This is a genomic window from Mycobacterium sp. NGS33 (assembly GCF_059812885.1).
Genome location: NZ_JCALDN010000008.1, coordinates 115,344 through 168,916 on the forward strand (window position 1 = coordinate 115,344; position 53,573 = coordinate 168,916).

Annotated in this window: 43 protein-coding genes, 3 tRNA genes and 1 pseudogene (1 of these 47 only partly in view); 20 read left to right on the forward strand and 27 right to left on the reverse strand. The window is 67.5% G+C overall.

Features of this window, described 5'->3' with window-relative positions; translation table 11 throughout:
- Together ctaJ and AC5Y5B_RS15535 are read right to left on the reverse strand one after the other, a co-directional pair.
- A protein-coding gene (gene ctaJ, locus AC5Y5B_RS15530) for an aa3-type cytochrome oxidase subunit CtaJ (protein ID WP_112630832.1) crosses the window boundary here: on the reverse strand, window positions 1–55 show its 5' end (the start). Its footprint begins 182 nt before the window's first position; only the first 55 of its 237 coding nucleotides appear in the window; it begins with the start codon at window positions 53–55; its stop codon lies off the left edge, out of view.
- A 67-nt stretch (window positions 56–122) separates the two neighbouring features.
- Window positions 123–770 (reverse strand): HNH endonuclease, encoded by a 648-nt coding sequence (locus tag AC5Y5B_RS15535; protein ID WP_112630834.1) that lies wholly within the window; start codon window positions 768–770, stop codon window positions 123–125.
- Between the two features lie 144 nt (window positions 771–914).
- Here AC5Y5B_RS15535 and AC5Y5B_RS15540 point away from each other — a divergent pair, with 144 nt between their 5' ends.
- The 3 genes from AC5Y5B_RS15540 to AC5Y5B_RS15550 all read left to right on the forward strand — a co-directional run bounded on the left by AC5Y5B_RS15540 (window position 915) and on the right by AC5Y5B_RS15550 (window position 4,001).
- Entirely contained in the window at window positions 915–1,304 is a 390-nt protein-coding gene (locus AC5Y5B_RS15540) for a globin (protein WP_112630836.1), read from the forward strand.
- A 39-nt stretch (window positions 1,305–1,343) separates the two neighbouring features.
- On the forward strand, window positions 1,344–2,909 hold the full coding sequence (locus AC5Y5B_RS15545) for a glycoside hydrolase family 13 protein (protein ID WP_500005800.1): 1,566 nt from the start codon (window positions 1,344–1,346) through the stop codon (window positions 2,907–2,909).
- Between the two features lie 75 nt (window positions 2,910–2,984).
- Window positions 2,985–4,001 carry a pyridine nucleotide-disulfide oxidoreductase gene (locus tag AC5Y5B_RS15550; RefSeq protein WP_500005877.1) on the forward strand — a complete coding sequence of 339 codons (1,017 nt, stop codon included), beginning with the start codon at window positions 2,985–2,987 and terminating at the stop codon, window positions 3,999–4,001.
- Window positions 4,002–4,078: 77 nt separating this feature from the next.
- Here the strand turns inward: AC5Y5B_RS15550 and AC5Y5B_RS15555 are convergent, their stop codons facing one another.
- From AC5Y5B_RS15555 to lipQ, 10 genes are all read right to left on the reverse strand, one after another.
- Window positions 4,079–4,750, reverse strand: coding sequence for a DUF8185 domain-containing protein (locus AC5Y5B_RS15555; RefSeq protein WP_112630839.1), 672 nt, complete (start codon window positions 4,748–4,750; stop codon window positions 4,079–4,081).
- On the reverse strand, window positions 4,738–5,151 hold the full coding sequence (locus AC5Y5B_RS15560) for an acyl-CoA thioesterase (RefSeq protein ID WP_112630841.1): 414 nt from the start codon (window positions 5,149–5,151) through the stop codon (window positions 4,738–4,740). Before AC5Y5B_RS15560 ends, AC5Y5B_RS15555 begins: the two co-directional genes overlap by 13 nt.
- Complete coding sequence (locus tag AC5Y5B_RS15565) at window positions 5,148–9,998, reverse strand: NAD-glutamate dehydrogenase (protein WP_500005804.1); 4,851 nt, start codon at window positions 9,996–9,998, stop codon at window positions 5,148–5,150. Before AC5Y5B_RS15565 ends, AC5Y5B_RS15560 begins: the two co-directional genes overlap by 4 nt.
- A gap of 78 nt (window positions 9,999–10,076) precedes the next feature.
- Window positions 10,077–11,753, reverse strand: coding sequence for an energy-dependent translational throttle protein EttA (ettA, locus tag AC5Y5B_RS15570; RefSeq protein ID WP_112630845.1), 1,677 nt, complete (start codon window positions 11,751–11,753; stop codon window positions 10,077–10,079).
- Between the two features lie 79 nt (window positions 11,754–11,832).
- Window positions 11,833–12,312: a single-stranded DNA-binding protein gene (locus tag AC5Y5B_RS15575; RefSeq protein ID WP_112630846.1), complete on the reverse strand. Its 480-nt coding sequence runs from the start codon at window positions 12,310–12,312 to the stop codon at window positions 11,833–11,835.
- Window positions 12,313–12,432: 120 nt separating this feature from the next.
- Window positions 12,433–14,493, reverse strand: a complete 2,061-nt coding sequence (locus AC5Y5B_RS15580; protein ID WP_500005806.1) for a bifunctional copper resistance protein CopD/cytochrome c oxidase assembly protein — start codon at window positions 14,491–14,493, stop codon at window positions 12,433–12,435.
- A 29-nt stretch (window positions 14,494–14,522) separates the two neighbouring features.
- A complete protein-coding gene (locus AC5Y5B_RS15585; protein WP_500005809.1) occupies window positions 14,523–16,877 on the reverse strand; it encodes a glycerol-3-phosphate 1-O-acyltransferase in 2,355 nt (784 codons plus the stop codon).
- Window positions 16,874–18,688 carry an HAD-IB family hydrolase gene (locus AC5Y5B_RS15590; protein WP_500005811.1) on the reverse strand — a complete coding sequence of 605 codons (1,815 nt, stop codon included), beginning with the start codon at window positions 18,686–18,688 and terminating at the stop codon, window positions 16,874–16,876. Before AC5Y5B_RS15590 ends, AC5Y5B_RS15585 begins: the two co-directional genes overlap by 4 nt.
- Window positions 18,685–20,154: a WS/DGAT/MGAT family O-acyltransferase gene (locus AC5Y5B_RS15595; protein WP_500005813.1), complete on the reverse strand. Its 1,470-nt coding sequence runs from the start codon at window positions 20,152–20,154 to the stop codon at window positions 18,685–18,687. The genes AC5Y5B_RS15590 and AC5Y5B_RS15595 overlap by 4 nt, the downstream gene beginning before the upstream one ends.
- Before the next feature lie 146 nt (window positions 20,155–20,300).
- A complete protein-coding gene (lipQ, locus tag AC5Y5B_RS15600) occupies window positions 20,301–21,548 on the reverse strand; it encodes an esterase LipQ (protein ID WP_112630854.1) in 1,248 nt (415 codons plus the stop codon).
- Between the two features lie 185 nt (window positions 21,549–21,733).
- Here lipQ and AC5Y5B_RS15605 point away from each other — a divergent pair.
- The 5 genes from AC5Y5B_RS15605 (at window position 21,734) to AC5Y5B_RS15625 (ending at window position 25,385) form a co-directional block, all read left to right on the forward strand.
- A tRNA-Arg gene (locus AC5Y5B_RS15605) sits at window positions 21,734–21,807 on the forward strand.
- Window positions 21,808–21,916: 109 nt separating this feature from the next.
- Window positions 21,917–22,600, forward strand: a complete 684-nt coding sequence (locus AC5Y5B_RS15610) for a cutinase family protein (protein ID WP_205869027.1) — start codon at window positions 21,917–21,919, stop codon at window positions 22,598–22,600.
- A 756-nt stretch (window positions 22,601–23,356) separates the two neighbouring features.
- Window positions 23,357–23,767: a hypothetical protein gene (locus AC5Y5B_RS15615; RefSeq protein WP_500005817.1), complete on the forward strand. Its 411-nt coding sequence runs from the start codon at window positions 23,357–23,359 to the stop codon at window positions 23,765–23,767.
- Between the two features lie 451 nt (window positions 23,768–24,218).
- Complete coding sequence (locus tag AC5Y5B_RS15620; protein ID WP_500005820.1) at window positions 24,219–24,989, forward strand: enoyl-CoA hydratase; 771 nt, start codon at window positions 24,219–24,221, stop codon at window positions 24,987–24,989.
- Between the two features lie 105 nt (window positions 24,990–25,094).
- The gene (locus tag AC5Y5B_RS15625; protein ID WP_133259220.1) at window positions 25,095–25,385 is read left to right on the forward strand and encodes an Mtp family mycobacterial-type pilin; all 291 of its coding nucleotides are present in this window, start codon (window positions 25,095–25,097) and stop codon (window positions 25,383–25,385) included.
- A gap of 8 nt (window positions 25,386–25,393) precedes the next feature.
- Here AC5Y5B_RS15625 and AC5Y5B_RS15630 read toward each other — a convergent pair whose 3' ends face one another.
- From AC5Y5B_RS15630 to AC5Y5B_RS15665, 8 genes are all read right to left on the reverse strand, one after another.
- Window positions 25,394–26,563, reverse strand: coding sequence for a dihydrolipoamide acetyltransferase family protein (locus AC5Y5B_RS15630; protein WP_112631743.1), 1,170 nt, complete (start codon window positions 26,561–26,563; stop codon window positions 25,394–25,396).
- Window positions 26,560–27,615, reverse strand: coding sequence for a 3-methyl-2-oxobutanoate dehydrogenase subunit beta (bkdB, locus tag AC5Y5B_RS15635; RefSeq protein WP_112631744.1), 1,056 nt, complete (start codon window positions 27,613–27,615; stop codon window positions 26,560–26,562). Before bkdB ends, AC5Y5B_RS15630 begins: the two co-directional genes overlap by 4 nt.
- Before the next feature lie 9 nt (window positions 27,616–27,624).
- A complete protein-coding gene (pdhA, locus tag AC5Y5B_RS15640) occupies window positions 27,625–28,707 on the reverse strand; it encodes a pyruvate dehydrogenase (acetyl-transferring) E1 component subunit alpha (protein WP_240631676.1) in 1,083 nt (360 codons plus the stop codon).
- Window positions 28,708–28,955: 248 nt separating this feature from the next.
- Window positions 28,956–29,777, reverse strand: coding sequence for an HpcH/HpaI aldolase/citrate lyase family protein (locus AC5Y5B_RS15645; protein WP_500005828.1), 822 nt, complete (start codon window positions 29,775–29,777; stop codon window positions 28,956–28,958).
- Window positions 29,774–30,292 carry a MaoC family dehydratase gene (locus AC5Y5B_RS15650; protein ID WP_112631865.1) on the reverse strand — a complete coding sequence of 173 codons (519 nt, stop codon included), beginning with the start codon at window positions 30,290–30,292 and terminating at the stop codon, window positions 29,774–29,776. Before AC5Y5B_RS15650 ends, AC5Y5B_RS15645 begins: the two co-directional genes overlap by 4 nt.
- Window positions 30,274–31,440 (reverse strand): acyl-CoA dehydrogenase family protein, encoded by a 1,167-nt coding sequence (locus AC5Y5B_RS15655; RefSeq protein WP_500005830.1) that lies wholly within the window; start codon window positions 31,438–31,440, stop codon window positions 30,274–30,276. The genes AC5Y5B_RS15650 and AC5Y5B_RS15655 overlap by 19 nt, the downstream gene beginning before the upstream one ends.
- Window positions 31,437–33,452, reverse strand: coding sequence for an acetyl/propionyl/methylcrotonyl-CoA carboxylase subunit alpha (locus AC5Y5B_RS15660; RefSeq protein WP_500005832.1), 2,016 nt, complete (start codon window positions 33,450–33,452; stop codon window positions 31,437–31,439). The genes AC5Y5B_RS15655 and AC5Y5B_RS15660 overlap by 4 nt, the downstream gene beginning before the upstream one ends.
- 5 nt (window positions 33,453–33,457) lie before the next feature.
- Window positions 33,458–35,056 (reverse strand): carboxyl transferase domain-containing protein, encoded by a 1,599-nt coding sequence (locus AC5Y5B_RS15665; protein WP_500005837.1) that lies wholly within the window; start codon window positions 35,054–35,056, stop codon window positions 33,458–33,460.
- Between the two features lie 184 nt (window positions 35,057–35,240).
- On the opposite strand from AC5Y5B_RS15665, the gene AC5Y5B_RS15670 reads away from it, so the two are divergent.
- Complete coding sequence (locus AC5Y5B_RS15670; protein ID WP_112631749.1) at window positions 35,241–35,897, forward strand: SACE_7040 family transcriptional regulator; 657 nt, start codon at window positions 35,241–35,243, stop codon at window positions 35,895–35,897.
- Between the two features lie 64 nt (window positions 35,898–35,961).
- Window positions 35,962–36,738 (forward strand): MmpS family transport accessory protein, encoded by a 777-nt coding sequence (locus tag AC5Y5B_RS15675; protein WP_112631750.1) that lies wholly within the window; start codon window positions 35,962–35,964, stop codon window positions 36,736–36,738.
- Window positions 36,739–36,750: 12 nt separating this feature from the next.
- On the opposite strand, the gene AC5Y5B_RS15680 is transcribed toward AC5Y5B_RS15675, so the two are convergent.
- Entirely contained in the window at window positions 36,751–38,103 is a 1,353-nt protein-coding gene (locus AC5Y5B_RS15680) for an MFS transporter (protein ID WP_500005843.1), read from the reverse strand.
- A 68-nt stretch (window positions 38,104–38,171) separates the two neighbouring features.
- Between AC5Y5B_RS15680 and cmrA the strand changes: the two genes are divergently transcribed.
- On the forward strand, window positions 38,172–38,978 hold the full coding sequence (cmrA, locus tag AC5Y5B_RS15685) for a mycolate reductase (protein ID WP_112631752.1): 807 nt from the start codon (window positions 38,172–38,174) through the stop codon (window positions 38,976–38,978).
- Between the two features lie 53 nt (window positions 38,979–39,031).
- On the opposite strand, the gene AC5Y5B_RS15690 is transcribed toward cmrA, so the two are convergent.
- The gene (locus AC5Y5B_RS15690) at window positions 39,032–40,606 is read right to left on the reverse strand and encodes a helicase HerA-like domain-containing protein (RefSeq protein WP_500005850.1); all 1,575 of its coding nucleotides are present in this window, start codon (window positions 40,604–40,606) and stop codon (window positions 39,032–39,034) included.
- 220 nt (window positions 40,607–40,826) lie between these two features.
- On the opposite strand from AC5Y5B_RS15690, the gene orn reads away from it, so the two are divergent.
- The 3 genes from orn (at window position 40,827) to AC5Y5B_RS15705 (ending at window position 42,111) form a co-directional block, all read left to right on the forward strand.
- On the forward strand, window positions 40,827–41,474 hold the full coding sequence (gene orn / locus AC5Y5B_RS15695) for an oligoribonuclease (RefSeq protein ID WP_500005853.1): 648 nt from the start codon (window positions 40,827–40,829) through the stop codon (window positions 41,472–41,474).
- Window positions 41,475–41,529: 55 nt separating this feature from the next.
- Window positions 41,530–41,605, forward strand: a tRNA-His gene (locus AC5Y5B_RS15700).
- A 122-nt stretch (window positions 41,606–41,727) separates the two neighbouring features.
- Complete coding sequence (locus AC5Y5B_RS15705; protein WP_500005857.1) at window positions 41,728–42,111, forward strand: Rv1352/Rv1906c domain-containing protein; 384 nt, start codon at window positions 41,728–41,730, stop codon at window positions 42,109–42,111.
- A gap of 8 nt (window positions 42,112–42,119) precedes the next feature.
- Here the strand turns inward: AC5Y5B_RS15705 and AC5Y5B_RS15710 are convergent, their stop codons facing one another.
- The 3 genes from AC5Y5B_RS15710 to AC5Y5B_RS15720 form a co-directional block, all read right to left on the reverse strand.
- A complete protein-coding gene (locus tag AC5Y5B_RS15710) occupies window positions 42,120–43,316 on the reverse strand; it encodes a L,D-transpeptidase (protein ID WP_112631756.1) in 1,197 nt (398 codons plus the stop codon).
- 176 nt (window positions 43,317–43,492) lie between these two features.
- Window positions 43,493–44,395 carry a DMT family transporter gene (locus AC5Y5B_RS15715; RefSeq protein ID WP_500005861.1) on the reverse strand — a complete coding sequence of 301 codons (903 nt, stop codon included), beginning with the start codon at window positions 44,393–44,395 and terminating at the stop codon, window positions 43,493–43,495.
- 77 nt (window positions 44,396–44,472) lie between these two features.
- Window positions 44,473–46,830 carry an MMPL family transporter gene (locus AC5Y5B_RS15720; RefSeq protein WP_500005864.1) on the reverse strand — a complete coding sequence of 786 codons (2,358 nt, stop codon included), beginning with the start codon at window positions 46,828–46,830 and terminating at the stop codon, window positions 44,473–44,475.
- Window positions 46,831–47,175: 345 nt separating this feature from the next.
- Here AC5Y5B_RS15720 and AC5Y5B_RS15725 point away from each other — a divergent pair, with 345 nt between their 5' ends.
- From AC5Y5B_RS15725 to AC5Y5B_RS15740, 4 genes and pseudogenes are all read left to right on the forward strand, one after another.
- Complete coding sequence (locus AC5Y5B_RS15725; protein WP_112631758.1) at window positions 47,176–48,414, forward strand: GNAT family N-acetyltransferase; 1,239 nt, start codon at window positions 47,176–47,178, stop codon at window positions 48,412–48,414.
- Between the two features lie 266 nt (window positions 48,415–48,680).
- Window positions 48,681–48,756 (forward strand) — tRNA-Lys (locus AC5Y5B_RS15730).
- Window positions 48,757–48,895: 139 nt separating this feature from the next.
- On the forward strand, window positions 48,896–49,162 hold the full coding sequence (locus AC5Y5B_RS15735; RefSeq protein WP_112631759.1) for a hypothetical protein: 267 nt from the start codon (window positions 48,896–48,898) through the stop codon (window positions 49,160–49,162).
- Between the two features lie 148 nt (window positions 49,163–49,310).
- Window positions 49,311–51,051: pseudogene (locus AC5Y5B_RS15740) on the forward strand (DUF3556 domain-containing protein).
- Here the strand turns inward: AC5Y5B_RS15740 and AC5Y5B_RS15745 are convergent.
- A complete protein-coding gene (locus AC5Y5B_RS15745) occupies window positions 51,038–51,265 on the reverse strand; it encodes a DUF3618 domain-containing protein (protein ID WP_007774063.1) in 228 nt (75 codons plus the stop codon). The pseudogene AC5Y5B_RS15740 and the gene AC5Y5B_RS15745 overlap by 14 nt on opposite strands.
- Window positions 51,266–51,369: 104 nt before the next feature.
- On the opposite strand from AC5Y5B_RS15745, the gene bcp reads away from it, so the two are divergent.
- Together bcp and AC5Y5B_RS15755 are read left to right on the forward strand one after the other, a co-directional pair.
- Window positions 51,370–51,798: a thioredoxin-dependent thiol peroxidase gene (bcp, locus tag AC5Y5B_RS15750; RefSeq protein ID WP_500005866.1), complete on the forward strand. Its 429-nt coding sequence runs from the start codon at window positions 51,370–51,372 to the stop codon at window positions 51,796–51,798.
- Window positions 51,799–51,813: 15 nt separating this feature from the next.
- Window positions 51,814–53,277 carry a recombinase family protein gene (locus AC5Y5B_RS15755; protein ID WP_500005868.1) on the forward strand — a complete coding sequence of 488 codons (1,464 nt, stop codon included), beginning with the start codon at window positions 51,814–51,816 and terminating at the stop codon, window positions 53,275–53,277.
- A gap of 21 nt (window positions 53,278–53,298) precedes the next feature.
- On the opposite strand, the gene AC5Y5B_RS15760 is transcribed toward AC5Y5B_RS15755, so the two are convergent.
- The gene (locus AC5Y5B_RS15760; RefSeq protein ID WP_500005870.1) at window positions 53,299–53,523 is read right to left on the reverse strand and encodes a hypothetical protein; all 225 of its coding nucleotides are present in this window, start codon (window positions 53,521–53,523) and stop codon (window positions 53,299–53,301) included.
- Between the last annotated feature and the right edge of the window lie 50 nt (window positions 53,524–53,573).

Consider the following 53,573-nt stretch of genomic DNA (forward strand, 5'->3'; position numbering starts at 1 on the left):
ACAGCACGACCACTAGCAACAGCGGTATTCCGACGATGAACAGGTGGAGATGCATCTGACTCACGAGGCAAACCGTATCCCACGAAGCGATCTACCGGCGCGACCGGACACCGGATTGGCGGTCAGGCCGCGCCTTCGCCGAGATAGCGGGCCCAGGCCGGATCCAGTTCCTTGACCGTCGACAGCAGCCGCCAGTGCTGGCCCGTCGGCGGCAGCGGCGGCCGGCGCAGCGCCCAGCCGAGCTCGCTGAGCAGCTTGTCGCCCTTGCGGTGGTTGCACGTCGAGCAGCACGCGACGCAGTTCTCCCAAGAGTGGTCGCCGCCGCGGCTGCGCGGCAGCACATGGTCGACGGTGTCCGCCTTCGCCCCGCAATACGCGCAGCAGAACCTGTCGCGGTGCATCAGCGCGGCGCGGGTCATCGGGACGCGCGCCCGGTAGGGCACGCGGACGTAGGACCGCAGCTGGATCACCGAGGGCACCACGATGGAGCTGGTCGCCGAGTGGATGACCGGGCCGGCCGGGTCGTGGTGCACCACGTCGGCCTTGCCGCAGATCACCATGACGATCGCGCGGCGCATCGGCAGCGCGGTCAGCGGCTCGTAGGTGGAATTCAGCAGCAGGACCCGCCGGCGGCACCAGATCGACGCGCTCTCCGAGCGGGCGGGTGGATGGATTTCAACGCTGTGCAGCGACGACGCGGTTGTGGGTCCGGTTAACCCCGCCGCGGCTACCGGACTGCGGTGGCTGCGGCGTCTCTTGCCCTGCGCCATAGATCCTCCGCGAACAGTCCACCATGATTCGCCGCCAATCGCACCCCTATGGCAGGTGAAACGCCGTGTCCAACCGGTGAACAGCAGGCATGGGGTCGGGCCGCCTGGGCTGCGGACCGCCGCGATGCACCACAATGGACGGCGATGGATCAGGTGAGTTTCTACGACGCGGTCGGCGGTGCCGAGACGTTCCACGCGATCGTGTCGCGGTTTTACGCCCAGGTTCCCGAGGACGAGATCCTGCGCGAGCTGTATCCGCTGGACGACCTCGAGGGCGCCGAAGAACGGTTACGGATGTTCCTCGAGCAGTACTGGGGCGGCCCGCGCACCTACTCCGACCGGCGCGGGCATCCCCGGCTGCGGATGCGTCACGTGCCGTTCCGGATCACTCCCCTGGCGCGTGACGCGTGGCTGCGCTGCATGCACACCGCGGTCGCGTCCATCGATTCGCAGACGCTCGACGACGAACACCGCCGCGAGCTGCTCGACTATCTGGAAATGGCCGCCCACTCGCTCGTCAACGCGCCCTTGTGACGGCGAACCTTGTCGGCCCACGAAACGAAGCGGGGTGGAATGGAATCCAGGCCGTGGTGGTCAAGCGCGGTGTTCTACCAGGTGTACCCGAGGTCCTTCGCCGACAGTGACGGCGACGGCGTCGGCGATCTGGACGGGGTGACGGCCCACCTGGACCACCTGGAGCGACTGGGGGTGGACGCGATCTGGCTCAATCCGGTCACCGTGTCCCCGATGGCCGACCACGGCTATGACGTCGCCGACCCGCGCGACATCGACCCGCTGTTCGGCGGGATGGCCGCCATCGAACGGTTGATCGCCGCGGCGCACGAGCGGGGCATGAAGATCACCATGGACGTGGTGCCCAACCACACCAGTTCGGCCCATCCGTGGTTTGCCGCGGCGCTGGCCGCCGGGCCCGGCACCGAGGCGCGCGAGCGCTACTTCTTTCGCGACGGGCGCGGCGAGACCGGCGAGCTGCCGCCGAACAACTGGGCCTCGGTGTTCGGCGGATCGGCGTGGACGCGCGTGGTCGAACCCGACGGCAATCCCGGCCAGTGGTACCTGCATCTGTTCGACACCGAGCAGCCCGACCTGAACTGGGAGCACCCGGACGTCTTCGACGACTTCGAGAAGACGCTGCGGTTCTGGCTGGAACGCGGGGTGGATGGCTTCCGCATCGACGTGGCGCACGGCATGGCCAAGCCGGCCGGACTGCCCGACTCCCCCGAGGTCGAGTCCAAGGTGCTCAGCCACACCGACGACGACCCGCGCTTCAACCACCCGAGCGTGCATGACATCCACCGCGACATCCGCAGGGTGGTCAACGACTATCCCGGGGCGGTGACCGTCGGCGAGGTCTGGGTCACAGACAACGTCCGCTGGGCCGAGTATCTGCGTCCCGACGAACTGCACCTCGGGTTCAATTTCCGGCTGACGAAGATCGACTTCGACGCCGCCGAGATCCGCGACGCGATCCAGAACTCGCTGGCCGCCACCGCCCTGCAGGACGCGGTCCCCACCTGGACGCTGTCCAACCACGACGTCGGCCGAGAGGTCACCCGCTACGGCGACGGCGAGGTCGGGCTGCGGCGCGCCCGCGCGATGGCGCTGGTGATGCTCGCGCTGCCGGGTGCGGTGTTCATCTACAACGGCGAGGAGCTGGGGCTGCCCGATGTCGAGCTGCCCGACGAGGTGTTGCAGGACCCGACGTGGGAGCGCTCCGGACACACCGAGCGGGGCCGGGACAGGTGCCGGGTGCCGATCCCCTGGTCGGGTCAGGAGCCGCCGTTCGGGTTTTCGTTCTCGTCTAAGACGTGGTTGCCGATGCCGAAGGAATGGGCGGCGCTGACCGTCGAGAGGCAGAGCGGCGATCCCGACTCCACCCTGTCGTTTTTCCGCCGGGCGATCGAATTGCGGAAGCGCCGGGTGGAATTCGACGGCGGCGGGGTCGAATGGCTGGATGCGCCCGGCGACGCGGTGATCTTCCGGCGACCCGGTGGGCTGATCTGCGTGCTCAACAGCGGCGAATCGCCGGTGCCGCTGCCGGCGGGCGAGCTGATCCTGGCGAGCGCACCGCTACTGGTGGGCAAACTCCCCGCGGATTCCGCGGCCTGGCTGGCGTAGCCGCCGCGCGAGCCACGGTGAGCATTTCGCGGCCGACTGCTCTATATGTGGTGGATGGCCTCCTACGAGTGGACAGTGATCGGCGCCGGGCCGGCGGGCATCGCCGCGGTGGGAAGGCTGCTGGATCACGGGGTCGAGGCTGAACGGATCGCGTGGGTCGATCCGGCCTTCGCGGGCGGGGACATCGGCCAGAAGTGGCGGTCGGTCTCGAGCAACACCCACGTCGCGCTCTTTCTCGAATACTTCAACGGTTCCAAGGCGTTTCGGTTCTCCGAAGCGCCACCCATGCCGCTCAAGGAGGTCGATCCCCAAGAGACCTGCGCGCTCGGTCTGGTCGCCGAACCGTTGGTGTGGGTCACCGAGCATCTGCGCGAACAGGTCGACGACTTCGCGACGACCGCTACCGCGTTGTCGTTGCAGGACCGCCAGTGGCGGGTCCAGACACAACACCGGGAGATCTTCTCCAGGAATGTGATCCTGGCCGTGGGCGCGGATCCCAAAAAGCTTTGCCACGCCGACCTCGAGGAGATCGAGGTCGAGGTCGCCCTGGACCCCGCGAAGCTCGCCCAGGAGTCACTCGAGAGCGCGACGGTCGCCGTGTTCGGTTCGTCGCACACGGCGATGATCGTGCTGCCGAACCTGCTGCGCCATCCCGTCAAGCGGATCATCAATTTCTATCGAAGCCCACTGAAATACGCTGTCTATCTGGATGATTGGATCCTGTTCGACGACACCGGCTTGAAGGGCCGGGCGGCCGCCTGGGCGCGGGAGAACATCGACGGGGTGCTTCCGGACCGCCTGGAGAGGTGCTGGGTGTCGGGCCCGGAGTTCGCCGACAAGCTGGCGCAGTGCGACCGCGTCGTCTACACCGTCGGCTTCGAGCGCAGGAAGTTGCCCGAGACCCCGCAGTGGGGGCAGCTCGACTACAACCGCACCAACGGCATCCTGGCCCCCGGCCTGTTCGGGGTGGGTATCGCGTTCCCCCAGTACGCCGAAGACCCGTACGGCTACGGGCAGTTTCGGGTGGGCCTGAAGAAATTCATGGACCATCTCGACGCCGTCCTGCCGCTGTGGCTGCTCTACGGGCCCTGATCTTCGCCAGCGGTCCCGGCCCGCGATCGCTTTAAACTCAGCCTGATCCGTTCGGGAAACGTCCACCGCCGGCCGCGTCAGCCCAGCAGCCGCGCCGGATCGCCCCGGCGTCGATACACCGAACCGAACCGGGCGTCGAGCCGCAACCACGTCGGCAGTATCCGGACCCGGATCAATTCGTCGGCGGCGACGGCATCGGGCGACTGCGGCAGAAACCCCATCGCGGTCAGCGCGAACACGCAGCGCATCGGCAGCCCGACCTGAACATCGGCCGAGCTCACCTGGATGACCTCCTGGTCGAGCAGTGATACCGGCGGACCGTGAGAACTGCTGTGCTCCTTGGCAAGCTGCGCGCCGCGTTGCGCGAGGTCGAGGATCACCCGGGCCGGGATGTCCTCGAGGTGAGTGAAGCCAGATTCCGGCGGCAACGCACCCCGCCACGCCGAATCCATCGCGAAGCCGGGATCGACGTACCCCGAGGCGTCCATCGCGGACAGGCCGCGGGCCAGCGCGTCGGCGCCCACCGACAGGTCGCCGGGCCGCACCTCGCCGACCACCACCCTGCTCGCCAGCACGTCGAAACCCGTTGCTACCCAGGCCGTCAACAGCCCTGGGGAGCGAGTCCGGAATCGGATGATCGCGGCGTCGTCGAGCCGCAACGCGCGATCGACGAACGCGGCCAGATCCGCGCGGTGTGCGGCCCTGGCGTCGGCGCCCAGCCACAGTCCGCGGTCGGCTACCTGATCCACCGTTGCAGATACTCCCGATGTTGTGGCGAGAGGCGCACCAGCCGCTCCTCCTCGATGTGCACGGCGGCCAGTTGCGACTCGGCGATGACGGCGGGTTTGGACTCCGGGTCCGCCGAGACCGAGCGCACCTCATAGCCCAGCGTGAAGTCGACCGCCCGCAGCCGCTTGGTCCACATCGTCACCTGCAGCGGTGAATCCACCAGCCGCAACTGGCCTTTGTAGGTCACCTTGACCTCGGCGATGAGCAAACCGATGGTCAAGATGTCGACCTCGAACGCCTCGCGCAGGAACTGGACGCGCGCCTCCTCAAGGATCGTGACCATCGTGGCGTGGTTGATGTGCTGATACATGTCGATGTCCGACCAGCGCACTAGCACGGGCGCGACGAAGCCGACGCTCAACTTGACGATCCTCTTCCACTGGTGCGGGTCATGCGACGGATTTGTCGCGCGGCGACCGACAGCGTCGCCAGATCCTTTTCTCCGCTTTCCTGGATCTCGATGAGTGTGCGGCGGGCCCGCTCCACCCTGGACGCGCTCAGGTGTTCCCACTCGGCGATCTTCTCTTCACCGCTTTCGTCCGGCTCCCCCACGGCCAGGACATCGAAGCACAGCGACCGTAGCGAGGCATAGATGTCGTCACGAATCGCCAACCGGGCCAACGAGTGCCAGCGGTCCCGCCGGGGCAGTTCGGATACCGCGGTCAACAGCCCGTCGGTGCCGAGCCGGTCCATGAGCGCGAAATAGGTGTCCGCGACCTCGGCGGCGTCGATGTCGTTGATGTCCCCGATGTCGATGATGTCGAGCAGGCTGAAGCGGTAGAGGCCGGCGGCCACCAGGTAGGCCAGGTCTTCCGGTGCCCCCTGGGAGGTGAATTCGGCGGCTTCGGATTCCACGATCGCCTTGTCGTCGCCGCGCAGCCACTCCGACATGCGCGGCGTGAGCGCCTGGACCTTGGCGGCGAACCGGTTGATCTCCGCCCCGACCGCCAACGGCTGCGGACGGTAGTTGAGCAGCCAGCGCGCGGCGCGGTCGATCAGCCGCCGGGTGTCCAGCGTGAGCCGATCCGACAGTGCGACCGGCAGATTCGCCGTGCGGATGCGCCGCCAGATCTCTCCGATGCCGAAGATGGCGTCGGTGGCGACGTAGGTGCGCACCGCGTCGACCGACCCGACGCCGACGTCTTCGGCGATCCGGAACGCGTAGCTGATCCCGGCGGCGTCCACCAGGTCGTTGATCAGCATGGTGGTGACGATCTCGCGACGCAGCTGATGCGTGCGGATTTCCGGAGTGAACCGTTCCCGCAACGGCTTTGGGAAGTACAGGGGCAGCCGGGATGCGAATACGTCCTGTTCGGTCAGCTCGGTTTGCAGCATCTCCTCCTTGAGCCCCAGCTTCACGTGCGCCATCAAGGTACACAGCTCCGGTGAGGTGAGCCCGAGGCCGGCCTCGGCGCGGCGATCGATCTCCTTCTCCGTGGGCAGCGCCTCCAGGTCGCGGTGGATGCCGCGCTCGTCCACCAGGTACTGGATCAGCCTTGCGTGCACCGGAAGCAGGCTGGCCGCGTTGGCGCGGCTGGTGCCGATCAGGTCGTTCTGCTCCTCGTTGTCGGCGAGCACCAGCTGCGCGACCTCGTCGGTCATCGATTCCAGCAGCGGCTTGCGCTCCTCCGGCGTGACCTTGCCCGCGGTCACCAGGGCATCGATCAGGATCTTGATGTTGACCTCGTGGTCCGAGCAGTCCACCCCGGCCGAGTTGTCCATGGCATCGGTATTGATCCGGCCACCCGCCAGATCGAACTCCACCCGACCCAACGCCGTCACCCCGAGGTTGCCACCTTCGCCGATCACCTTGGCGCGCACCTGGTTTCCGTTGACCCGTACCGGATCGTTGGCCCGGTCGCCGACGTCGGCGTCGGACTCGGATTCGGCCTTGATGTAGGTGCCGATGCCGCCGTTGAACAGCAGGTCGACCGGCGCCTGCAGGATCGCCTTGATCAGATTGGGTGGCGTCATTTCGGTGACGCCATCCGCCGAGCCGTCGATGCCCAGCGCCTCGCGAACCTGCGGACTGACCGGAATCGCCTTGTGCTCACGGCTGTACACCCCGCCGCCGGCACTGATCAACGACGTGTCGTAGTCCTCCCAGCTGGAGCGCGGCAGGTCGAACATGCGTCGGCGTTCCTCCCAGGACGCCGGCGCATCGGGATCGGGGTCCAAAAAGATGTGCCGGTGGTCGAATGCGGCCAGCAGCCTGATGTGCTTGCTCAGCAGCATGCCGTTGCCGAAGACGTCGCCGCTCATGTCGCCGATTCCGACCACGGTGAAATCCTCGGCCTGCGTGTCGATGTCCATCTCCCGGAAGTGCCGTTTGACGGCCTCCCACGCGCCCTTGGCGGTGATGCCCATGGCCTTGTGGTCGTAACCGACCGACCCGCCGGACGCGAACGCGTCACCCAGCCAGAACCCGTAGGACTTCGCGACATCGTTGGCGATGTCGGAGAAGGTGGCGGTGCCCTTGTCGGCCGCGACCACCAGGTACGCGTCGTCGCCGTCGCGCCGGATGACTTCCGGTGGCGGACTGACCTTTCCGGTCGCATGGTCGACGTTGTCGGTGACGTCGAGCAGGCCGGAGATGAACAGCTGATAGCAGGCGACGCCCTCGGCCCGGCTGGCGTCGCGGTCGGCGGCGGCGTCGCCGGTGGGCAGCGGCGGCCGCTTGAGGACGAATCCTCCCTTGGCGCCGACGGGCACGATGACGGCGTTCTTGACCGCCTGCGCTTTGACCAGGCCCAGGATTTCGGTGCGGAAGTCGTCTCGACGGTCCGACCAGCGCAGGCCGCCACGGGCCACCGGGCCGAACCGCAGGTGCACGCCCTCGACCCGGGGTGAGTAGACGAAGATCTCGTATTTCGGGCGCGGCAGCGGCAGCTCGTCGACCAACTGGGCGTCCAGCTTGATTGCCAGCACATTGCGCGCCCGGGCCGAACCCTCGCGTGTCACAAAGTAATTCGTCCGCAACGTGGCCTGCACCAGCGACGCGAAGGCACGCAGGATGCGGTCGGTGTCCAGGCTCACCAGCGCGTCGATGTCGGCCGCGACCGCGGCGGCGGCCGCCTGCGCATCGCGGCCCGACGATGCGTCGGGGCTGGGGTCGAACAGCGCCTCGAAGAGCGCGACCAGCGATCGCGCGGTCGAGGGATGCTCGTTGAGCACCGACTCGATGTAGGACTGACTGTAGGGAAAGTTGGCCTGCCGCAGGTACTTTGCGTAGGCCCGCAACAGCACGACCTGCTGCCAGCGAAGGCCAGCGCGCATCACCAGCTCGTTGAACCGGTCGATCTCGAGGCGGCCCTGCCAGATCGCGGTGACCGCGTCGGCGAACCGCTCGGCCATCTCGTCGCGCTCGGCTTGCGTCGAGGCCAACCGGACGGTCGGGTGCGGCGAGATCTTGAACTGGTAGATCCACACCGGCAGCCCGTCGGACCGCTCGACCGTGAACGGGCGCTCCTCGAGCACCACCACGCCCATGCTCTGCAGCATCGGCAACAGCTGGCTCAGCGAGGCGGTGCGTCCGCCCAGGAACCAGGTCAGCTGGGCGGACCCGTCCTCGTTCTCGGTGAACACCAGCTTGACCGAGTTGTCTTGCAGCGCATTGATGATCGCGATGTGATCGATGGCGTCGGCCGGGGTGACGGCCTGCTTGTAGACCTCGGAGAAGGCGGCCGCGTAGTACTCGGCGTCGGCATGCCCCACCGAACCTTCCGCAGCGGCGGTGATGAGCCGGTCGGCCCACGTCCGCGCCGCTTCGCTGAGCAGCGCCTGAATGCGGATCCGATTGCCCTCGGAGACGTCGACCGGCGCGGCGTCGGGGCCTTCGGACGGCAACCGGACCATGAAATGCATAAGGGCCCACGGTGATTCGCTGACCCGGGCGGTGAATTCCAGCCGGGTGCCGCCGAATTCGTGCACCAGGATGTCCTCGATCTGCAGGCGCACCGCCGTGGTGTAGCGGTCACGCGGCAGATACACCAGGCAGGAAACGAAGTACTGCAGGCGGTCGGCGCGCAGGAACAGCAACGCGTTTCGTTGCGGGCCCAGGTCCACCACCGCCTTGGCCATCGCCAGCAGCCGTTCGGCGCTGAGCGTGAACAGCTCCGAGCGGGGAACGGTCTGGATGACGTCGAGCAGCAGCTGACCCGGGTGGATCGGGTCGCTGTCGGCCATTGCCAGCGCCTCGCGGACCCGGCGGGAGATCGTCGGGATCTCCAGGACGTCGGCGTTCATGGCGGCCACCGTGAACAGCCCGACGAAGCGATGCTCGATCACGGCGCCGTCGACGTATTCGCGGACCGCGATGGCATACGGGTAGGCGCCGTAGCGCAGGTAGCTGCCCACCACGGATTGCGCCAGGACCAGCAGCCTGTTTTCATCGGTCAGCCGGGGGCGCGAGCCGGTGCGGGTCCGCAGGACGCCGAGCCCGGGTGACCCGTCGCCGGAGACCTGGCCGTCGTGCACGTGGCAGCGCTGATAGCCGAGCAGGAGGAAGTTGCCGTTGCCCAGCCAGCGCAGCAGCGCCGCCACGTCGTCGCGGTCGGGGGCCGCGAAGTGCTCGTCGCTGTTGGCCTCGACCCGGCCGGCCAGGTCGTCCAGCGCCGCGATCAGGGTCGCGGCGTCGCTGGCGACCTGTTGGACGTCGGCGAGGACCTTCGGCAGCAGCCGTTCGACCTCGGTGAGCCCCTTGCTGTCCACCGACGGCAGCAGCTGCACGTGGATCCACGCCTCGCCCTCGTATTGGGATGCGCCTTCGGCTTTCGCCTGCACGCGCAGCAGGTCGCCCTCGGGGCTGCGCCGCACGTCGAACACCGGCGTCATGATTGCCGTGTACGGGACGCCGAGCCGGTGCAGCAGCACCGTGACCGAATCCATCAGCATGCCGCCGTGGTCGGTGACCACTTGCAGCGCGGGCCCGAACCCGGCGGGGTCTTCGGCCGGATACACCGCGACGCGGCTTTCGCCGGCGGGCCGGTGCAGGCCGAGGCGATAGTGGGCGCCCAGCATGGCCGGCGTCACGATCGCCGCGGGCACGGTCAGGTCGATGGGACCGGTTTCCGCGCCGCCGGAGTCGTCGCTATGCGGACCGCGATAGCTCTCTACGTAGGCCCTCGAGATCCACTCGGGAATGTCTCGCTGCTGGGTGAAGGTCGTCCACGGCTCGAGATCCTGTCTGGCTCCGGGATCGATCGTCATGCCGATAGCTCCCAACTGGCGACGGTGGTCAGCGCGCCCTGTCGTCCCGCGGTGTGCCGGGGCGGGGCAGAGCTGACACTAGTCGCGCGTCAGCTTGCGGTGGGTCACTCTGTGCGGCCGTGCCGCATCGGCGCCGAGCCGTTCGATCTTGTTCTCCTCGTATGCACCGAAGTTGCCCTCGAACCAGAACCACTTGGCCTCGTTGTCCTCGTCGCCCTCCCAGGCCAGGATGTGCGTGCAGGTGCGGTCCAGGAACCACCGGTCGTGCGAAATCACCACCGCGCAGCCGGGGAATTGCTCGAGGGCGTTCTCCAGAGAACTCAGGGTCTCGACGTCGAGGTCGTTGGTGGGCTCGTCGAGCAGGATCAGGTTGCCGCCCTGCTTGAGCGTCAGCGCGAGGTTGAGCCGGTTGCGCTCGCCGCCGGAGAGCACGCCGGCCGGCTTCTGCTGGTCCGGTCCCTTGAATCCGAACGCCGACACATAGGCCCGCGACGGCACCTCGGTCTGGCCGACCACGATGTGGTCCAGCCCGTCGGAGACCACTTCCCACACGTTCTTCTTGGGATCGATCCCGGCCCGGGTCTGGTCGACGTAGCTGAGCTTGACGGTCTCGCCGACCTTGACCGTGCCGCTGTCCGGCTGCTCGAGGCCGACGATGGTCTTGAACAGCGTGGTCTTACCGACCCCGTTGGGACCGATGACGCCGACGATGCCGTTGCGCGGCAGGGTGAACGACAGGTCCTTGATGAGGGTGCGGCCGTCGTAGCCCTTGTCGAGATGCTCGACCTCGACCACCACATTGCCCAGCCGCGGACCGACCGGGATCTGGATCTCCTCGAAGTCGAGCTTGCGGGTCTTTTCCGCCTCGGCGGCCATCTCCTCGTAGCGCTGCAGCCGGGCCTTGCTCTTGGCCTGACGCGCCTTGGCCCCGGAGCGCACCCACGCCAGCTCCTCGGTTAACCGCTTCTGCAGTTTGGCGTCCTTGCGGCCCTGGACGGCGATCCGCTCGGCCTTCTTCTCCAGGTACGTCGAGTAGTTGCCCTCGTACGGGTAGGCGCGGCCGCGGTCGAGTTCCAGGATCCATTCGGCGACGTTGTCCAGGAAGTACCGGTCGTGGGTGACCGCCAGGATCGCACCCGCGTAGGACGCGAGGTGCTGCTCGAGCCACTGCACGCTCTCGGCGTCGAGGTGGTTGGTCGGTTCGTCGAGGAGCAGCAGGTCGGGCTTGGACAGCAGCAGCTTGCACAGCGCGACGCGGCGGCGCTCGCCACCGGACAGGTTGGTCACCGGCTCGTCCGGCGGCGGGCAGCGCAGCGCGTCCATGGCCTGCTCCAGCTGTGAATCGAGGTCCCACGCGTCGGCGTGGTCGAGCTCCTCCTGCAGCCGGCCCATCTCCTCCATCAGCTCATCGGAGTAGTCGGTGGCCATCAACTCGGCGACCTCGTTGAAGCGGTCGAGCTTCACCTTGATCTCGCCCAGGCCTTCTTCGACGTTGCCGCGGACGGTCTTTTCCTCGTTCAGCGGCGGCTCCTGCAGCAGGATGCCGACGGTCGCGTCGTTGGCCAGGAAGGCATCACCGTTGTTCGGCTTGTCCAGGCCCGCCATGATCCGCAAGACGCTCGACTTGCCGGCGCCGTTGGGTCCGACGACACCGATCTTGGCGCCTGGATAGAAGCTCAGTGTGACGTCGTCCAGGATCACCTTGTCGCCGTGCGCCTTGCGGACCTTTTTCATCGTGTAGATGAACTCAGCCATGCCGCGGTTGTGCCTTTCTGGTTTGCGAAGTGATCTCGCGGACCATCCTAGGCATCGCCCGGCGGCGGCAGCGCCGCCGCTAAGCGGTCAGCGGCAGCGGCCCGGTGTCGGCGGGCTCGGCGTCACCGGCGGCGGCGTCCTCACCAGCGGCGTCGGACGCATCCGCCGGCGATGCGGTGGCCTCGGCGGCAGCCGGACCGGTGTAGCCCGGGCGCTCGATGCGCACAATCGCGCGGGACACATCGGGCCCGACCGCGGTGGCGCGCATCTCCAGCGACGACCGGCGGTTGCCGTCGCGGTCCTCGTATTCGCTGGTGTACACGTGGCCCACCACGATCACCGGAGCGCCCTTGCCCAACGCGGCACCCACGCCGGTGACCAACTTGCCCCAGCAGTTGACGTTGATGAACAGCGAATTGCCGGGCTCCCAGCCGCCGTCGGCCGTGCGGCGCCGGGAATTGCTGGCGACGCGGAACTTGATGACTTCCTGGGTGCCGACCTGTCGACGTTCGGGGTTGTTGACGATGTGACCGACGACGGTGAGCGAAGTTTCGAACATGGGCTGATCCCTTCTCGATTGCATTGGGTATGGCTGCCAGTAGGCCCGGCGCCACCGACGAATGCCGCGGGGAACGCCCCGGAGAGGGGCCATCGCTGTGGAAGGACGCGTGACTGTGGATCAATCGGGGTCGGCCGGGCCCGGCCGCTGGGCCGTCTCGCCCCGTGCCAGCTGCGCCAGCATCGCGTTGTAGGCCACCAGCTCGGCATCGTCGTCGCGTTCGGCGGCCCGGTCCAACCGCCTGGCGGTGCGACGATCGCTGCGCGCCCACTGGATGAGCAGCGCGAGCATCACGATCACCAGGGGAAACTCCCCCGCCGCCCAGGCGATGCCCCCGCCGAGCCGCTGATCACCCAGCAGGTCGGTGTGCCAGCTCAGATCGAGCGACCGGTAGTAGTCGGCGCCGAGCACCTTCTTGGTGCCCATCAGCACCACCCCGAAGAAGGCGTGCAGCGGCAGCGAGGCGAACACCACCGCCACCTTGGCCAGCGGCGGGATCGGTCGCGGCGTCGGATCCACCCCGATCACCACCCAATAGAACAGATAGCCGCTCAGCAGGAAGTGCACGTTCATCGCCAGGTGCCCGGCGTGGCTGCTCGCGGTGACGTCGAAGAGGTTCGACAGATACAGCCCGTAGAACCCGGCGACGAACAGCACGGTGGCCACCACCGGGTTGGTGAGGAACCGGGAGACGCGGCTGTGCAGCGCCGCCAGCAGCCATTCCCGCATGCCCGGCGGATCGTCACGGCCGGCCGCGGGCAGCGCCCGCAGCGCCAGCGTGACCGGCGCGCCCAGCACCAGCAGGATCGGGATCAGCATCGACAGGCACATGTGGACCACCATGTGCATGCTGAACATCGCCGGCATGTAGCGTCCGACGCCCGACGACGTCGCGAACAACAACACCAGGCAGCCGAGCAGCCAGGAGACGGTCCGGCCGGGCGGCCAGTTGTCGCCGCGGCGGCGCAGCCGCACCAACGCGGCCACATACAGTGCGGCGAAGACGACGGCCGCCGACCCGAAGATCAGGTCGAAGCGCCAGTCGAACAGGATGCGCGCCAGAGTGGGTGGTCCGTCGAAGTCGTACCCGATCTCGGCTTCGGGGATCGACGGCAACCGGGCCGGGGGCGGTGGCGGCGGGGTGCGGCCCAGCCCGACGGCGATGCCGAACGTGAGGCCGAAGACGGCGGCCTCGATCAGCGTCAACCGCAACAGCGCGCCACGCCCGCGCGCTGGACTCGAATCCGCTTGCAGCGCAGCCACACTCACGCGTCGCTGGCGCCAGCCCAGCACGCCCAGCAGGCACAGCGCGACGAACTTTGCGGTGACCAGCCGCCCATAGTCGGTGCTCAGCAGGTCGGAAGGCTGCACGCGGACCAGCGCGTTGACCAGCCCGCTCACCGCCATCGCCACCCAACACCACAACGCGATCATCGAGAAACGCGGGGCAGCCAGCCCGAGGTGACCGCCGCCCCGCAGGGCGTGGGCGAGCAGGGCGAGCAGGCCACCGGCCCACAGGCTGGCGGCGACCAGGTGGATCAACAGGCCGTTGGTGGCCAGGTCGTGCGAACCCCCGGCCGACGAATGACCGGTCAGCCCAAGGGGAATCAGCGTCGCCACCGACGCGGCGGCCAGCACCGGCGTCCACGACCAGCGCAGCACCGCCAGGCTCGCCACCGTGATCACCGCGGCCAGGATCGCGGTCCAGCGCCAGGCCGAGGCGTTGGTGATCAGGCCCGCCAGCGACCACATCCGCGCCGGGGGGATGTCGGCGACGGCGTGGCCGGACACGTCGGAGATGGTCAACGGGACCAGCAGCGCGGCGCACACCGCCCACACCCCCGACGCCACCGTCCCCAGCCGAAGCGCCCGGTAGCCGTCGGCGTCGAGGACGCCGCTGCGCTGCGGCGGCACCAGGAACGCGGCGAACAGGAACGAGCCGACGGCAAGCACCGCGCCGATCTCGCCCGCCGCGCGCACGAACGGCAGCCCCAGCGTGGTTACCGGGCCCGGGTCGGGCAGGCCCGTCACGGTCAGCGCGCTGGCCAGCGAGAGGGCCCCGATGCCGGCGGCGGTGCAGCCCGCAAGCACGGCCACCCCAGCCAGCACCGGCCACACCAGCGTGCGGCGCTGGGCGGGGGCCTCGGCCGAGGCCGTGCCGGCCGGTGGGGCGACGGTCATACGTCCAGGGTATGGGCGGGCCCGACCGGCTACCGAGTCTGGCTGTCCAGAAGGTCCTGACGCGCCTTGGCCTCGCGGGCCACGAACTGATCGCGCGCGATCCGTCCGACGTAGTCGAGGTCCCGCAGGATGTCGCGCAGCTCGTGCAGGAAGGCGCGTCGCCTTTCGGCCAGGTCCGGCGCGGGCGCGATCAGGTCCTGATCCTCGACGACCTGGCGTGCGGTGGCGAACAGCAGCGTCGAGACCGATTCGCTGCTGCGGATCCGGGTCTGCGCCACATACTGCCTGCCGACGCCCAACGCCAGGTCAGTCAGTTCCTTGGGTCCGATGTCCGCCGGCGCGTCGCGCAGCACGTCGGCGACGATCTCGTAGGCCTCGAAGAACACCCGCAGCATCGCGTCCGCCATCAGCGGACGCTTGGCGAACAACAGCGCATCGATCTCGTCGCCCCCGGCGGTGACGTGGCCTTCCCAATTGTTGTGCCACGCCATCTCTTCGGCGATGTTGTCCCGGAATGTCGCCGAGTCGGCGAAGTAGAAGTCGAACTTCAGCAGATCGCGCAGCCGCATCGCCTGCACCCAGAACGCGGCCATGCGGTCGCCGTCGGCGTGGCGGGCATGCGCCAGGGCAAGCTCGACGATCGAGGTCTCCAGGAAGGCATGGATCACCGAGTTGCGGTAGAAGGCCGCGGCGTGCTGTTCGTCGGGCGCGATGCGCCACACCGGTTCACGGCCGCCGTCGACGCGGGTGATGGGATGTCCGTTGGACAGTGCGTCGACGGCGGCGCGCACGCCGTCGTGCGTGCGCAACCGCAACGCGCTGGTGGACATCGGATTGTGTTTGCGTTCCAGGTAATCCAACGAATCCTGCAGGGTGTGGTGCAGCTGGCCGAGGGTGAGCGCTGCCCCGCGCGTGGTGAGCAGCAGCGCGCACACCAGACCCGTCGCCGTCACCGGCGTCGCCTGCAGGATCCGCCAGGCGACCTCGAACGACATCTTTTGCAGCGCAAGGCGTTTAGCATCGGGATCTTGAGCCACCGGGCCGTGGGGTGCGCCCAGGAAGTGGCGCATCGACACGGCTTCGGGGAAGCGGACGTAGATCTTGCCGTAGTTGCGTTCGCCCTGCGCCCGGATGAAGTTGTACAGCCAGCCCACGCCCTCCGGGGTCTTCTCACCGCCGCGGGCGTAGGCGGCGTATTCCGCGGTCTCGTGCAGCTGGTCGAAGCTGATCGAGACCGGTTGCAGCAGAATGTCTTCGCTGCGGCCATCCAGGTAGGCGTCGGCGACGTAGGCCAGCAGCCCGAGCTTGGGCGGCAGCATTTTGCCGGTGCGCGAGCGGGTGCCCTCGATGGACCAGCTGAGGTTGAACCGCTTTTCGACGATGTAGCCGACGTATTCGCGCAGCACGTACTTGTAGAGCTGGTCGTTGCCGATGTTGCGGCGGATGAAGATGACCCCGGATCGCCGCAACAGGGGCCCCATGGCGCCGAACGACAGGTTGATGCCGGCGAACACGTGCACCGGCGGTAACCGGTTCTCCTGCATGGCCACCGGCACCACCGCACCATCGATGTAGGACCGGTGCGAGAACAACAGCACCGCCGGGTGGGCTTCCAGGCCGGTCCGCATCGCCGCGACCTGATACTCGTCGTAGTCGATTTCGGGATCGAAGCCGCGGCTGATCATCCGGCCCAGAACAGAGACCAGGTCCACCGACGCCCGGCTCCACCCGGTGGCGAGTTCGTCGAGCATCTTTCCGGCTTCCTCGACGGTGGCGCCGGGAATTTTCGCCAGGCCGCCGCGAAACCGGTTGGAGGCCAGGATCTCCGGCTTCACCAGTCGCGGGGACTTGTACTGCGGCCCGAGGATTCGATACTCGACGCGTTCCATCGCCAAGATGGCGCGGCGGACCACGAATTGGGCGAAGTCGTATCGGTCGTCTCCGACGGTGGTGTCGTGCCATTGCCGGCGCAGCTCGGAGACCGTCGCGGCTTCGCCGGCCACCACCCGGGCCCGCTGAGGCGCGGTACGCACGATCCGTTCTTGCTGGCGCTGGTTGGGATGGTAGGGATCCCGACCGGGCAGCAGGCCGGCGAGCTTGGCCACGCGGCCGCGATCCGGCTCCGGCAGCCAGAACACCCGCACCGGCACGATCGCACGGTCTTCCCGCGATTCGAGCTGTTCGGCCAGCGCGGTCATCACTTCCGGCGGCGCGTCGAGCGCCGGCAGTTTGATCAGGTCGAAATTCGCTCCCGGGTGTCCGGCGCGCTGTTGATCCATCCACGCCGTCACCAGGTCCATCTCGACCGGCGAGGTCATCGACGCCAATATCAGCGAGTCTGTCCCGGCAAGGATGGCGCTGGTATCCGCGGCCGGTTCCGTCACGGATGCCCTCGGTGCGCCGATTCCGGCGACTCGGCGTTGCCGGCCGCCCCCTTGGACGCGGGCCGTTGCACCTCGCCGTCGTTGAGGGCGGCCTGGGATTCATGCGGAGTTGCCTTGGGCCCCTTGGCTTTCGGCGCAGCCTTCTTGGCGGGTTGCTTCTTCGCGGGCGCCTTCTTCGCGGGGGTCTTCTTCGCGGGGGTCTTCTTCGCCGGCGCCTTCTTCGCCGGCGCCTTCTTCGCCGCCGCCTTCTTCGCCGGCGCCTTGGCGGTCCGGTTCTGCGCCTTTTCGGCCGCCTTCTTCTCGGCGTACAGGTCGACCTCGGGCAATTCGTCGACGGGCCAGTTGGCGAGCGTATCCAGGTAGAGCTGGCGGACTTCGGCGATGCGGTCCGACAGCGTGTCAAGCGTCCAGTCCTGCACCGAGATCGGCGGAAACACCGCGACGTCGACGGTGCCCGGATTGATGACCGTCGAGTTCCGGGCGGCAACGAGCTCGGCGTTGCGGATCACGATCGGAACGATCGGGATGCCCGCGGCCATCGCCAGACGAAATGGTCCCTTCTTGAAGGGGCCGACCTCTGTGGTGTCCAACCGGGTACCCTCCGGCGCCATCACAATGGAAAGCCCGTTCTTGGCTCTCTCTTCGACCGTGCGCATCGTCTCCAGCGCCGAGGCCGAATCGTCTCGGTCGATGAACACACCGTCCAGCGCCTTGCCGAGCAGGGCCATGATCGGATTCTTTTGCAATTCCTTCTTGGCGACGGCAACCCAGTTGTCATTCACCAGCGCACCGGCGATGACCGGATCAACCTGGTTGCGATGGTTGTAGATGAAAACCGCCGGCCGTTGGGCGGTCAGATTCTCTTTCCCGACGACATTGAGATGCACTCCCGTGGTCGCCAGCACGGTGTTGGAAAAAATGGAAGTAAAGAAGTTGGCGCCCCGCCGCCGGCTACCGGTCAGCACACCCATTGCCACCGCGCCGGCCCCGACGGGGACAATCGAGCCGAGCCCGGCAAGGGTGCGCACCTGCCGCCGCAGACCGACCGGACCGCGGCTGCTGAATCTCAGGATCGGCCAACCGCGGCGCTTGGCGACCGCCGCCATTTTCCCCTCGGGGTTCGTCGGCCTCGGGTTGCCGACCAGGTACATCAGGGCGACGTCCTCGTCACCGTCGGCGTAGAAGTAGCTGTCCTTGAGATCGATGCCATGCTCGGCGGCAAAGCGTTGCACCGCAGCGGCTTTGCCCGGCCCCCACAGGATCGGCTTCTTGACGCCCCCGGTGAGCATGCCGTCCTCGGTGGTCTCGAACTTGTTGGTCAGCATGTTGGGGATTCCGAGGAACCGCGCGACCGGATTGACCTGGATGGTCAGCGCCGACGAGCTGAGCACGACGGTGTGGCCGCGGGCCATGTGGGCGCGGACGAGCTCACGCATCTCCGGGTAGATCCGGGATTCGATGCGCTGGACGAACATTCGCTCGCCGATCTCTTCCAGGTCGTCGAGCAATCTGCCCGTCAGCGCGGCGGCAGCCTTGCCGATGAGGTCCTCGAACTCGATACGGCCCAGGGTGTGGCTGAGGCCGGCCTGCACCATCCCGAGCAGCTCACCAACGCCCATGTCGCGGCGCAGCAGCCGTTCCTGGGTCAGGATGACCGCGGTGAACCCGGCGACCAGCGTGCCGTCCAGGTCGAAGAAGGCGCCGATCTGCGGTCCCGCGGGGCTGGCCATGATCTCGGCCACCGACCCGGGCAACCGCATGTCCGTTCCGGCCGTTTCGCCCTTGTCCCCCTGCTGCTTCGAGGCGCTCATGAGCCGGCCGCCGATCGAGTGGACACGGCCGACTCGGTGAACGAAGCGGGCACCGCCTGCGGTGGCGGGTCATCGGCCAGCGCCAGGATCTCGTCGAAGCCCTCCAACAGGCATTGGGCGAACAACGCCTCGTTTCGCACGGCGGCCCGATCGTAGCGCACGGTGATGGTGCACCACCCGCCCCGCGAGATCAGCACCACCATCATCGCCACGCCGGGGAGGGGGCCGATACCGTACTGCCGCAACACTTTTGCGCCAGCGATGTAGGTGTCACCGGGATAGACCGGGACGTTGCTGGCCTGCACGTCGGAGCCGATCACCGACCCGGTGATGCCCTCCAGCACCGCGGTCGGCAGGACGCTGAGCACCGGCGCCATGGAACCGATGATGTTCATGGCGGGCTCGTCGCGGCGCTGCGTCATCTGGGCGCGAATCTTTTTCATCCGGGAGACGGGGTCGATGGTGCCGATCGGCGCCGCCAGGTTGACGCCGGTGAACCGGTTGCCGCCGGCCGTATCCGCCTCGGCCCGCAGGTTGACCGGCACGGCCATCGGCAGCGTGCTGATCGGCACGCCGAACGCCTCGTGGTAACGGCGCAGCGCGCCACACAGTCCGGCAAGGTAGGCGTCGTTGATCGACCCGCCGCCGGCCTTCGCGGCCTTGTGCAGGTCCGCGAGCGGGATATCGATCGCCTCGCTGCGGGTGGCCAGGCTGCGCCGCCGCAGCAGCGGCGACGGCTCGGCGGCCCGGTTGAGCACCCGCATGCCCGACATGGCGTACCCGACGATCCCCGAAACGGTGGCGGTCGGTTCCAGGACCGCCCGCCCGGCCGCCGATACCGCGCCGGACAGTGCGCTCATGACGCCGCCGACCACGGCGAAGGGCAAGTGGTTAATGCCCTGGCGCATCAAATCATTGGACGTCAGGTCCTGCGGGACGGGCAGCGGCAGCGTCGGCTTGGCCGGCGGATTGCGCTCGAGGTCATAGATCTCGGCGAACATCTGCACCCCGCCCACGCCGTCGGTCACGGCGTGGCTGACATGCAGCAGCGTCGCGGCCTTTCCGTCGGCCAGGCCCTCGACGAGGGTGGCCGTCCACAGCGGCCGCGAAATGTCCATCGGCGACTGCAAAATGAGCTCCGCCAGATCGAATACCTCACGCAGCGTGCCCGGCTCGGACACCCGCACCCGGCGCACGTGAAAATCCAGGTTGAAGTCGGGGTCGACCACCCAACGCGGCGACGCCGTCGGCAGGGTCGGCACGACGACCTTTTGGCGTAACCGCAGCACCCGTCGGGAGGCGCTTTCGAATCGGTTCCGGAACTGCTCCCATTCCGGTGTGGTGTCCAGCAGCTCGAGGGCCATGATTCCCGAGCGGGTCCGGGGGTTTGCCTCTCCCCTGTGCAGTAGGTAGTCGACCGGTCCGAGTTCGTCGGACAACGTGATCGTCTTGACGGATTCAGTCATGGTCATCAGCTCGACGCGCCAACGTTGTCACCGTCGCTCAAGCCTCCTGCCTTGGAACACCAACCCCAATGGTCTACCCAACGCTAGTCGGGTTACCACGCTGGTGAAAGCAGCGGCGAGTGCCGGGCCGCGGACTCAGCTGGCCGTCAACTGGCGGAAGTGGCCGACAGCGGCCGCGAATCCAGCAGTGAGCTGACGCGCCGCCCGTACACGACGCCGAGGAAATCGGCGACGGCATCGGCGGCCAGGCGCGATCGGACCGTCGGCGTGATGTCGAAAGCGTGGTGGGCGTTGCCCAGTTCGGCGTGGGCCACCGTGGCCGCACCGGCCGCGCGCAACGCCGCGCAGAAAGCGCGAGCCTGGCCGCTGGGCACCAACTCGTCCTTCTGGCCGTGCAGCACGAAGAAGGGCGGCGCGTCGCGGTGCACGTAGGAAACCGGCGATGCGGCCGTGAAGCGCTCGGGCTCGTCGGCGTAACGGGCCTTCATGACGAACTGTTCGAGGAACGGCAGCATCAGCGGGTGCATGTGCTCGGAGTCGGTGAAGTCGTAGACGCCGTAGTAGGGCGCTACCGCTTGCACCGTGGTGTCGGCCTCTTCGAAGCCGGGCTGGAACGTGGGATCGTTCGGGGTCAGCGCCGCCAGGGAGGCCAGGTGCCCGCCCGCCGAGCCGCCGGTGATCGCGATGAAGTCGGGGTCGCCGCCGTAATCCGCGATGTTCTCCCGGACCCACGCGATCGCCCGCTTGACGTCGATGAGGTGCGCGGGGAACGTGGCGCGCGGGCTCTTGCTGTAGTCGATCGAGACGCAGATCCAGCCGAGTTGGACCATCCGGCTCATCAGCGTGTATGCCTGCGGCCGCCTGCCGTTGAGCGCCCAGGCCCCGCCCGGCACCTGGATCAGCACCGGCGCCCGGCACCCGGGAGCCAAATCGTCGCGCCGCCAGATGTCCAGCAGGTTGTCGCGCGGGCTGGGACCGTAGGCGATGTCGGACGTCTGCGCCGCATACCGGCGGTGCGGCCCGGGCCTGCTCAACAGGCGACCGCGCGGGGCGCACAGGGCGCCGACGGCGGCGGGATGACACACCTGTTCGCGAAAGTCGGGGCCGAAGGACTCCTCGAGCGCGGCGGTAAGGGTTCGATCCGCCCGCTGGGCGGCCAGCGTCGTGCCGACCCGGCCGACGGACGGATGCGCGACGCGCGACAGCGCGTGCCCGGTCACCACGTGCGGCGGGAACTCCGTGAACAGCCAGCCGGCGAAGCAGCCCAGCGCGAAGGGCCCGCCGCGCACCACCAGGTTGCCGAGTTGGTAGACGTCCCGCGCTTCGGCCGCCAGCCGTGCCACCTGGGCGCCCGCCCACGAACAGGGCGAAGTCTGCTTACCGGCCACGCTCATGCAACGTCACCTCTCGACGTTATGCACACGCCTCGTTGCGGTTAACGGCCCATGACCGGCCGATGTCGCACGTGTGTCGAGGGTCCCCACGATAACCGATAAACGCGGCGCGGGAAGGCTTTTCGAGCGCGTGGCGGCGGGGAATCGGGTCGACGGCCGCCGTTGGATAGACTGACCTGCACATTGCCTCCGTAGCTCAGGTGGATAGAGCAAGGGCCTTCTAATCCCTAGGTCGCACGTTCGAGTCGTGCCGGGGGCACTCTTTTTGTTGTGCGACTTCGGCGGATGCTAGACGGATGCGTCTCGGGTGCCGGCGAACCGCGCGGATTGGGCCTTGCGCGGCGATGCCGATGTGTCAGCATGGGAGCGTGAACGCACGCCGATTAGCGCGTGTACTGGCTGTCGCGGCGGTGACGGCCTGCACGCCGCCGCTGTGCCCAGCGATCTCCGCGTCCGCCGCGCCCTGCCCCGACGTCGAGGTGACCTTCGCCCGAGGCACCGCCGAGCCGCCCGGTGTCGGCGGGGTCGGACAGGCGTTCATCGACTCGTTACGCACCCAAGTCGGCGGTCGATCCCTCGGGGTGTATCCCGTCAACTACCCCGCGGACGAGGATTTCGCGCCGTCAGCGTCCGCGGGCGCCGGCGACGCGCACGCGCACGTTCAGTCCATGGTGGCCAACTGCCCCAACACCAAACTCGTGCTCGGCGGCTATTCGCAGGGCGCGATGGTGATCGACCTGATCACCATCGCCCAGGCGCCGATCGCGGGCTTGATCCCGCAGATATTGACGGCCGACGAGGCCGACCATGTCGCCGCCCTGGCGCTGTTCGGAAATCCGTCGGCCAGGTATCTGGGGGCGCCGGTGAGCGTGGTCAGCCCGTGGTACGGGGCGAAGGCCATCGATCTGTGTGCGCCCGGTGACCCGGTGTGCACACCGGGCGGTCCGCTGGCGCTGCCGTCGCACGACGAGTTGTTCTCGGCGGCGGATCTGTCGTATCAGGGATCCGGAATGCCAAGTCAGGCCGCCACTTTCGTGGCCGGCCATCTCTGAGGCCGCCTACCCGACCATCGTGGTGGCGCTCGTTCGTTCGCGCCGCAGAGCATGTCCGAGCGGCGGTCAATGGGATCGAAATCCGCTGCGCCACTGGACGTATCGAGGCTACGACGGCACATACTGCCACACCGCCTCACCGATTCGAGTCGATGCCGGGCTGCACGACAGTGTGAGCCCGGCGGTGTCCTGCGTGGTCACGTTCGGAACCGAACAATGCCGGCCGGCCAGCGGTCGATCTACGCACGCGACACCGACGCCGAGGCCGACGAGTCCGGCCGTCGCAACGGAGACCAGCATCAGCCGGGTGTATCCGATTCGTTGATCGCGCGGTCTTGCGTACGCCCGGTGCGCCATTGTTCCGGACCGCGTTGTCCTGTACCCCGTGTTCCGCATGAGCTTCGCTCCTAAGGAGATGCCTACTTCTCAGACGCTCTTTCGAGCTGACATCAGATTGCGGCGCGCGCCTTGGCGGATCCTTTATGGATCCTTGAGCCCGACCTGCGGCATCCGGGGCAGTGCTGCATGTCATGGCGATATTCGGAGGGTTTTCGGGCACCGCCGCAAAGCCGCCCCAACGGACCATCAGTAACACCGAAGGGCCGTTTCCATACTTCTTGACGAACCCGCAAAATTCGAAGTCGCCGTCAAAAGTTTGCGGTTTAATCGTTCTGGGAACAGCGTGTCAAAACGAGCAGATGGCGCTTACGGGGAGATCATTACTTAGAGCGTCTTCTCTTCGAGGGGTTGGCGAATATGGCGTCGAATGACTGGCAGCCGGTGGTGCGCGTCGGGGAGCCGAGGTTCATAGCCGGCGTTGGCAATCGAATCAAAGTGGAAGTCAAAACAAGGGGTTGGTTGAGCCGCGACTGGCGCTGTTACTTCGGAACGCAAGTCTCGCAGCAACAACTTGATGCCCGCTACGCTTCCTATCCGTGTTGGGACGAAGTCCAGCGCATCGAGGGGTCGTGCGCCGAGCACGATGCCGAGCGTTACATCGAAATGATCGATGCCGCAATACATTACGCGAACACTAGGCTACGCAGCGATGCGCTGCCGGTGACCGTCATGCGGGGAGCGCGGGTGGAGCGGGGAGGCTGTGCGGTGCGGGAGCGCCAGGCCGAACTCGATCAGCTGGCGAGAAAGTTAGCGAAACCCGAGCTATAGCGGACCGCGACACGTTCGCGGCGTAACGGGGCCGGCCCCCAGCACCGGGCCCCGCCCCGTGAGTCGGCTCGCCACGCGCGGTTTCGCCACGTCGATTCCGCGGTCCGGCCGGCGAGGCGTAAACCGTCAGATAACGTTTTGATAAATACAGCAGTGCTTGTAGATTCCGATGTCCGCTTCCCGCCCCGCAAAGACTGCCGCCTTTGCACGGCGGCGCCCAACGGGATGCGCGCCCGGCGCGAATGGCGTGCGCCGTCGGACGGGACCCATACGGCGGACCGCCAGTATCGAATGCCGGGCCTTTTCCTACCGGTTCCCGCTCATCGCCGCTCACACCGGCCGACTTCATGTGCGAGGCGCGAAGTAGTCTTACCTCGCCCGTGACGCCGCCGCCGATAACCCGGTGCGCCCAGGCGGATCCGCCGCCAAGACCCGAAGCCGGAGGTGCCCGATGGCCCAGTCCGAACCGATCCTGTACACCGTCACCGACCGCGTCGCGCTCATCACCGTCAACGATCCCGATCGGCGCAACGCGATCACCGCCGAGTCGTCGGGCCTGCTGCGCGAGGCCGTCGAACGGGCCGAAGCCGATCCCGGGGTGCATGCCGTGGTGGTCACCGGGGCCGGCAAGGCGTTCTGCGCGGGCGCAGACCTCAGCGCCCTCGGCGCCGCGGGCGGCGGGGCCGCCGAGACCGGCCTGCAGCAGCTCTACGACGGCTTCATGGCCGTCGGCGGTTGCCGGCTGCCCACCATTGCCGCCGTCAACGGCGCCGCGGTCGGGGCCGGTCTGAATCTGGCCCTGGCCGCCGACGTGCGCATCGCCGGACCCGCCGCCGTGTTCGATGCGCGATTCCAGAAGCTCGGGCTGCACCCGGGCGGGGGCGCCACGTGGATGTTCCAGCGGGCGGTCGGCCCGCAGGTGGCGCGCGCGGCGCTGCTGTTCGGCATGCGCTTCGACGCCGACGCCGCCGTGCGGCACGGCTTGGCGCTGAGCGTCGCCGACGATCCGGTCGCCGCGGCGCTGGAGCTCGCCGCCGGCCCGGCGGCGGCTCCGCGGGACGTGGTGCTGTCCACCAAGGCCACCATGCGCGCCACCGTCAGTCCTGGGTCGCTGGACAACGAGCAACACGAGCTCGCCATGCGCGCCGAGCTCGGTCCGCAGTCGTATTCCATCCAATCACCGGAATTCGCACAGCGATTGGCCGCCGCGCAACGCCGGTAGGCCTTCCCCCGCACGCGCGCAGGTTGGGATCGGTAGCGCGGTGGGCCAGATGCACTGGGCAGCGACGACGCCAACCGACGTGGCGCCCGAGCAAAGGAACGCAGCGTGCAGCTTCACCACACCGTCGCCCGGCTTGTCGCCGGAGCCCTGCTGGCCAGTGGACTCGCCACCGCGGGACTCGCGCTGACCGCGGGTACCGCGAACGCCCAACCGGGGCCGGCCCCACGAGCGCATTGGTGCCCGAATCAGCCGTGGAACCCTGCGTGGGGTGAGAACAAGTACTGGAACCAGTGCTGGGACACCGACAATCCACCCCCGTACCCGCCCCCGCCGCCGTTTCATCAGCCCAACTTCAATTGCGGCCTGTTCTGGTGCCCCGTACCGCCGCACTCCTGAACCCGAACTCACAAATCGAGCAAAGCCGTTTCCGGTGCCTCGATGAGATCCCTTAGCTCGCAGACGAATTGGGCGGCTTGCGCACCGTCGGCGATGCGATGGTCGAACACACATGTCAACGACATGGTCGGACGCACCACGATTTCGCCGCCCCGGACGACGGGCCGGGGCTTGATCGCTCCCATGCCGAGGATGGCGGCCTCGGGATGGTTGATCACCGGCACCCCGTCGTCCACGCCCAGCGCCCCGAAGTTCGTCACGGTGAAGGTCGAGCCCCGCAACTCCCCCGGCCCGAGGCCGCCCGCACGCGCGCCGGCGATCAATTCGGCCGCCTTGGTTGCCAGTTCGCGGGTCGTCATGGTGTGGGCATCGGCGATTACGGGCACGAGCAAGCCACGTGAGGTGGCCGCCGCGATGCCCAGATGCACCCGATGCTCGACGCGCACCTGCGGTCCCTGCGGCGAGTCGACCCACGTCGCATTCAACAGCTCGTTGTGCCGCAACGCGATGACCAACAATCGCAACGTGAGGACGAACGGCGTCATGGTCTCCTGATCCGCACGGAACGCGTCAGACAACCGCAGCAACTCCGCGCAGTCGACCTCGACACCGACCTTCGCCGGCGGAATCTCCCTGTGCGACAGCGTCATCTTCTCCGCCATCCGGGCCTGCACACCGCGGACCGGCCGCGCGTCGGCGCCGTTCCCATTGCCACCGGCGGCCGAAAGCACGTCCTCCCGGGTGATGATCGCGCCCGCGCGATGCTGCACCGAGTTGAGATCCACCATCAGCTCTTTGGCCAGCTTGCGCACCGGAGGCGCGGCCAGCGGACGGGTAGTGCGCCGGCTGACGTCGATGCCGGAGTCAGCGCCGTAACCGACCAGCGTGGGTGCCGCCGTCTCGGCGGCCGGTGCATCACCGCCGAGCGGCGCAGTGTCGATCCGCAGCAGCACCGCCCCCACGTCGAGCACATCGCCCTCGGCGCCGTTCCTTTCGACGATCCGACCCGCGTAGGGGCTGGGGATCTCCACTTCGGCCTTGGCCGTCTCCACCGTGCACAGCACCTGGTTGAGCTCGACGTCCTCTCCCACCGCCACGTGCCACTGCGTCACCGTGACTTCTTCCAGGCCCTCCCCGAGGTCGGGAACCCGAAACGACTTGATCGGATCCTCGCTCACGGCTGCTCCAGCACGCGCTCGACGCAATCCAGTAGCCGGTCGGGGCCCGGCAACCACCACTTCTCCAGCCGCGCCGGCGGGTATGGGGTATCGAAGCCGCACGCGCGCAACACCGGCGCCTCCAGCTCGTAGAACAACTCCTCCTGAATTCGGGCGGCCAACCCCGCGCCGTATCCCAGGCTCCGCGGGCCCTCGTGCATCACCACGCAGCGTCCGGTCCGGTGGATCGACGCCGCGACGGTATCGAAGTCCAGCGGCACCAGCGAGCGCAGGTCGATGACGTCCAGGCTCCAACCGCGTTGCCGCTGAGCCTCTTCGGCGGCACCGACGGCCGTGCCGACCAGGCTGCCGTACGTCACGACGGTGACGTCGGTGCCCGGGCGGCGCACCATCGCCCGCCCGATCGGTGGTTCCGGCCGGGTGACATCAACCAGGCCGCGACCCTGGTAGCGGCGCTTCGGCTCCAAGTACATGACCGGGTCCGGGCAACTGATCGCGTGCCGCAGCAGCCAATACGCGTCGGCGGGGCTGGACGGCACCACCACCTTCAGGCCGGCGGTGTGCGCCCAGTACGACTCGGTGGAATCCGAATGATGCTCTGCCGCACCGATTCCCCCGAACGAGGGGATGCGCACCGTCACGGGCATGTTGATTTCGCCGCGGGTGCGGGTGCGGTACTTCGCCAGGTGGCTGACCACCTGATCGAAGGCCGGGTAGGAAAACCCGTCGAACTGGATCTCGGGAACAGGCACGAAGCCGCGCAACGCCAGCCCCACCGCGATCCCGATGATGGCGGACTCCGCCAGCGGCGTGTCGAAGCAGCGGGCTTCGCCGAACGCCGCGGCCAGCCCCTCGGTGACCCGAAACACGCCGCCCTCAACGGAGACGTCCTCGCCGAACACCAGCACCCGGTCGTCGGCGGCCATCGCGTCGTGCAGGGCGCGGTTGAGCGCCTGCACCATGGTCAACGACTGCGCGCCCAGCGCGACGTTCTCCAGTGCCGCGGTGAGTGTCTCGTCGTGGCCGGCCGGGCGATCAGCGAGCTGGGTCATGGACGCCTCTCAATCGCTTCGGTCGAGTTCGGCCCGCAGCTGTTGCCGCTGCGCCTGTAGTCCCGGCGTGATTTCGGCGTACACCGAGGTGAACACCTCGTCGATGTCGAAGTCCGGCGCGTCAAACACCGCGTCGCGCAATTCGGCCCGCATCCTCTTCGCCCGGGCCGCAACGCGTTCCTCCAACCGGTCCGTCCACAGGCCCTGGCCCTGCAAGTAGCTGCGGTAGCGCCCGATCGGTTCCAGCGCTGCCCAGCGGTCGACTTCCTCTTGCGTCCGGTATCGGCTCGGGTCGTCGGATGTGGTGTGCGGGGCCAGGCGGTAGGTGACCGCCTCGATCAACGTCGGCCCGCCGCCGGCCCGGGCGCGGGCGGCCGCCTCGGCCGTCACCGCATAGCAGGCGAGAACGTCATTGCCGTCCACCCGGATTCCGGGCATTCCGTAGCCAATCGCCTTGTGCGCCAGCGACGGTGCGGCGGTCTGCCTGGATATCGGCATCGAGATCGCCCATTGGTTGTTCTGCACGAAGAACAGGCAGGGCGTGGCGAACACGGCCGCGAAGTTCAGCGCCTCGTGCACGTCTCCCACGCTGGTGGCGCCGTCGCCGAGGAAGGCCACCGTCACCGAATCCTCGCCGAGGCGTTGGGCAGCCATCGCCGCGCCCACGGCGTGCAGGGTCTGGGTGCCGATCGGGATCGACAGCGGCGCACAGCATTTCTTGGTGAAATCGAGGCCGCCATGCCACGTTCCGCGCCACGCCGCCCCCACATGCCCGGGCGGGATGCCGCGCACCAAAAACGCGCCCAATTCCCGATATTGGGGGAACAACCAATCCGTCTTGCGCAGGCACGCCGCGGCGCCGACCTGGGCGGCCTCCTGACCGCGGCATGACGCGAACAGCCCCAGTTCCCCTTGCCGCTTGAGGTTGACGAATTCGCCGTCCAGCTCCCGGGTGACCACCATCATCTCGTAGAGCCAGCTCAGCGTTTCTGCGGGAAGCTCACGGCTGTAGCGATGTTCGGGCGTCGGTGTGCCATCGGGCGCGACGAGTTGCACCGGTTCCAGGTCGACAGCCATCGGCACCGAAGACATCTGCGCCACACCGCCTTCCTCGCCGGGTGCCGCGTGGCCCGGTGAGCCACAGCGGGTCCCGGCAAACGGTCAGCCGGGGTCCACCGCGAGCGGGAGTCGATCGCCAGCTACACGAAAGGCTTCGCTCGCCGCGACACTGACGTACCACCATTATGCGCTCAAACGGGAAGAGACCGCGTTGATTGCGAAGACGGCGCAACGTGTCGCGCTTCGGCGCGCGCCCCTCGCCCGGGCGGTTCGCGGGGTCGTCAGTCGGGGACGGTCTCGCCCGCCCTGCGCAACGTCATCTGCGCGTGCTTGAGCACCGGAGAGTCGACCATCTGGCCCTCGAACGCGAAGACGCCGCGTTCGGACCGCGCCGCCGTCAGCACCCGCCGCGCCCAGTCCAGTCGCTCCTCGCTGGGGCGGTACGCCTCGCGCACCACCGGAATCTGGCTCGGGTGGATGCACACCGTTCCGCCGAAACCCAGCGCGACGGCGTCCTCGGCCTCGGCCCGCAGGCCATCGAGGTCCCGGATGTCCAGGTGCACGGCGTCGAGCGCGACCCGGCCGAAGGTGGACGCCGTGAGCAGTGCCGTCGACCGCACGTGATGCGCGACGTCGCGATAGGTGCCGTCGGCCTTGCGGCTGGAGCTGCCGCCGAGCGTGGCGACCAGATCCTCGGCGCCCCACATCAGCGCGACGGTGCCCGGCGCCGCCGCGATTTCGGTGGCGAACACCGCGCCACGCGGCGTCTCCAGCAGCGCGATCACATCGCGGGGCGCGAGCGCCGTCACCTGCGCGGCCGATTCCGTCTTGGACAGCATCACGGTGGTGTAGGCGGTGCCGGCCAGGGCCTCGAGGTCCAGCGGATATTCCGCGGTGTCTGCGGCGTTGACCCGCACGACCGTGCGCTCGGGGTCCAGCGGCGTCTCCTGCAAGGCCTTGCGCGCCGCGGGCTTATCCGCCTCGGCCACACCGTCCTCGAGGTCGAGGATCACCACGTCGGCGGCAGCGGCGGCCTTGGCGAAACGCGCGGGCCGGTCGGCCGGGCAGAACAACCATCCGGGGCCGGCGGCATGCAGGTTCACTTGGCCTCCTGGTCGGCCGGGCGTTTTTGCACCAGCGTGGTGCGCACCGCGCGCGCGACGACGTCGCCGTGCTGATTGCGTCCCGTGTGCTCGAGGGTGACGATGCCCTCGCCGGGGCGGCTCTTCGATTCGCGCTTGGCCGTGCAGACGGTCTCGGCGTACAGGGTGTCCCCGTGGAACACCGGCTTGGGGAAGGACACCTCGGAGAAGCCCAGGTTGGCCACGATGGTGCCGAGCGTCAGCTGCGACACCGACAGCCCCACCAGCGTGGAGAGGGTGAACATGGAGTTGACCAGCCGCTCGCCGCGAAAGCCCGGCTGCTCGGCCGCCCACGCCGCGTCGAGGTGCAGCGACTGGGTGTTCATGGTGAGCGTGGTGAACAAGACGTTGTCGGCCTCGGTGATCGTGCGGCCGGGGCGGTGCAAGTAGGTGGTGCCGATCTCGAACTCGTCAAACCACAAGCCCCGCTGGACAACCGACTTGCCGCCTTGGTCGGTCACGAGAGCCCCAGCGATCGCGCGATGAGCATCAGCTGCACTTCGGTGGTCCCTTCGCCGATTTCGAGGATCTTGCTGTCGCGGTAGTGCCGGGCGACCGGATATTCGTTCATGAAGCCGTAGCCGCCGTGAATCTGCGTAGCGTCGCGGGCGTTGTCCATCGCGGCTTCCGAGGCGATCATTTTCGCGATTGCCGCCTCCTTCTTGAAGGGCTTGCCCGCCAACATCTTTGCAGCCGCATCGTAGTAGGCCGTGCGGGCCACATGGGCACGCGCCTCCATCCGCGCAATCTTGAAACTGATCGCCTGGTAGGCGCCGATCGGTTGGCCGAACGCCTGTCGTTCCTTGGCGTACTTGACGCTTTCGTCGACGCAGCCCTGCGCCGCGCCGGTCGCCAGCGCGGCGATCGCGATGCGGCCCTCGTCCAGGATCGACAGGAAGCCCGAGTAGCCGGTGCCGCGCGCACCCAACAGGTTCTCCTGCGGGACGCGTGCGTCGTCGAAGCTCAACGGGTGGGTGTCCGACGCGTTCCAACCGACCTTGCTGTACACCGGCTCGACGGTGAATCCGGGTGTGCCGCTGGGCACGATGATCGATGAGATCTCTTTTTTGCCGTTCGCGTTGGTTCCGGTGACGGCGGTGACGGTGACCAGTGAGGTGATGTCGGTGCCGGAGTTGGTGATGAACTGCTTACTGCCGTTGATCACCCACTCGCCGTCGTCGAGCCGGGCGGTGGTGCGGGTGCCTCCCGCGTCCGACCCCGCCCCGGGTTCGGTCAGCCCGAAACCGGCCAGCGCCCGCCCGGCGGTCAGGTCCGGCAGCCACTTCTGCTTCTGCTCTTCGGTGCCGAACCGGTAGATGGGCATCGCGCCGAGGCTGGCGCCGGCCTCCAGGGTGATGGCCACCGACTGATCGACCTTGCCGAGTTCCTCGAGCGCCAGCGACAGCGCGAAGTAGTCGCCGCCCATGCCGCCGTACTCCTCGGGGAACGGCAACCCGAACAGGCCCATCTCCCCCATCTTGGCGACGACCTCGTACGGGAAGCTGTGTTCCTCATCGTGTTTCGCCGACACCGGAGCGACGACGGTGCGCGCGAACTCGGCCACCGTGTCGCGCAGGTCCTGATATTCCTTGGGTAGGGTCCCCGCGGTAATGGATGTGGTCATGACGCGTCCTCACTCGAATCGCTTGCCGCGCTGGATTCATCGGGCACCAGCCGGGCCAGCACCTGATCCACCGTCACCTGATCGCCGACGGAGACCAGTACCTCCACCTGTCCGGAAACCGGTGCGGCAAGCGAATGTTCCATTTTCATCGCCTCGACGACGACCACCACGTCGCCTTCGGAAACCTCGGTGCCCGAGGATGCCTGCACCGCGATCACGCTGCCGGGCATCGGGCTGACGATCTCGGCACGCTGTGCGCCCGCGGCGCGGTGGATCTTGTTCTCCTCGGCCTCACGCAGGTGCCAGGTTCCACGCTCGTCGGCGATCCACAAGTGCCGGTCGTCTTCGGCCCAGCGGTATTCCCGGCGCACCCCGTCCAGCGTCACGTTCATCCGCGACGGCTCGACTTGCGCTGTTGCGGACAGCGTTTCGCCGTCGCCCACCCGCACGCTGGCGGCCTCGGGCGGCCCCCACACCGACACCGTCTCACTGCGCAGCGGGGTCCGCATGTCGGTGCGCACCGGCGCCGGGCTACCGCCGACCCGCCATCCCGTCGGCGCCGCCCACGGATCGCCCGCGAAGCGGCGGGCCCGGAAGGCCAACGCCGATTGCCGGTACAGACCGGCCGCCGCCAGGACGTCGTCGGGAGCCGGCAGCGGAGCGAAGTCCGCCAGCCGCTCATCGAGCAGCGCGGTGTCCAGATCACCGGCACGCACGCGTGCGTCGGCGAGCAGGAACCGGAGGAACTCGATGTTGGTCTGCACGCCCAGGATTGCGGTGCGGCTCAATGCCCGGTCGAGTTTCGCCAGCGCCTCGTCGCGGTCGTCCCCGTGGGCGATCACCTTGCTCAGCATCGGGTCGTAGTCACTGCCGACCAGCGTGCCCGGCAACAGCGAGGAGTCCACTCGCACACCGTCACCGGACGGCTCGGAAACACCCAGCACCCGTCCGCCCGTCGGCAAGAACCCGCGCGCCGGATCTTCGGCGTACACCCGGGCCTCGATGGCGTGCCCGCGCATGTCGACGTCGTCCTGGGCGAACGCCAGCTTCTCGCCGGCGGCCACCCGTAGCTGCCACTCGACCAGGTCCAGCCCGGTGACCGCTTCGGTGACCGGGTGCTCAACCTGCAGGCGGGTGTTCATCTCCATGAAGAAGAACTCGTCGGGCCGGGCCGCGGAGACGATGAATTCGACGGTGCCCGCACCGACGTAGTCGACGCTGCGTGCGGTGTTGCAGGCCGCCTCCCCGATGCGCGCCCGTGTCGGCTCGTCGAGCAGCGGCGACGGCGCCTCCTCGATGACCTTCTGGTGGCGGCGCTGCAGGCTGCACTCGCGCTCGCCGAGGTGCACGATGTTGCCGTGCGTGTCGGCGAGCACCTGCACCTCGATGTGCCTGGGGCGCAACACGAATCGCTCCAGAAACAAGGTGTCGTCGCCGAAAGACGAGGCGGCCTCGCGCCGCGCCCCCACCAGGGCCTCGCGCAACCTGCCGGGCTCTTCCACCAGGCGCATGCCCTTGCCGCCACCACCCGCCGAAGGTTTGATCAGCACCGGGTATCCGACCTCGTCGGCCGCGGCGACCAGTTCGTCGTCGCTCAGCCCGGCTTTGGCGACCCCGGGCACCACCGGGACGTCGAAGGCGGCTACCGCGTTCTTGGCGGTGATCTTGTCGCCCATCACCTGGATCGCCCGTGAAGGGGGCCCCAGGAATACCACCCCGGCTCGCTCGCACGCTGCGGCGAAATCGGCGTTCTCGGAGAGGAATCCGTATCCCGGATGGATCGCTTGAGATCCGGTACGCACGGCCGCCGCGACGACCTTGTCGATGTTCAGATAGCTCTCGTGGGCCGCGGCAGGACCCAGTCGCACCGCTTCGTCGGCCTCGAGCACATGGCGCGCGCCGTCGTCGGGATCGCTGTAGACGGCGACCGAGCGGATGCCCAGTCGGCGCAGGGTGCGGATGACCCGGACCGCGATCTCGCCGCGGTTGGCCACCAAGACGGTTTCGAACACTGCACTCACATCCGGAAGACGCCGTAGGAGACCGGTTCCAGCGGCGCTTGGGCGCACACCGAAAGGGCAAGCCCAACAAAGGTTCTGGTGTCGGCTGGGTCGATGATCCCGTCGTCCCACAGCCGGGCCGTGGAGTAGTAGGGGTTGCCCTGACTCTCGTACTGTTCACGAATGGGCGCCTTGAACGCCTCTTCGTCGTCGGCCGACCACGGCTTGCCCGCGCCGGCAAGCTGCTCGCCGCGGACGGTGGCCAGCACCGACGCGGCCTGTTCGCCGCCCATCACCGAGATGCGGGCGTTGGGCCACATCCACAGGAAGCGCGGCGAATACGCCCGGCCGCACATCGAATAGTTGCCCGCCCCATAGGATCCACCGATCACGACGGTCAGCTTGGGCACCCGCGCGCAGGCGACGGCGGTGACCATCTTGGCGCCGTGCTTGGCGATGCCGCCGGCCTCGTAGTCGCGGCCGACCATGAACCCGGCGATGTTCTGCAAGAACAGCAGCGGGATCTTGCGCTTGTCGCACAGCTCGATGAAATGCGCTCCCTTCAAAGCGGATTCGCTGAAAAGCACGCCGTTGTTGGCCACGATCCCCACCGGGTGGCCATGGATGTGGGCGAACGCGGTCACCAGCGTCTTGCCGTAGTTGGCCTTGAATTCGCTGAATTCGCCGCCGTCGACCAGCCGCACGATGACCTCGTGCACGTCGTAGGGCACGCGAGGGTCGGGCGGCACCACGTCGTAAAGCTCCGTCTGCGCGCACCTGGGTGCGACCGGGGACCGCACCTCCCATGGGCTGGGCTCGCGGGGGCCGAACGTGGCGGCGATCGCACGGACGATCCGCAGGGCGTGTTCGTCGTCGTCGGCGAGGTGATCGGTGACGCCGGAAACCCGGGAATGCAGGTCGCCGCCGCCGAGGTCTTCGGCCGACACGATCTCGCCGGTCGCCGCCTTGACCAGGGGCGGGCCCCCCAAGAAGATCGTGCCCTGCTCACGGACGATGACGGCTTCGTCGCTCATCGCGGGCACGTAGGCGCCGCCGGCCGTGCACGATCCGAGCACCGCGGCCACCTGCGGAATCTCCTTGGCGCTCATGGTCGCCTGGTTGTAGAAGATGCGTCCGAAATGCTCGCGGTCGGGGAAGACCTCGTCCTGGCGCGGCAAGAACGCGCCCCCGGAGTCCACCAGGTAGATGCACGGGAGCCGATTCTGCAGCGCCACCTCTTGGGCGCGCAGATGCTTCTTGACCGTCATCGGGTAGTAGGTCCCGCCCTTGACCGTCGCGTCGTTGGCGACGATCACGCACTCGCGCTCCGACACGCGGCCGATGCCGGTGATGATCCCGGCGCCGGGGGATTCGTCGTCGTACATGCCGTTTGCGGCCAGGGGTGAGAGCTCCAAGAACGGGCTGCCCGGGTCGAGTAGGCGATCCACCCGTTCGCGGGGCAACAGCTTGCCCCGGCTGACGTGGCGTTCCCGCGCGCGCTCGTTACCGCCCAGTGCCGCCGCAGCCAGCTTGGCGTTGAGCTCGCCGACCAGCCGGCGGTGCTCATCGGAGAACGACGCCTCCGTCTTCGCGGGCGAGGTCACCACGTTGTCCATCGCCGCAGCAGCCTCCTTGCCGTCGTGCGATCGTGCAATCTTGAGTTAATGCTCATTAACTCAAGGGCTGAGAATACCATCGTCGCCGTTGCCGGTCCAGGCAGGACCACCCGTGTCGACAAGCCCGAGTTAATCGCGAATAACTCGTGCTACGTTAGGGCCAGTTAATCAACGGAGGTCCGTCATGACAACGTCCGCCTCCGACGGTCAGGCCGGTGGCTCCGACGCTCCAAATCGCCGGAGCCAGTTGAAGTCTGACCGCCGCCTACAACTTCTGTCCGCCGCCGAGCGGTTGTTCGCCGAGCGCGGGTTCCTGGCGGTGCGGCTGGAAGACATCGGCGCCGCCGCCGGTGTCAGCGGGCCGGCGATCTACCGGCATTTCCCGAACAAGGAGTCGCTGCTCGTCGAGTTGCTGGTGGGCATCAGCACCCGGCTGCTCGCCGGCGCGCGGCGGGTGCGGGCCGACAACCGTGACGCCGCCGCCGTGCTGGACGGGCTGATCGACTTTCATCTGGACTTCGTGTTCGACGAACCCGACCTGATTCGCATCCAGGATCGCGACCTCGCCCATCTGCCCGAGGCGGCCGAAAAGCAGGTGCGTAGATCCCAGCGCCAATACGTCGAGGTCTGGGTGGGTGTGCTGCGGGAGCTCAATCCCGAGCTGGCCGAGGCCGACGCCCGGCTGGCCGCGCACGCCGTGTTCGGACTGCTGAATTCGACCCCGCACAGCATGAAGTCCTCGGATGCCTCGCGGGGCAAGAACGTCGGCGCGGCGCGGTCGCGCGCCGTCATGCGGGCGATGACGGTGGCCGCGCTCGCGGCCGGAAATCGGTGCCCCTGAGCTCGGCGTCGTAAGGTGACTCAGGGCTTTAACACTTCAGTCCAGGTACCCTGCAAGCCATGAGGTGGACATGAACGATTCACGTCCCACCGAGCGGTTTAGTACATCGCAGCCGGGGCCGCAGCAGCCGAGGTATTCGCCCTCCGCCGATCCCGCGTACGCCGATCAGACGCCGTACGCGCAGAGCTACGGCGGGACGACGTCACCGTGGGCGCCCACCCCGAACGAAACGAATACCACCAAGCGGCTGCCCGCGTACTGGCAGCAAGACCTGCCCCCGTCGGGCGAGCTGCCGACCGGCATGGCTGCCCCGCCACCCGGCGGCCCGAAATCGTCGCGATGGCTGTGGATCGGCGCCGGCGCGGCGGTACTGCTGGTCGTCGCCTTGGTGATCGCGTTGGTGCTCGCGAACGACGCGATCAAGACCCAGACCGCCGTCCCGCCGTTGCCGGCGATGCCGGAGCCGAGCACGCAGACCCCGACGACGTCGCCGCACCGGACGCCGTCGCTCATTCCAGCGCCGATACCGCCGACCAGCGTTCCCGCGCAGCCCCCCGAGACGACCGGGCCGGCCGCGATGCAAGACGTCGTCTACACCGTCTCGGGTGAGGGCCGCGCGATCAGCATCATGTACATCGATACCGGCGGCCTCATCCAGACCGAGTTCAACGTCGCGCTGCCCTGGAGCAAGGAGGTCAGCCTGTCGAAGTCGGCCAACCACCCGGCCAACGTCACGATCGTCAACATCGGGCACAGCGTCACCTGCACGCTGACCGTCGACGGGGTGCAGATCAGTAAGCGCGTCGGCGGCGGCCTGACAATCTGCGACGCCCGCGGCTAGGCGCTATCCCAGCTAGGACGGCTCGACCGCGGGTTCGGCCACCGGGCCGCCGCGCAGCGGGACCCGGACCGCCAGCATCGCCGCCAGCCCGGCGACCAGCACCAGCGAGATCCCGCCCAGGCCGGCCCGCACGGCACCGAAGACGTCGACGAACACCGAGAACAGCCAGGGCGCGACGAACGCCACCGCCCGCCCGGTCATGGTGTAGAGGCCGAACGCGACGCCTTCCCTGCCGTGCTTGGCCATGTGCAGCAGCAAGGCCCGCGACGACGACTGCGACGGGCCGATGAACATGCACAACAGCAGCCCGCACACCCAGAAGGCCACCGGGCCGGACAGCACCATCAGGGTCAGCCCCAGGACGATGATCGCGAGCAGCGACGCCACGATGACGGGCTTCGATCCGACTCGGTGGTCGACGAACCCGCCCAGCACCGCGCCCACCGCGGCGACCACGCTGGCCGCCACCCCGAAGATCAGCACGTTGGCCTGGGAGATGCCGTACACGTTGACGCCGAGCACCGCGCCGAACGCGAAGATCGCCGCCAGCCCGTCCCGGAAGAGCGCGCTGGCGAACAGGAAGTACACCAGATTGCGGTCGCGCCTCCATTCCGCGCTGACCTCGGTCCACAACTTCCGGTAGCCCCCCAGCATGCTGGTCGGCTGGTAGACCTCCGACGACGACGTCAGCCGGTGCGCGACGAACAGCAGGGGCAGCGCCAGCACCGCGAACCAGATCGCGGCGACCACCATCGCCTCGCGGACATAAAGCCCGTCGCGCAAGGGAACTCGCAGCAGACCGCGCGTCGCATCGGGGCCGCCGCCGGATCCGGAGATGAACCCCGTGTAGATCACCAGCAGCAGCAGCACACTTCCGACATAGCCCGAAGCCCAGCCGAATCCGGATATCCGCCCGGCCGTCTGCGGCGTCGAGAGCTGACGCAACATGGCGTTGTACGGGACGCTGGCCAAATCGCCGCACGCCGCCGTCGCCCCCAGCAGCACCAGGCCCGCCCACAGGTAGCCGGGGCGGTCGCGGATGAAGAACATGGCACAGGTCAGCGTCACCGCTGTGGCGGTCAACACACTCAGCGCCACCCGCCTGCGATGCGGCGACTCCACCCACACGCCGACGGCCGGTGCGAGCACGGCGACGGTCAGCCCGGCGATGGCCGCCGCGCGGCCCAACCAGCTCGCCGGCGTGGTGGCACCGGATATGCCCACCCCAACGCTGCTGGTCAGATAGACGGAGAAGACGAAGGTCGCCACGATCGCGTTCAGGCCCGTCGAGCCGCAGTCCCAGAGCGCCCAGGCCACCACGCGCGATCGCACGGGCGTGGCGGCACGCGAGTCCGGCTGGGTCATGCCCGGCACTCTATAGGCGCCCGCGATCGCCCGCGGGCCGCGTTGCGCGCGCTGTCTACGATTGGCGCATGCCGTTACCCGCCCCAAGCGCCGAGGCGCGCGCCGTCGTCACCGGAGCTTCGCAGAACATCGGTGAGGCGCTTGCCACCGAACTCGCCGCGCGCGGACACAACCTGATCGTCACCGCACGGCGCGAGGACCTGCTCAACGACCTGGCCGCCCGCCTGACCGGCAAGTACGGCGTCACCGTCGACGTGCGCCCCGCCGACTTGGCCGACCCGGGCGAACGGGCGAAACTGTGCGATGAGCTGGCCGCCCGCCCCATCTCGATCCTGTGCGCCAATGCGGGCACCGCGACCTTCGGTCCGGTCGCCACGCTCGATCCGGCCGGCGAGAAGGCGCAACTGCAGCTGAATGTCCTTGGGGTTCATGACCTTACATTGGCCGTGCTGCCGGGAATGGTCGAGCGGAAGTCCGGCGGCATCCTGATTTCCGGTTCGGCGGCTGGTAATTCGCCGATCCCCTACAACGCCACCTATGCGGCCACCAAGGCGTTCGCCAACACCTTCAGCGAATCGCTGCGCGGCGAGCTGCGCGGGTCCGGCGTCAACGTGACCCTGCTTGCGCCGGGCCCGGTGCGGACCGACCTGCCCGACGACACCGAGGCCTCGATCGTCGAGCGGCTGGTGCCCGACTTTCTGTGGATCTCCACCGAGCACACCGCCCGCGTGTCGCTGGATGCGTTGGCGCGCAACAAGATGCGCGTCGTGCCGGGCCTGACGTCGAAGGCTATGTCGGTGGCCAGCGGGTACGGCCCGCGCGCCATCGTGGCGCCCATCGTGGGCGCGTTCTACAAGAAGCTCGGCGGCGGGTAGACGCTACTTCCGGCGGCGACGGCCACAGGCCACGTGCTCGCGAGCGGCCGCATTTACTTTCGGCGGCGGCGGCCCGTGCCGCCGAACTTCGCCTTAATGACCTCGCGGATCCCCATGTCTACGGCGCGCTGCACTTCCCGATCGTGCCACAGCCTCTCCAACAAACTGGGCCCCTTCGGCTCCGCGGGCTCGGGCATCGGCGGGACCGGCTCATTCGACGGGACCGGCGGATAGTCCGACTGGGCTTGCGGCGAGCGCGGCGCGGCCTGGGGCTCCGGTGCCGAAGGGTCGGCCTGCGGCCGCGCCGGCTGGGGAGTGGTCTCACCGTACTTCGACTGCAGCGCACTGTTTTTCGCGGCCGCCACGATGTCCTCGTCGCCGATCGAGGCCATCAGTGAGCGGGGCACCCGCATGCGGGTCCACGCGACGGGCGTCGGCGCGCCCTTCTCGGACAGGACGGTGACCACGGCCTCGCCGATCCCCAGCGACGTCAACGCCGATTCCAGGTCGTAGACATCGGTTTTCGGGTACGTGCGGACGGTCTTGCTCAGCGCCTTCTGGTCGTCGGGCGTGAAAGCCCGCAACGCGTGCTGAATGCGGGCGCCCAGCTGGGAGAGGATGTCGTTGGGAATGTCGGTGGGCAGCTGGGTGCAGAAAAACACCCCGACGCCCTTGGACCGGATCAGCTTCACGGTCTGCTCGACCTGCTCGAGAAAGGCCTTGGACGCGTCGGCGAACAACAGGTGCGCCTCGTCGAAGAAGAAGACCAGCTTCGGCTTGTCCACGTCGCCGACCTCGTCTAAAACCGTGAACAGGTCGGCCAGCAGCCACATCAGGAAGGTCGAGAAGATGACTGGGCGCAACGACTGACCGCCGAACTCCAGCAGCGAGATGATGCCGCGACCCTGCTCGACGCGCAGCAGATCCCGCGGGTCGAGCTTCGGCTCGCCGAAGAACGTGTCGCCGCCCTCGCCCTCGAGGTTCACCAGCGCCCGCAGGATGACCCCGGCCGTGGTGGGCGACACTCCGCCAAGGGATTTCAGGTCTTCCTTGCCCGCATCGCTGGTCAGGTGGGTGATGACATCACGCAGCTGATCCAGGGTTACCAGCGCCCTGTTGTTCTCCTTGGCCCAGTGGAAGATCAGGCCCAGCGTCGACTCCTGAGTAGCATTGAGCCCCAACACCTTTGACAGCAGGACGGGCCCGAAGCTGGCCACCGTGGCCCGGATCGGCACACCGACGCCATCGGTGCCCAGCGACAAGAACTCCACGGGAAACCCCGTCGGCTCCCAGTTGTCACCGGTGTCTTGGGCCCGCGCGGCCGTCTTGTCGTTGCCCAGGCCGGGCCGGGCCAGCCCGGACAGGTCACCCTTCACATCGGCCATCAGCACGGGAACACCCGCGGCGCTGAGCTGCTCGGCGATCAGTTGCAGCGTCTTGGTCTTGCCGGTCCCGGTGGCCCCGGCCACCAGGCCGTGCCTGTTGATGGTGGCCAGCGGGATACGGATCTGCGCCGCCGGGTCGGCGGCGCCATCGATGACGACCGTGCCCAATTCCAGTGCCTGGCCGCCGAAGGCGTAGCCCTCCGCGATCCGCGCCGCGGCCGTGGCCGCTGAATCGGTGCTCATCGTGCTGCGCCCCTCTTCCCCAGTGATTCGGCATGCAGTTCGACCACGCTCACCCTACGTCTCCAGCGGATACGTGGGCGAGGGCCGGCACGGGCATCACCTGCGCCAAGGCGACCCGCCGCGCCCGGCTCCGCCGCGCTTGCGGTCGCCACCGGCCCGATGGTGGCGACCCGCCGCGCCCGGCTCCGCCGCGCTTGCGGTCGCCACTAGTCTGAGCGCTGTGCGAGACGAATTGGTGTGGATCGACTGCGAGATGACCGGCCTTGATCTGGGTTCGGACAAGCTGATTGAGATCGCGGCGCTGGTGACCGACGCCGATTTGAACGTTCTCGGCGACGGGGTCGACGTGGTGATCCACGCCGACGACGCCGCGCTGTCGGCGATGGGCGACGTGGTCGCCGAAATGCACTCGCGCTCGGGGCTCACCGACGAGGTGCGGGCCTCGACGGTCGACCTGGCGACCGCCGAGGCGATGGTGCTCGACTACATCGGCGAACACGTCAAGCAACCGAAAACGGCGCCGCTGGCCGGAAACTCCATCGCCACCGATCGCGCCTTCCTCGTGCGCGACATGCCCGCACTGGACTCCTACCTGCACTACCGCATGATCGATGTGAGTTCGATCAAAGAGCTCTGCCGCCGCTGGTACCCGCGGATTTACTTCGGTCAGCCCGTAAAAGGCCTGGCCCACCGCGCATTGGCCGACATCCACGAGTCCATCCGCGAACTGCAGTTCTATCGGCAGGCCGCGTTCGTCTCGCCGCCGGGCCCCTCTACCAGCGAAATCGAGGCGATCGTCGCCGCCCTCGACGGCGGAAAAGACGCACCGGGGCCAAGCGATTCGGCCTCCGCGCCGCCAACCGGCTAGTATCGACGTCGCCGCTCGTTGACCGACATCGTGCGCCGGTCGGCCTGCGGCCGTGGTGGGTGTAGTTCAGTTGGTAGAGCGTCAGGTTGTGATCCTGAATGTCGCGGGTTCGAGTCCCGTCACTCACCCCACAGGTCAGGGAGCCTCACCGCTCCCTGACCTTTTATGGTGTTGGCGACTCCGCGAACGCCGAGGCACCCGTGAGTGGAAAGCAGTGAACAGACAACGTCCCGCCCCGCCCCGATCCCGGCGCTTGCGCCCGGGGCCAGCGGCCGTCGCGGGGGTCGCGCTGTTTCTCGCGGGTTGCGGCGGGTCGAGCCACACCACGACGACCGTGATGTCGACGCTGCCCGCTGAAACCAAGACGGTGACCAAGACCGTCGCCCCGCCACCCCCGCCGGGGCCCAAGACCTCCATGGAGACTAACGGCACCTACATCGTCAACAAGGACATCGCGGCGGGCACCTATCGCACCGATGGCGCCAAGTCCGGATGCTATTGGGCCAGGCTGCGCAGCTTCGACACCAACGACATCATCGACAACAACGTCGGCGACGGCCCTCAGGTGGTCCGGATCTTGCCGACCGATACCGCGTTCATGACCCGAAGTTGCGGGAGCTGGCACAAGATCGACTGATCTGCGCCTCAGGTGTTGGCGTTGCCCGCTTTCCACTGCGGCCACGGAATGTTCCAGTCGCCCAGCCCCTCGATTCCGGGCAGCGTCGGCCCGACGGTGTGCACCACCTCGACGATGTCACCGCTCTTGCTGTGGTCGTAGAACCATTCGGCGTTGCTGGGGCTCACGTTGAGGCAGCCGTGGCTGGTGTTGGTGTGGCCCTGAGCGCCCACCGACCACGGCGCGGAATGGACGAAGACGCCGCTGTAGGACATCTGGGTGGCCCAGTCGACCTCGGTGCGGTATCCGTTGGGCGAGTTGACCGGAACCCCGTAGGTCGAGGAATCCATGATGATGTGCTTGAACCGGGCGCCAATGATGTAGACGCCGTTGGCCGTTGGGGTGCTGTCCTTGCCCATCGACGTCGGCATGGTCTTGACCACATCGCCGTTGACCCGCACGGTCACCGTCTTGGTGGTGTCGTCGGCCGTCGAGATCACCTCGTCACCGATGGTGAAGTGCGTCTTGACGTTGTCCTCGCCGAACATCCCGTCGCCCAGATCCACCCCGTAGGTGTTGACCGCCACGTCGATGGTGGTCCCCGACTTCCAGAAACGCTCTGGGCGCCAACGCACTTCGCGGTTGTTCAGCCAATAGAACGCACCCTCCACCGGAGGGTTGGTGGTGATGTTGATGGCCTTCTGGGCCGCCGCCCGGTTGGCGATGTTCTCGTCGAAGCGGATCGCCACCGGCTCGCCGATGCCCACCACCTCGCCGTCGGCCGGGCTGACGTAGGGCATGGTCAGGTGGGCGGGTGAACTGGTCTCGAACGTCATCTGCTTGCTGGCCGCGCCGCCCAAGCCGGTCGCCTTCACGTTCAGCGTGTAGCGCCGGTTGTAGCCGAGCTGCTCGGTGGTCGACCAGCGCAGGCCGTCGGGACTGAGCTGCCCACTGATCGACCGGCCGTTCTCGTTGACCATACTGACCGAGGCGAGCACGCCGTCGGCGACGCTCACCGTGACGGGCGCATCCACGGTCACACCGACGGCGCCGTCGGTCACCGAGGCGGTCAGCTTGGGGACCAGCAGATCGGCCATCGGGGTGCCCTTGTCGAAGATGACCTTCGCCGGTGCCGCAGCGTGGTTGCCATTGCAGGCGGCGGCGAACACAGCAATCGGAACGATGGCAGCCACCAGCCATGATCGTCGTCTCCGCAAATGCGCCATCCAGTGACCTTCCAGTCAATTCTCTAGGTGGTCACCGCTGACCAGCGAGGTAGCTGCAGGAATTCTAATGGCATCTGCCGACACTCCCATGCCACACGAGCCGGGGCGGCCGTTCGGTGTCATCACCGCAATGTATTCGTCATTCGCGCGAGGTCCGTGCCTCGCCGCGGGACCGATTACGCCGGCAATCCGTACTCTTCGTGCAGCTCCCCCTGGCCCCCGCCGCGGGCAGTGACGGCCTCCACCCGCGCGAGCTTGACGATGGCCGCGGTCATCACCAGCGCCGCCGCCACCAGGGCGATCGCCCCTGCGCGGCCCGTGTTCAGCGTCTCGCCGAGGACGACGACGCCCAGCACCGCCGCCACCACGGGCTGTGACACCTGCAGCGTGGGCATGGACGCGGTCAGCGGCCCCGCCCGAAATGCGGCCTGGCTCCACACCACGCCCCCCAGCGCGACCAGGATGCAGGCGTAGAGCTCTGGAGCGCGGGTCACGGCGCCTAGCCCGTCGCCGAGCCGAGCGACGACCTCCTTGGTGAGCGCCGCAAAGGCGCCCCACAGCGCCCCCGACACGAAGGCGAACAACACGGCGGCCACCGCGCCACCCCGGATGCGGCCGGCCACCACGCAGCCGACGAGCAGCGGCCCCAAGACGATCGCCACCACGGCCCAGGTTCTCAGCGATGCGCCACTATGGCCGGCCTGTGGATTGCCGACGACCACGACGACGACCACCGCGGCCGTCAGCAGCGCGGCCCACACCCATTCCCCACCGGTCACGGTGCGGTGCGACAACCTGGCGTTGAGGGGCAGGGCGAACAGCACCGACGACATCAGCAACGCCTGGACGAGCAGCACCGACCCTTCGCCCAGGGCCGCGACCTGCAACGCGATGCTCGCCGCCAACAGCAGCGTGCCCCACCACCAGCGTTGGCTGCGAAGCAAATTGGCGAACAATTCGACGGAGCCCAGCGCCCGGTCGGTGATGCGCTGCGCCGCGCGTTGCTGCAGCACGTCGCCCGTGGCAATGCATAGCGCGGAACTCAGCGAGAGGAGAGCGGCAATCAGTGTGTGCGACATGAAAATCTCCGTCGGTGTCCGGCGTGGCGGACTTCGCGGTATTGGAAAACCATTGGTGCGCAACGCATGTTCGCGGGTCAGGTGCGCTCGGCGGCGGCCCTGTCGGCCCACCGTCTGGTCAATGACCGGCCCCCGTTCGGAGCGTCGCGGGCCCAGCGGCCCCGCCCCACCGCGACCTCGCCCTCTTCACCGGTTGCGGACCGCTCCCGCAGCCACACCAACGGCCGTGGGGCCCACCAGGTCCAGCGGCCCAGCAGGTGAATAAAGGCCGGCACCAAGACCATTCGGACCAGGGTGGCATCGACGAGCACGCCGAGCGTGAGGCCCAGGCCCAGCATGCGCATGAACGACACGTGCGCGGGGATCAAGGCGGCGAAGGAGATCGACATCACCACGGCGGCGGTGGTGACCACCCGGCCGATCCCGGCGATACCCAGCGCGGTGCTCTCGTCGGTGGCGGCGCGTGCCTCGGCCGCCGTCGGCGACGTCTCCCGGATGGCCTGCGAGGCCAGCCAGTATTCGTGGATGCGCGAGACCAGGAATACCTCGTAATCCATGGCCAGCCCAAAGGCGATGCAGAACAACAACACTGGGATGTTGGCGTTCAACGTCCCGTTGGGTGTGGTGCCCAGCGCGCCCAGGTGGCCGTCTTGGAAGATCCACACCATCGCGCCGAAGGCCGCGGTCAGTGACAGCACGTTGCACACCAGCGCCTGCAGCGGCAGCACGGCGCTGCCGGTCAGCAGGAAGAGCAGGGCAAAGGTGATCAGGGCGATCAGCCCGAACACTAGCGGCAATCGCTTGGTGATGGCGTCGACACTGTCGCGGTTGATCTGCGCAAGACCGGTCAGCAGCACCGAGTGGCCGGCCGGCCCAGCGACCTGATGCAGTCGGTCGAGTTGGGTGTTGGAGGCCTTCGAATACAGCGGCGCGGTGCTCGACACCGTCAGAAACGCGGCGCCGTTGGCCATGCCGGTGGCCTCGGCGGGCGGCGCCACCCGTTTCCCGCCCACGAACGTGCCGGCCGGCGCGCTGACCGCGGAGACGTCGGCCACCCGGGACAGTTCGGCGGCGTAGCGCTCCAGGTCGGCGGGGGCCATGCCGCGGGCGTCGGGGACGACGACGGACACCCCGCTGCCTAGCCCGTTGGCGAAATCGTTGTCCAGCATGTCGGCAACCTGGCGCGCGGATGCCCCTTTGGGCAGCACCCGTTCGTCAGGGAAGCCCCACTTCACCCCGAGAAACGGCGCACCGAGCAACAACAGCAACACCACGACACTCAGACCGACCGACATGGCGTGGCGCAACACGTAGCGCGTCGACCGGTACCAGAACTGTGTCTCGAGGGGCTGGTGCGCGTGATCGCGGAACGGCCGCTGCCCGTGCAGCACGCGATGCATCACCCGACGGGCGTTCAATGAGTCCAACCGCGGCCCCAGCAGCACGATCGCGGCCGGCGTCACCACGACGGCGGCGAGGGCCACGATGATCGCGGTGACCACGATCGTGTAGGCCGACGACTTGAGGAAATACATCGGGAACAGGGCCATCACCGCCATCGACAGCCCGACGGTTGTGGCCGAGAACAGCACGGTCCGGCCGGCGGTGGCCATGGTCCGAAACAACGCCTGGTCCCGATCGTCGGTTCGGGCCAGCTCCTCGCGATAGCGGGTGATGATCAGCAGGTTGTAGTCGATCGCCAGGGCCAGGCCCATCGCGATGCTCAGGTCCAGCGCATACGTCGACACGTCGGTGACGTAGGTGATCAGCCGCAGCACCGACATGGTGCCGACGATGGCCAACGCGCCCAACACGATTGGCAGCGTCGCTGCCACCACACCGCCAAGCACCCACACCAGCACCGCGAAGCTCAACGGAATCGCGATCGACTCCATCAGCATCAGGTCGCGCTGGTTCTGCTGATTGATCTGCGCGTACGCCACAGCCATCCCACCGGCGCGAACGGTGACGCCATCCCGGTCGTGGACCACCTCACGCATGAGCGTGCTGGCGTACTCCTGGGCCTTGTTCTCCCCGCCTCGCAGGTCGGCCACGATCATCCCGGACTTGTCGTCCTTGCTGACCAGCTGCGCCGCGGTCTGGGGGGGCGAGGTCCACGCCGAAGAAACGTCGATGACCCACGGCGATCGTTTCAGGTGGTCGACGATGTCGGTGGCCACCTGGCGCGCCTTGTCGCTGCGGGCACCCGCGGGCGCGGTCAGCGCGATGAGCATCTTCTGGTCGGTTTGACCGAACTTGTCCCTGAGCAGTTCGGTCGCCCGCGCCGATTCCGAGGTCGGGTCCTGGAAGCCGCCGGCCGACAGCCTGTTGACCACCGGAATCCCGAAGATCCCGCAGAGCACCAGGACGAAAACGGCGGCCGCGATGATGCGTCTGGGCGCCGCGATGGCAATTCGAGCAATTCCTCGCAGCACTGGCGTCCTTTCTTTTCCGGCGCCTCCGGCCTAGCTCTATACCCATACAGGGCCCGTTTGACGCCCTTCCGGCCGTCATTTCCACCGATGCGTCGGAGACGCACGCGTGCCTTATGCAACAGTAAGACGGCCGCGTTGGCGCAAATGATTCCGTCACACCGGTGATCTGCCTTACACCCCTGCCCCTACTATGACGGCTTGTCGGCGGCGTCACCATCGTCGTTGCGACGTTTCACCACCCCAGACTCGGGTACCGAAGAAGGGCGGCATTCCAGTAAACGAGCTTTGTTGGATTCGGCGTGCAAATCGCGAATTCAGCTGGGCCAGTAACGAATTGGATGAGCGATGAATACAACAAAGAACGCCATCAGGGTCAAGCATCCGACCGAGAAGGACTGGCAGGCCGTCTACGAGAACCAGGCGCGCGCATATGGGATTGCCGTGGACCCGCATGACGTCGCAGCCTGGACGCGGCGGGTCAACCTGCAAGACATCCTGATCGCCGAAGACATGTCCGATCCGGAAAATCCGCACCTGGTCGGAACTTCCCTTTACTACCCACTGCGGCTCACCGTGCCAGGGGGCGCCAGTCTCGACGCCGCCTGGCTGTCGATGATCGCAGTCGCGGCGACGCATCAGGGACAAGGAATCTGGCAACAGCTCAGCATCCAGGGCTTCGCAATACTGCAGGAGCGTGGTTATCCCATTCTTTGCGGCGTTCCCACCCAGCCAACGGTTTACGAAATCCTTGGAGCCGGAGTGGCCAGCTATGCCAGGACCTACGACATCGAGCCGCGTTTCACCCAGCTGCGCACCAAACCCGACCGAAATCGGGCTCGTGAGGTCGACGCATCCCAGGCGGCACGCCTGCTGCCCCCGCTCTACGAGCGGTGGCGCGCCATCACTCCGGGTGCGCTGAGCCGAGATGATGCGTGGTGGGACGACATCCTGGAAGACAGGATCACCCAGCGGGACAACGGATCGACGCTCAATTTCATCGTTCATCCGGACGGTTTTGCGACCTACCGCGTCGAGGGAGCGTCGCCGCACGCCTATCGGCGGCCATTCGGCAGCGTGATCGTCCAAGATTTCTGCGCGGTCACGAATGAAGCCCACGACGAACTGCTGGCGACTCTGGTGGGCTCCAAAACGTTTGACAACATCGTGATGGAGGTCCCCGTCGATGACCCGCTCCCACTCAAACTCAAAGACCAGCTCGCCGCGAAAACGGTAGGCATGAGCGATTTCCTGTGGCTGCGAATCATGAACGTGCCCGTCGCACTCGGCGCCCGCGGCTATTCGGCCGACGCCGACGTCGTCCTGGACATCACGGACCCGCTCACGGTCGCCGGTGGACACTTCCGGCTGCAGACACGCGATGGTGTCGGCGAGTGCACCCCGCACGACGGGCCCGCGGACGTCCAGATCAGCCTCGGTGATCTTGGGACCATCTTCATGGGGGCGCACCGCCCATCGGAACTTCACCGGGCGAACCGCATCACCGAGCTGAAGCCGGGCACGCTGCGCACGCTGGACGCCATGTTCGCCGCCGACCGGGTGCCTTACTGCGGCACGCTCTTCTGATAGCCGTGGGGCCACGATCAGGTTGCGGCGCAGACTGTTTCGGAGTCGTTGCGGGTGACGTGTCTCGCGCGGGCGGATCACCCGTGGCGGCGGCTCCGCCGCACCTCTGGCCCGCCCTCACGCGCCGCTGGTGCGCCCGCCGAGCTGGAGTGCTCCGACACAAGGGGTTCACTGGCGGCCGAGCGGCTATTCTGGGACGCGGTCGGGATTTCACGGGACGGCGGGACGCCTGTTATTGTCGCCTACGCGGTCTCGGCCGAGCACAAGCGCCGTTAGCTCAGTTGGTAGAGCAGCTGACTCTTAATCAGCGGGTCCGGGGTTCGAAACCCTGACGGCGCACCAGCTCACCGAATAGTTCGTTATTTGGTGGCTTCCGCACTTCAGGGGGTTGACCCGATGGGTAGCGATCTCCGGGCAATCCCTTTCCCAGTAACCCTGCGGGTCCTAGCATCGCTGCGGTGGGATTTTTCAGAGGGCTCGTGTGAAAACTGAGCTGAAGTGGGTCGAGCCGTTCGAGGGCCACTTCCATGCCAACATCGACGACCGCAGCGAGTACCGGGTCCATCTGGTCTCGACGGGCGGCTTCCGCGCCGAACGGGTCGATGACGGCTTCGTGCACCACGACCTGGGCCGGGCCGGCAGCGCCGCCGAGGCGCAGGCGATCTGTCAAGACCTGCACACCCGGGCCGTGCGGCGCGCAGCGTGGGAGGCCTACATGGCCGAGAACGACCCGCCCGGCTGGGAGTAGCCCCGACTACCCTCGCGCGGCGCCGCCCCGAATTTTGGCGTCGTATCCCGCCGCAACAGCCCCTCCGACAGGTAATTTCTTGCTGGCACCGGTTGGCGCCGACAGCGCCGACAGGCCCCTTGGGACATGCCGCGTCGAAGGAGCTGCAATGGGGTTCATCCGGCCCAACCTGCCCGTCGTCGACATGGCCGAGTGGACCACCCGCTCACGCGCCGAACGGATCGTGCCGATGGCACGCCACATCGCCGAGCACGGCTTCGGCACCCCGCTGGTGATGCACGTGATGTACGGCGTGAAGATCGCGCTCTACATCCTCGGCGGCTGGCTCTTCGCGTGGTCGACCTCCGGCATCGGCGGCTTCACAGCGGTCGGCGCGTGGTGGCCGGAGCCGATCGTCTTCCAGAAGGCCGTGCTCTACACGATGCTGTTCGAGGTTGTGGGCCTCGGTTGCTGCTTCGGGCCGCTCGCCGGGCGCTACTTCCCCCCGATGGGGTCGATCCTGTACTGGCTGCGGCCCGGCACCATCCGGTTGCCGCCGTGGCCCGACCGGGTGCCGTTCACCAGGGGCAGCACCCGGACCCCGCTGGACGCGCTGCTCTACGGGATGCTGCTGTTGCTGCTGGTGACCGCGCTGTTATCCGACGGCGGCGGGCCGATTCCCGGCCTGGGCACCACGATCGGTGTGCTGCCGCGGTGGCGGACCGTCGCGATCCTGGCGGTCCTGGCCGTGCTCAGCCTGCGCGACAAGGTGATCTTCCTGGCCGCGCGCAGCGAGGTGTATGCGCCGCTGGCACTGGCGTTCCTGTTCGCCGGGGCAGACACAATTGTCGGCGCCAAGGTCGTGTTCATGGTGATCTGGCTGGGCGCGGCGACCTCCAAACTCAACCGGCACTTCCCGTTCGTGATCTCGACCATGCTGGCGAACAACCCGTTCATCCCCTCGGGGCCGCTCAAGCGGTCGATGTTCAAACACCACCCCGACGACCTGCGGCCCAGCGCGCTGGCGGGCTTCATCGCGCACTTCTCGACCGCGGTCGAGGGTCTGGTACCGCTGGTGCTCCTGTTCTCACACGGCGGTTGGCCGACGGCCATCGCGGCGTTCGTCATGATCGTGTTCCACCTCAACATCCTGCTGGCCTTCCCGATGGGCGTGCCGCTGGAGTGGAACGTCTTCATGATCTTCGGGGTGCTGTGGCTGTTCGTCGCGCACGCGCGCCTGGGGCTGTCCGACATCGCCCACCCGCTGCCGATCGCGGTCCTGTTCGCGGTGATGGCCGGCACGGTCGTCGTCGGGAACCTCTACCCGCGCAAGGTCTCCTTCCTGCCCGGCATGCGCTACTACGCCGGCAACTGGGATACCACCCTGTGGTGCGTGCGGCCGTCGGCCGACGAGAAGTTCCGCGTCGGCTCGCGCGCTCTGGGCCCGATGCAGCACCTGCAGCTCGAGCGGTTGTACGGCAGCAAAGAGGAGACCCTGATCCCGCTGCACCTGGCCCTGGCGTTCCGGGGCATGAACACCCACGGACGCGCGCTGCTCACGCTGGCGCACCGGGCCATGGCCGACTACGACGAGGACGACTACAACCTGTGTGAGGGCGAAGTCCTGTGCTCAATGGTGCTGGGCTGGAACTTCGGCGACGGGCACATGCACAACGAGTGCCTGATCGAGGCACTGCAGCAACGGTGCGGGTTCGAGCCGGGCGAGGTGCGGGTGGTGATCCTCGACGCTCAGCCCATCCACCAACAGCGGCAGGAATACCGGTTGGTCGACGCGGCGACGGGCGAGTTCGAACGCGGCTACTGCGACGTCGACGACATGGCCACCAATCAGCCCTGGGCCGACGACATTCCGGTGTACGTCCAAGTCCGGGCGCGTCACCGATTCCTGACGCGCCGCACCGCCACTACCACGACGAGGGCCCCCACCCCCGCCAGCGACGCCAGCACCACGGGCTTCTGCACGAATCCGATCACCCGAACCTTCAGGTCGTCGGCGAGGCGCCGAGGATTGGCCCGCTCGGCAAGCGAGTCGACGGTGGCCGCCAGCTGGTCACGGGCGACGTCGATGTCCTGCTTGATGGCTTCGGGGTCCCGGTCCGCCACTGTGTCCTCCAAGTCGCCCGCTATCCGGCTCATGCACCTGCCCGAACTACCCTAGATCAGCTGGCGGTAACCCCGACGCTCCGGTGAACAGAAAGGGCCCCACCTTGACCGAGACCACGCGGCTTGCACCGGGCGACAAAGCGCCCTCCTTCAGCCTGCCCGACGCCGACGGCAACAAGGTCTCGCTGGCCGACTACAAGGGAAGACGCGTGGTCGTGTACTTCTACCCGGCCGCCTCGACACCGGGATGCACCAAGCAGGCGTGCGACTTTCGCGACAGCCTGGCCGAGCTGAACGGGGCCGGCCTCGACGTCATCGGCATCTCCCCCGACAAGCCCGAGAAGCTGGCCAAGTTCCGCGACACCGAGAAGCTGACGTTCCCGCTGCTGTCCGATCCCGACCGCAAGGTCCTGACGGCCTATGGCGCCTACGGCGAGAAGCAGATGTACGGCAAGACGGTCACGGGCGTCATCCGCTCCACCTTCGTCGTCGACGAGAAGGGCAAGATCGCCGTCGCGCAGTACAAGTACTAGGGTACACTCCTACGAATGGCTATCCGCGCTGTTGTAGGTGCTCGCGTATCGCGTGTTCAAGGCGAGGAGAAGACCTCGCACATCACCCAGAGAGGTAAGGGACAAGCCTACGCCGAGTCCCTCGGGTGGGACGTCGTAGGCGTGTTCGAGGACCTCGATGTGTCAGCCATCAAGATGTCCCCGTGGCAGAGGCCCGACCTGAAAGACTGGCTGGATAAAGCAGATGAGTGGGACGCTCTGGTCTTCGCTAAAACCGACCGCGTTTTTAGGTCGGCAGCGGACTGCGTCAAACTAGCTGAATGGTGCCGCAACCATAAGAAGATTCTCGTCCTGGTGGACGACGGCATAAAGCTGGACTACTACAACCCGGAGGATGCGAAGGACGCATTCGCCGGGGCTATGTCCAAGGTGTTCTTGATCCTCGCCTCCGTCTTCGCGGAGATCGAGGGACAGAGGTTTGTGCAACGGGCACGAGACCGGGTTACCTACCTGCGGGACACCGACCGCTGGGGGTGGGGGCACGCCCCCTTCGGGTTTCAGACCGTCCCGCACCCGTCAGGTAAGGGAAAGGCCCTTGGTTTCGACGTAGAGGCACAAAAGATCCTCTCCGGTATAGCGACCCAGTTTCTCGCTGGAAGTTCGCTCACGTCGATTGTGGCTCGATTAAATTCCGAGAACGTCCTCAGCCCGCAGGACTGGGAGAGGGTGAGGGCTGGTAACCCCGCCAGAGGATCTCGGTGGCACGTCGACAAGCTCAGGAAGCTTCTGAGCAACCCGCTGACGCAGGGGATCAAAACGTACAAAGGCAAAGTGATCCTCGACGCTGAAGGCGAGCCTGTTCTGGTGGGGCCGGCGTCGTTCGACGCTGAGACGTGGGGCAGGTTGCAGTCGGAGCTGGAGCAGCGTGCCGGCGAGCCCCGAGCTCGTAGGCACTCGGTGAATCCCCTTCTCGGGGTGGTGAAGTGCGCTGTGTGCGGCAGGTCGATGTGGCAGAAGTCCAAGCACGAGAAGTACCGGTACTACGTCTGCAAGTGCCCGAAGGTGTCGATCCGAGCGGAAAACGCCGAGGAGCTGGTGGAGCAGAGCTTCCTGGAGACGCACACCGGCCGCAGGATCAGATCCCGCGTGTGGCAGCCGGGGTCGGACAACTCAGCCGAGCTGGAGCAGACCAAGAGGACTATCGAATCGTTAAGGGAAGACCGGGCTCTGGGGTTGTTCACCGCGCCCGAAGATGAGCTGACGTACCGCCAGCAGATGACGGCTCTACTCGCTAAGCGAGGAGCCTTAGAGAAGATGCCCGTCGTACGGGCTGGGTGGGTCGAGGTCGATAGCGACCGGACCTACGGAGAGGTGTGGCCTACGGCCACGGTAGAAGAGAAGAGGAAGATGCTCACCGACGCGGGCGTCACCTTGACGGTGACAAGCCCGAGTCAGTGGCAGTTACATGTAGAGTCCCAGCTAGGGGTAGCAGCTAGCTGATAGGCTCAGCCTTACGTTAAGTCAGGCGTAGATCAGCACGCCGTAATCGACGGTGGCCGAGTCGAACGCAGGACCGGGCGCATCCTCTGGAATCTCGGTGTACGGACCAGTGATGCCGGTTGGTGATTCGACCCAAATCTCGTGCGTAGAGTCGATTCGCCGTATCTCGCCATCGGCGCACTGGACGAAAACGGTGGATAGTTCAGGGAACTTCTGTAGCTCCGCGATCAGGTCACTGACGTTCATTTCTCATTCCTCTCGGTTCGCCGATAACTGTGCGTACTGGTGCCTGCATC

Coding starts and splice junctions, on each gene's coding strand:
- bkdB (WP_112631744.1), bottom strand. CDS start 27,615: ATGACCCAGCTCGCTGATCGCCCGGCCGGCCACGACGAGACACTCACC.
- AC5Y5B_RS15580 (WP_500005806.1), bottom strand. CDS start 14,493: ATGACCGTCGCCCCACCGGCCGGCACGGCCTCGGCCGAGGCCCCCGCC.
- AC5Y5B_RS15620 (WP_500005820.1), top strand. CDS start 24,219: ATGGCCCAGTCCGAACCGATCCTGTACACCGTCACCGACCGCGTCGCG.
- AC5Y5B_RS15690 (WP_500005850.1), bottom strand. CDS start 40,606: ATGAGCACCGATTCAGCGGCCACGGCCGCGGCGCGGATCGCGGAGGGC.
- AC5Y5B_RS15655 (WP_500005830.1), bottom strand. CDS start 31,440: ATGACCACATCCATTACCGCGGGGACCCTACCCAAGGAATATCAGGAC.
- cmrA (WP_112631752.1), top strand. CDS start 38,172: ATGCCGTTACCCGCCCCAAGCGCCGAGGCGCGCGCCGTCGTCACCGGA.
- lipQ (WP_112630854.1), bottom strand. CDS start 21,548: ATGAGCGTGGCCGGTAAGCAGACTTCGCCCTGTTCGTGGGCGGGCGCC.
- AC5Y5B_RS15535 (WP_112630834.1), bottom strand. CDS start 770: ATGGCGCAGGGCAAGAGACGCCGCAGCCACCGCAGTCCGGTAGCCGCG.
- pdhA (WP_240631676.1), bottom strand. CDS start 28,707: ATGTCTTCGGTGCCGATGGCTGTCGACCTGGAACCGGTGCAACTCGTC.
- AC5Y5B_RS15595 (WP_500005813.1), bottom strand. CDS start 20,154: ATGACTGAATCCGTCAAGACGATCACGTTGTCCGACGAACTCGGACCG.
- AC5Y5B_RS15760 (WP_500005870.1), bottom strand. CDS start 53,523: ATGAACGTCAGTGACCTGATCGCGGAGCTACAGAAGTTCCCTGAACTA.
- AC5Y5B_RS15725 (WP_112631758.1), top strand. CDS start 47,176: ATGAATACAACAAAGAACGCCATCAGGGTCAAGCATCCGACCGAGAAG.
- AC5Y5B_RS15615 (WP_500005817.1), top strand. CDS start 23,357: ATGGCGTCGAATGACTGGCAGCCGGTGGTGCGCGTCGGGGAGCCGAGG.
- ettA (WP_112630845.1), bottom strand. CDS start 11,753: ATGGCTGAGTTCATCTACACGATGAAAAAGGTCCGCAAGGCGCACGGC.
- AC5Y5B_RS15755 (WP_500005868.1), top strand. CDS start 51,814: ATGGCTATCCGCGCTGTTGTAGGTGCTCGCGTATCGCGTGTTCAAGGC.
- AC5Y5B_RS15670 (WP_112631749.1), top strand. CDS start 35,241: ATGACAACGTCCGCCTCCGACGGTCAGGCCGGTGGCTCCGACGCTCCA.
- AC5Y5B_RS15710 (WP_112631756.1), bottom strand. CDS start 43,316: ATGGCGCATTTGCGGAGACGACGATCATGGCTGGTGGCTGCCATCGTT.
- AC5Y5B_RS15545 (WP_500005800.1), top strand. CDS start 1,344: ATGGAATCCAGGCCGTGGTGGTCAAGCGCGGTGTTCTACCAGGTGTAC.
- AC5Y5B_RS15575 (WP_112630846.1), bottom strand. CDS start 12,312: ATGTTCGAAACTTCGCTCACCGTCGTCGGTCACATCGTCAACAACCCC.
- AC5Y5B_RS15680 (WP_500005843.1), bottom strand. CDS start 38,103: ATGACCCAGCCGGACTCGCGTGCCGCCACGCCCGTGCGATCGCGCGTG.
- AC5Y5B_RS15665 (WP_500005837.1), bottom strand. CDS start 35,056: ATGGACAACGTGGTGACCTCGCCCGCGAAGACGGAGGCGTCGTTCTCC.
- AC5Y5B_RS15565 (WP_500005804.1), bottom strand. CDS start 9,998: ATGACGATCGATCCCGGAGCCAGACAGGATCTCGAGCCGTGGACGACC.
- AC5Y5B_RS15540 (WP_112630836.1), top strand. CDS start 915: ATGGATCAGGTGAGTTTCTACGACGCGGTCGGCGGTGCCGAGACGTTC.
- AC5Y5B_RS15590 (WP_500005811.1), bottom strand. CDS start 18,688: ATGAGCGCCTCGAAGCAGCAGGGGGACAAGGGCGAAACGGCCGGAACG.
- AC5Y5B_RS15715 (WP_500005861.1), bottom strand. CDS start 44,395: ATGTCGCACACACTGATTGCCGCTCTCCTCTCGCTGAGTTCCGCGCTA.